Source organism: Streptomyces triculaminicus (assembly GCF_017349075.1).
Taxonomy (GTDB): domain Bacteria; phylum Actinomycetota; class Actinomycetes; order Streptomycetales; family Streptomycetaceae; genus Streptomyces; species Streptomyces triculaminicus.
This window is the reverse complement of sequence record NZ_JAFMOF010000001.1, coordinates 1089747-1147417: the sequence shown is the minus strand read 5'-3', so window position 1 is coordinate 1147417 and position 57671 is coordinate 1089747. Positions and strand designations below refer to the sequence as shown.

At 71.9% G+C, this 57671-nt stretch carries 48 protein-coding genes, 10 tRNA genes and 1 riboswitch (2 of these 59 cut by a window edge); of the genes, 32 read left to right on the top strand and 26 right to left on the bottom strand.

Going from position 1 to position 57671, the window contains the following annotated elements; translation table 11 throughout:
- On the top strand, positions 1-281 hold the 3' end of the coding sequence (locus tag J1792_RS05285) for a response regulator (RefSeq protein WP_278251596.1). The gene continues 385 nt to the left of window position 1, outside the view; the window shows 281 of its 666 coding nt (coding positions 386-666); the start codon falls outside the window, past its left edge; it ends in the stop codon at positions 279-281.
- Positions 282-289: 8 nt separating this feature from the next.
- Here the strand turns inward: J1792_RS05285 and J1792_RS05280 are convergent, their stop codons facing one another.
- Positions 290-1213: a diacylglycerol kinase gene (locus J1792_RS05280; protein WP_086566129.1), complete on the bottom strand. Its 924-nt coding sequence runs from the start codon at positions 1211-1213 to the stop codon at positions 290-292.
- Between the two features lie 176 nt (positions 1214-1389).
- Here J1792_RS05280 and J1792_RS05275 point away from each other — a divergent pair, with 176 nt between their 5' ends.
- Positions 1390-2676 carry an adenylosuccinate synthase gene (locus J1792_RS05275; protein ID WP_086566128.1) on the top strand — a complete coding sequence of 429 codons (1287 nt, stop codon included), beginning with the start codon at positions 1390-1392 and terminating at the stop codon, positions 2674-2676.
- Positions 2677-2786: 110 nt separating this feature from the next.
- Here the strand turns inward: J1792_RS05275 and J1792_RS05270 are convergent, their stop codons facing one another.
- Both J1792_RS05270 and J1792_RS05265 read right to left on the bottom strand, forming a co-directional pair.
- Positions 2787-4493 (bottom strand): serine/threonine-protein kinase, encoded by a 1707-nt coding sequence (locus tag J1792_RS05270; protein WP_086566127.1) that lies wholly within the window; start codon positions 4491-4493, stop codon positions 2787-2789.
- A gap of 136 nt (positions 4494-4629) precedes the next feature.
- Positions 4630-4833: a cold-shock protein gene (locus tag J1792_RS05265; protein WP_086566126.1), complete on the bottom strand. Its 204-nt coding sequence runs from the start codon at positions 4831-4833 to the stop codon at positions 4630-4632.
- A gap of 337 nt (positions 4834-5170) precedes the next feature.
- Here J1792_RS05265 and J1792_RS05260 point away from each other — a divergent pair, with 337 nt between their 5' ends.
- The 4 genes from J1792_RS05260 (at position 5171) to J1792_RS05245 (ending at position 10749) form a co-directional block, all read left to right on the top strand.
- Positions 5171-6526, top strand: a complete 1356-nt coding sequence (locus J1792_RS05260; RefSeq protein WP_086566125.1) for an aspartate aminotransferase family protein — start codon at positions 5171-5173, stop codon at positions 6524-6526.
- 207 nt (positions 6527-6733) lie between these two features.
- Entirely contained in the window at positions 6734-7429 is a 696-nt protein-coding gene (locus J1792_RS05255) for a GntR family transcriptional regulator (RefSeq protein WP_086566124.1), read from the top strand.
- A gap of 45 nt (positions 7430-7474) precedes the next feature.
- Positions 7475-9946, top strand: coding sequence for a dolichyl-phosphate beta-glucosyltransferase (locus tag J1792_RS05250; RefSeq protein ID WP_207246715.1), 2472 nt, complete (start codon positions 7475-7477; stop codon positions 9944-9946).
- A 152-nt stretch (positions 9947-10098) separates the two neighbouring features.
- Complete coding sequence (locus J1792_RS05245; protein WP_086566122.1) at positions 10099-10749, top strand: putative DNA-mimic protein; 651 nt, start codon at positions 10099-10101, stop codon at positions 10747-10749.
- Between the two features lie 81 nt (positions 10750-10830).
- Here the strand turns inward: J1792_RS05245 and J1792_RS05240 are convergent, their stop codons facing one another.
- The gene (locus tag J1792_RS05240) at positions 10831-11547 is read right to left on the bottom strand and encodes an SLATT domain-containing protein (protein WP_086566121.1); all 717 of its coding nucleotides are present in this window, start codon (positions 11545-11547) and stop codon (positions 10831-10833) included.
- Positions 11548-11869: 322 nt separating this feature from the next.
- Between J1792_RS05240 and purD the strand changes: the two genes are divergently transcribed.
- From purD to J1792_RS05210, 6 genes are all read left to right on the top strand, one after another.
- Positions 11870-13120 carry a phosphoribosylamine--glycine ligase gene (purD, locus tag J1792_RS05235; protein WP_086566120.1) on the top strand — a complete coding sequence of 417 codons (1251 nt, stop codon included), beginning with the start codon at positions 11870-11872 and terminating at the stop codon, positions 13118-13120.
- A 266-nt stretch (positions 13121-13386) separates the two neighbouring features.
- Positions 13387-15060, top strand: coding sequence for a hypothetical protein (locus J1792_RS05230; protein WP_245872091.1), 1674 nt, complete (start codon positions 13387-13389; stop codon positions 15058-15060).
- Between the two features lie 175 nt (positions 15061-15235).
- Positions 15236-16714 carry a N,N-dimethylformamidase beta subunit family domain-containing protein gene (locus J1792_RS05225; protein ID WP_086566118.1) on the top strand — a complete coding sequence of 493 codons (1479 nt, stop codon included), beginning with the start codon at positions 15236-15238 and terminating at the stop codon, positions 16712-16714.
- Positions 16715-16782: 68 nt separating this feature from the next.
- Positions 16783-17682 carry a phosphoribosylaminoimidazolesuccinocarboxamide synthase gene (locus J1792_RS05220; protein ID WP_086566117.1) on the top strand — a complete coding sequence of 300 codons (900 nt, stop codon included), beginning with the start codon at positions 16783-16785 and terminating at the stop codon, positions 17680-17682.
- Positions 17683-17805: 123 nt separating this feature from the next.
- Positions 17806-18504, top strand: a complete 699-nt coding sequence (locus tag J1792_RS05215) for a response regulator transcription factor (RefSeq protein WP_086566116.1) — start codon at positions 17806-17808, stop codon at positions 18502-18504.
- Positions 18501-19892, top strand: coding sequence for a sensor histidine kinase (locus tag J1792_RS05210; RefSeq protein WP_242705417.1), 1392 nt, complete (start codon positions 18501-18503; stop codon positions 19890-19892). Before J1792_RS05215 ends, J1792_RS05210 begins: the two co-directional genes overlap by 4 nt.
- A gap of 76 nt (positions 19893-19968) precedes the next feature.
- Here the strand turns inward: J1792_RS05210 and J1792_RS05205 are convergent.
- The 10 genes from J1792_RS05205 to J1792_RS05165 all read right to left on the bottom strand — a co-directional run bounded on the left by J1792_RS05205 (position 19969) and on the right by J1792_RS05165 (position 24964).
- Positions 19969-20041, bottom strand: a tRNA-Gly gene (locus tag J1792_RS05205).
- A gap of 34 nt (positions 20042-20075) precedes the next feature.
- On the bottom strand, positions 20076-20684 hold the full coding sequence (locus J1792_RS05200; protein WP_086566115.1) for a response regulator transcription factor: 609 nt from the start codon (positions 20682-20684) through the stop codon (positions 20076-20078).
- Positions 20681-22009 carry a sensor histidine kinase gene (locus J1792_RS35315; protein ID WP_207246714.1) on the bottom strand — a complete coding sequence of 443 codons (1329 nt, stop codon included), beginning with the start codon at positions 22007-22009 and terminating at the stop codon, positions 20681-20683. The genes J1792_RS05200 and J1792_RS35315 overlap by 4 nt, the downstream gene beginning before the upstream one ends.
- A gap of 40 nt (positions 22010-22049) precedes the next feature.
- Positions 22050-22871 carry an ABC transporter permease gene (locus J1792_RS05190; protein ID WP_242645443.1) on the bottom strand — a complete coding sequence of 274 codons (822 nt, stop codon included), beginning with the start codon at positions 22869-22871 and terminating at the stop codon, positions 22050-22052.
- Positions 22871-23818 carry an ABC transporter ATP-binding protein gene (locus J1792_RS33865; protein WP_242645442.1) on the bottom strand — a complete coding sequence of 316 codons (948 nt, stop codon included), beginning with the start codon at positions 23816-23818 and terminating at the stop codon, positions 22871-22873. Before J1792_RS33865 ends, J1792_RS05190 begins: the two co-directional genes overlap by 1 nt.
- Positions 23819-23970: 152 nt before the next feature.
- Positions 23971-24043, bottom strand: a tRNA-Gly gene (locus J1792_RS05185).
- Between the two features lie 93 nt (positions 24044-24136).
- A tRNA-Gly gene (locus tag J1792_RS05180) sits at positions 24137-24208 on the bottom strand.
- 46 nt (positions 24209-24254) lie between these two features.
- Positions 24255-24326 (bottom strand) — tRNA-Gly (locus J1792_RS05175).
- 44 nt (positions 24327-24370) lie between these two features.
- Positions 24371-24442: transfer RNA gene (locus J1792_RS05170), tRNA-Gly, on the bottom strand.
- 204 nt (positions 24443-24646) lie between these two features.
- A complete protein-coding gene (locus J1792_RS05165; protein WP_086566112.1) occupies positions 24647-24964 on the bottom strand; it encodes a histone-like nucleoid-structuring protein Lsr2 in 318 nt (105 codons plus the stop codon).
- A 316-nt stretch (positions 24965-25280) separates the two neighbouring features.
- On the opposite strand from J1792_RS05165, the gene purS reads away from it, so the two are divergent.
- The 6 genes from purS to purM all read left to right on the top strand — a co-directional run bounded on the left by purS (position 25281) and on the right by purM (position 32186).
- A complete protein-coding gene (gene purS, locus J1792_RS05160; protein WP_086566111.1) occupies positions 25281-25526 on the top strand; it encodes a phosphoribosylformylglycinamidine synthase subunit PurS in 246 nt (81 codons plus the stop codon).
- On the top strand, positions 25523-26203 hold the full coding sequence (gene purQ, locus J1792_RS05155) for a phosphoribosylformylglycinamidine synthase subunit PurQ (protein WP_086566110.1): 681 nt from the start codon (positions 25523-25525) through the stop codon (positions 26201-26203). Before purS ends, purQ begins: the two co-directional genes overlap by 4 nt.
- Entirely contained in the window at positions 26200-28449 is a 2250-nt protein-coding gene (purL, locus tag J1792_RS05150; protein ID WP_086566109.1) for a phosphoribosylformylglycinamidine synthase subunit PurL, read from the top strand. The genes purQ and purL overlap by 4 nt, the downstream gene beginning before the upstream one ends.
- 96 nt (positions 28450-28545) lie before the next feature.
- Positions 28546-29388 (top strand): sterol carrier family protein, encoded by an 843-nt coding sequence (locus J1792_RS05145; protein WP_086566108.1) that lies wholly within the window; start codon positions 28546-28548, stop codon positions 29386-29388.
- A gap of 147 nt (positions 29389-29535) precedes the next feature.
- The gene (purF, locus tag J1792_RS05140; RefSeq protein WP_086566107.1) at positions 29536-31053 is read left to right on the top strand and encodes an amidophosphoribosyltransferase; all 1518 of its coding nucleotides are present in this window, start codon (positions 29536-29538) and stop codon (positions 31051-31053) included.
- Positions 31054-31115: 62 nt separating this feature from the next.
- Complete coding sequence (purM, locus tag J1792_RS05135; RefSeq protein ID WP_086566106.1) at positions 31116-32186, top strand: phosphoribosylformylglycinamidine cyclo-ligase; 1071 nt, start codon at positions 31116-31118, stop codon at positions 32184-32186.
- A 146-nt stretch (positions 32187-32332) separates the two neighbouring features.
- On the opposite strand, the gene J1792_RS05130 is transcribed toward purM, so the two are convergent.
- Both J1792_RS05130 and J1792_RS05125 read right to left on the bottom strand, forming a co-directional pair.
- Positions 32333-32593, bottom strand: coding sequence for a DUF3073 domain-containing protein (locus J1792_RS05130; protein ID WP_086566105.1), 261 nt, complete (start codon positions 32591-32593; stop codon positions 32333-32335).
- Positions 32594-32954: 361 nt separating this feature from the next.
- A complete protein-coding gene (locus J1792_RS05125; protein ID WP_086566104.1) occupies positions 32955-34055 on the bottom strand; it encodes a Leu/Phe/Val dehydrogenase in 1101 nt (366 codons plus the stop codon).
- A gap of 206 nt (positions 34056-34261) precedes the next feature.
- Between J1792_RS05125 and J1792_RS05120 the strand changes: the two genes are divergently transcribed.
- Together J1792_RS05120 and bldC are read left to right on the top strand one after the other, a co-directional pair.
- Positions 34262-35107, top strand: a complete 846-nt coding sequence (locus J1792_RS05120) for a DUF8083 family protein (protein ID WP_086566103.1) — start codon at positions 34262-34264, stop codon at positions 35105-35107.
- 491 nt (positions 35108-35598) lie between these two features.
- Complete coding sequence (gene bldC / locus J1792_RS05115) at positions 35599-35805, top strand: developmental transcriptional regulator BldC (RefSeq protein WP_003949541.1); 207 nt, start codon at positions 35599-35601, stop codon at positions 35803-35805.
- Between the two features lie 391 nt (positions 35806-36196).
- Here bldC and J1792_RS05110 read toward each other — a convergent pair whose 3' ends face one another.
- The 6 genes from J1792_RS05110 to J1792_RS05085 all read right to left on the bottom strand — a co-directional run bounded on the left by J1792_RS05110 (position 36197) and on the right by J1792_RS05085 (position 41240).
- Complete coding sequence (locus J1792_RS05110; RefSeq protein ID WP_086566102.1) at positions 36197-36397, bottom strand: DUF6274 family protein; 201 nt, start codon at positions 36395-36397, stop codon at positions 36197-36199.
- A gap of 175 nt (positions 36398-36572) precedes the next feature.
- Positions 36573-36647: transfer RNA gene (locus J1792_RS05105), tRNA-Asp, on the bottom strand.
- Positions 36648-36783: 136 nt separating this feature from the next.
- Entirely contained in the window at positions 36784-40743 is a 3960-nt protein-coding gene (gene hrpA / locus J1792_RS05100; protein WP_207246713.1) for an ATP-dependent RNA helicase HrpA, read from the bottom strand.
- Positions 40744-40950: 207 nt separating this feature from the next.
- Positions 40951-41027: transfer RNA gene (locus J1792_RS05095), tRNA-Phe, on the bottom strand.
- A gap of 26 nt (positions 41028-41053) precedes the next feature.
- Positions 41054-41128: transfer RNA gene (locus J1792_RS05090), tRNA-Asp, on the bottom strand.
- A 39-nt stretch (positions 41129-41167) separates the two neighbouring features.
- A tRNA-Glu gene (locus tag J1792_RS05085) sits at positions 41168-41240 on the bottom strand.
- A 137-nt stretch (positions 41241-41377) separates the two neighbouring features.
- Here J1792_RS05085 and J1792_RS05080 point away from each other — a divergent pair.
- The 12 genes from J1792_RS05080 (at position 41378) to J1792_RS05025 (ending at position 55610) form a co-directional block, all read left to right on the top strand.
- Positions 41378-41728, top strand: coding sequence for a metallopeptidase family protein (locus tag J1792_RS05080; RefSeq protein ID WP_086566100.1), 351 nt, complete (start codon positions 41378-41380; stop codon positions 41726-41728).
- Positions 41729-41904: 176 nt separating this feature from the next.
- Complete coding sequence (locus J1792_RS05075; protein ID WP_207246712.1) at positions 41905-42330, top strand: hypothetical protein; 426 nt, start codon at positions 41905-41907, stop codon at positions 42328-42330.
- Between the two features lie 295 nt (positions 42331-42625).
- A complete protein-coding gene (locus J1792_RS05070) occupies positions 42626-44836 on the top strand; it encodes a DEAD/DEAH box helicase (RefSeq protein WP_086566098.1) in 2211 nt (736 codons plus the stop codon).
- A gap of 121 nt (positions 44837-44957) precedes the next feature.
- A tRNA-Lys gene (locus J1792_RS05065) sits at positions 44958-45030 on the top strand.
- Positions 45031-45302: 272 nt separating this feature from the next.
- A complete protein-coding gene (locus tag J1792_RS05060) occupies positions 45303-46619 on the top strand; it encodes an MFS transporter (protein WP_107430960.1) in 1317 nt (438 codons plus the stop codon).
- A 261-nt stretch (positions 46620-46880) separates the two neighbouring features.
- Positions 46881-47738: a DUF6227 family protein gene (locus tag J1792_RS05055; protein ID WP_242645440.1), complete on the top strand. Its 858-nt coding sequence runs from the start codon at positions 46881-46883 to the stop codon at positions 47736-47738.
- Positions 47739-47947: 209 nt separating this feature from the next.
- Entirely contained in the window at positions 47948-48151 is a 204-nt protein-coding gene (locus tag J1792_RS05050; protein ID WP_086571010.1) for a cold-shock protein, read from the top strand.
- Between the two features lie 135 nt (positions 48152-48286).
- Positions 48287-49921, top strand: coding sequence for a DEAD/DEAH box helicase (locus J1792_RS05045; protein ID WP_207246711.1), 1635 nt, complete (start codon positions 48287-48289; stop codon positions 49919-49921).
- A 279-nt stretch (positions 49922-50200) separates the two neighbouring features.
- Entirely contained in the window at positions 50201-51400 is a 1200-nt protein-coding gene (locus J1792_RS05040; RefSeq protein WP_086571006.1) for a PP2C family protein-serine/threonine phosphatase, read from the top strand.
- A gap of 138 nt (positions 51401-51538) precedes the next feature.
- A riboswitch (cyclic di-AMP (ydaO/yuaA leader) is annotated at positions 51539-51678 on the top strand.
- A gap of 10 nt (positions 51679-51688) precedes the next feature.
- Positions 51689-52999, top strand: a complete 1311-nt coding sequence (locus J1792_RS05035; RefSeq protein WP_307842903.1) for a peptidoglycan DD-metalloendopeptidase family protein — start codon at positions 51689-51691, stop codon at positions 52997-52999.
- A 137-nt stretch (positions 53000-53136) separates the two neighbouring features.
- Entirely contained in the window at positions 53137-54633 is a 1497-nt protein-coding gene (locus J1792_RS05030) for an MFS transporter (RefSeq protein ID WP_179198935.1), read from the top strand.
- 29 nt (positions 54634-54662) lie between these two features.
- Positions 54663-55610, top strand: a complete 948-nt coding sequence (locus J1792_RS05025) for an aldo/keto reductase (protein WP_086571004.1) — start codon at positions 54663-54665, stop codon at positions 55608-55610.
- Positions 55611-55628: 18 nt separating this feature from the next.
- On the opposite strand, the gene J1792_RS05020 is transcribed toward J1792_RS05025, so the two are convergent.
- The 4 genes from J1792_RS05020 to J1792_RS05005 form a co-directional block, all read right to left on the bottom strand.
- Positions 55629-55925: a hypothetical protein gene (locus J1792_RS05020; RefSeq protein ID WP_086571002.1), complete on the bottom strand. Its 297-nt coding sequence runs from the start codon at positions 55923-55925 to the stop codon at positions 55629-55631.
- A 51-nt stretch (positions 55926-55976) separates the two neighbouring features.
- A complete protein-coding gene (locus J1792_RS05015) occupies positions 55977-56873 on the bottom strand; it encodes a hypothetical protein (RefSeq protein ID WP_207246710.1) in 897 nt (298 codons plus the stop codon).
- Between the two features lie 324 nt (positions 56874-57197).
- Entirely contained in the window at positions 57198-57407 is a 210-nt protein-coding gene (locus J1792_RS05010) for a DUF397 domain-containing protein (protein WP_086571000.1), read from the bottom strand.
- Positions 57407-57671 carry the end of a helix-turn-helix domain-containing protein gene (locus J1792_RS05005; protein ID WP_086570998.1) on the bottom strand. 581 nt of this gene lie beyond the right edge of the window, so the window shows 265 of its 846 coding nt (coding positions 582-846); its start codon lies beyond the right edge, outside the window; its stop codon occupies positions 57407-57409. Before J1792_RS05005 ends, J1792_RS05010 begins: the two co-directional genes overlap by 1 nt.

Below are 57671 nucleotides of genomic sequence, written 5' to 3'. Positions count from 1 at the left end.
CGCCCACGGTCACCAAGCGCCTGATCCAGGAGTTCTCCCGGCTGGGAGCGCCCAGGGCGCCCACCCAGGAGCGCGTCGGCGACCTCACCGAGCGGGAGACCGAGGTGCTGGTGCTGGTCGCCCAGGGCCGCTCGAACTCCGAGATCGCCGAGGGGCTCGTGGTCGCCGAATCCACGGTCAAGACGCACGTCAGCCGCATCCTGGTGAAGCTGGGCCTGCGCGACCGCACCCAGGCCGCGGTCTTCGCCTACGAGGCCGGGCTGGTCACCCCGGGCGGCTAGGACACCCCCTAGGCGCGCGGCAGGGTCAGCCGCCAGGCCTCCGGGTGGGCGGTCCAGGTGCGGGTGCGCACCGGCCCGCGGATGCGGTTGTCCGCGCGGTAGCGGAAGTCCGGCCCCGAGACGGTGACCGCGCGGGCGCGGGCCCGTACCGGCTCGTCCCCCGAACGCTGCTGGACGACGACCTCGGCCAGCCCCTCCACCGCCGAGACCGCGACACGCCCGACGGGCCGGTCCAGGTCCGCCAGCAGCACCCCGTCCGCCTCGACCCGCAGCCGGGTGCAGGAGGGCAGCGGATGCCGCCCGCCGGGTCCGGAGAGCATGGTCAGGGCCGTACGGGCGGTGCGCGCGGCCGGCGACCACCACGACTGGTGGCCGGCGCCGCCCCCGCCATTCCCGCCGCTCCCCGCCGGCCCGGCCTCCGCGGCGGCGGGGGCCCGGCCGCGCCGCGCGCCGGCGGCGGGAGGGCCTGGCGTGTTCCGGTGGGTGGCCCCCGCGGGCACCCACAGGCCCCCCAGGACGACGCCGTCGCTGTCGTCGGCCAAGAGCCCCAGCCGCCGCTCCGCGCCGTCCAGAACGGCGCGTGCGGCCGCGACGGCGCTCAGCGGCACACCGAGCACCCGGGCCACCGACACCGCCGGGAGCGCGCCGACCGGCACCCAGGCCAGCGGTGCCACGGCCAGCTCCCGTCGCCGGTGCAGCAGGCCGACGACGCGCAGCAGGGCGCGGTCGTCCCCGATGACGACGGTCCGGCGGCGCCCGCGCCGGGCGACGGCGCGGGCGACCTCCTCCGGGCCGTTCGGGAGGCAGATTTTGGCCACCGCTCCCGCGCACAACACGTCCCGCGCGATCCGCGTGGACTCGCCGTCCACGCGCCGGGCGGCCGGGTCGATGACGACGAGCAGCTGCGCTCCTGTCGGGTCTGCAGCCGACACCTTCGTCCTTCCTCAGGTAATCTCTCGGTGCAAGAGCCCCTGTCGCTGTTGCGCCAGGGGCTTCGTCTATCCGGGGCACCGGTTCGACGGCTCTAGCAGTGGTGAACGCCCGATTCACGCGGGCTTCCGCCACCTGTGCACGTTGGACATGCCCCGCCCGGAAGGGGTGTACGCCTGTGCCCGCACTTGTGCTGCTCGGTGCTCAGTGGGGTGACGAAGGCAAGGGAAAGGCCACCGACCTGCTCGGTGGATCCGTCGACTACGTGGTGCGCTACCAAGGTGGCAACAACGCCGGCCACACGGTCGTCGTGGGTGACCAGAAATACGCGCTGCATCTCCTCCCTTCCGGAATCCTCTCGCCGGGGTGTACCCCGGTCATCGGCAACGGTGTCGTCGTCGACCCTGCGGTCCTGCTCTCCGAGCTGAGCGGGCTGAACGACCGCGGTGTCGACACGTCCAAGCTGCTGCTCAGCGGTAACGCTCACCTGATCACGCCGTACCACACCACGGTCGACAAGGTGACGGAACGCTTCCTCGGCAAGCGGAAGATCGGCACCACCGGCCGCGGCATCGGCCCGACCTACGCGGACAAGATCAACCGCGTGGGCATCCGGGTCCAGGACCTGTACGACGAGTCGATCCTGGAGCAGAAGGTCGAGGCCGCTCTCGACTTCAAGAACCAGATCCTGGCGAAGCTCTACAACCGCCGCGCCATCGAGTCGGGCAAGATCGTCGAGGAGCTGCTGGCGTACGCCGAGCAGATCAAGCCGTACGTCGCCGACACCACGCTGATCCTCAACAACGCCATCGACGAGGGCAAGGTCGTCCTCTTCGAGGGCGGCCAGGGCACGCTCCTGGACGTCGACCACGGCACGTACCCCTTCGTCACCTCCTCCAACCCGACCGCGGGCGGCGCCTGCACGGGTGCGGGCGTGGGCCCGACGAAGATCAACCGCGTGATCGGCATCCTCAAGGCGTACACCACCCGCGTCGGCGCCGGTCCGTTCCCGACCGAGCTGTTCGACAAGGACGGCGAGGCGCTGCGCACCATCGGCGGCGAGCGCGGTGTGACCACCGGCCGTGACCGCCGCTGCGGCTGGTTCGACGCGGTCATCGCCCGCTACGCCACCCGCGTCAACGGCCTGACGGACTTCTTCCTCACCAAGCTCGACGTCCTCACCGGCTGGGAGCAGATCCCGGTCTGCGTCGCGTACGAGATCGACGGCAAGCGCGTCGAGGAGCTGCCCTACAGCCAGAGCGACTTCCACCACGCGAAGCCGATCTACGAGATGCTGCCGGGCTGGTCCGAGGACATCACCAAGGCCAAGACCTTCTCCGACCTGCCGAAGAACGCGCAGGCGTACGTGAAGGCGCTGGAGGAGATGTCCGGCGCGCCGATCTCCGCGATCGGCGTCGGCCCGGGCCGCACCGAGACGATCGAGATCAACTCGTTCCTCTCGTAGGCGGTACCGCCGCGTGAGCGGTACGACGCGAGCGGCACGCACGCGTGCACGGCGCCCCGGTGGCTCAAGGCCACCGGGGCGCCGTCATGTCCGGGCGGTCCCGGCCGGGGTCAGGAGATCTTCCGGTAGACGAGTGAGGCGTCCTTGGTGCCGGAGTCGGTGAAGTCGCGTCGCATCCTGCCGTCCGGGAGCAGGACCAGGTCGGACGACGAGCCCGGCTGGCAGGCCGACGTGGGCATGGCCCGGCTGACGCTGGAGGGACCGACGTGCAGCGGCGCCCCACCGGTGCCGCCGCCGGTGGCGGTCGTGTGCCAGCCGCAGACGTACGAGGTGCCGTCGTCGAGGACGCCGCTGCCGTCGATGGTGACGTCGACGACCGAACCCCGCGTGATGGTGATGGTCCGGGTGTTGACGTGCGCGCCGCCGCCGAAGCTCGACTGCCAGGTGCCGATGAACGCGGCGGGTCCGGAGTCCGGCGTGGCGCTCGGCCCGGCGGACGGCGTCGTCGGCCCGGCCGTGGGCGGCTGCGGCGCGCCGGACGCCGAGCGGGCGGAGGGCGTCGGCGCGGGGTCCGGGGAGCGGGCGTCGTCCTGGGTGTGGCGGTTGAGCAGGAAGACCGTGCCGCCGCCCGCGAGCAGGCAGACGGCGACGACGGCGGCCAGCACGTAGGGCGCCTTCGAGCGGGGCGGCGGCGGTGCGGGAAGGCCGTAGGGCGAGGGGCCGTACGGGCCGGGGTAGCCGTAGCCGGCGGGCGCGGGCGGCGGCAGCGGCCCCGCGCCGGGCGCCGCGGTGACGGTCGGCGGCTCGGCGGGGCGCGCGTCGCGCGGTTCGGCCCGCGTCTCGATGCGGGTGGGCGCCTCGGAGGCGACCGGGGGTATCGGTTCGGCGGCCGGGCGGGCCGGGTTCTCGACGTCGAGCAGCTGGACGGCGTGCCGGCCGAGCTGGGCGACGAGCCCGCCGGGCAGCCAGGGTTCCGCGGTCCGCAGGTCGGGGAGCAGGTCCTCCACGCCGGTGCGCTCGAGGACCTCGTCCGGAGTGGGCCGTTGCGCGGGATCCTTGACCAGGAACGCGGAGATCAGCGGCCGCAGCGTGGCCGGAACGCCGGTGAGGTCCGGCTCCTCCTCGGCGATGCGGTACATGAGCGCGTGCACGCCGCTGTCCGCCGTGCCGAACGGCATCGTGCCGGTGGCCGCGTAGGCCAGCACCGAGCCGAGGCAGAAGACGTCGCTGGCCGGGGTGACCTGGGCGCCGCGCACCTGCTCGGGCGACATGAAGCCGGGCGAGCCGACGGCCGCCCCGGTGCGGGTCAGGCCGCCGTCGGTGACGGTCTCCAGGGCCCGGGCGATGCCGAAGTCGATGACGCGCGGGCCGTCGAGGGTGATCAGGACGTTGGAGGGCTTGAGGTCGCGGTGGACGATCCCGGCGGCGTGGATCGCCTGCAGGGCGCGCGCGAGCCCGGCGCCGAGGATGCGCACGGAACGCTCGGGCAGCGGGCCGTAGTCGGTGTCGACGACCTGGCGCAGCGAGGGGCCGGCGATGTAGCCGGTGGCGACCCAGGGGATCTCCGCCTCGGTGTCCGCGTCGAGCACGGGCGCGGTCCACTCGCCGCCGACCCGCCGGGCGGCCCGTACCTCCTGGCGGAAGCGTCGGCGGAACTCCTCCTGGCCCGCCAGTTCCGGCTGGACCAGCTTGACCGCGACCGTGCGTCCCCGGTCGGACCGGGCGAGGTAGACCCGGCCCATGCCTCCTGCTCCCAGCCTGCCCAGCAGGCGATAGGCGCCGAGTTCTCGCGGGTCTTCCGGCGACAGTTCTTCCATGCCGGTGCCCTCCTTCCCCCATGTTTCGTCGCGGGGAGAATAGCGGCACGGCAAAGGGCCGGGTATCCGCACCGGCGAAAGTGCGGTCCCGGCCCCCGGCTCCGGGGGGCCGCCGGGGCGGCCCCGGGCCCCGGCGTCAGGCCGGAAGGATGTTCTCCGCCTGGGGGCCTTTCTGGCCCTGGCTGATGTCGAACGTGACCTTCTGGCCCTGCTGGAGTTCCCGATAGCCCTGACTGACGATGTTGGAGTAGTGGGCGAAGACGTCGGCGCCGCCGCCGTCCTGCTGGATGAAGCCGAAGCCCTTTTCCGAGTTGAACCACTTCACGATGCCGGTAGCCAAGACGATCTCCTTATGAGGGGGCGTGCGGAGGAATTCCGCGCGCCCGGGGGTGAAAAACGCGAGTGCGCCCGAGGTCGCGGACCTCAGGCGCACAAGACAAATGGGTACCAAACTGCAACCGCAAAGGACCGTAGCAGGCGAATTGCCATCGAATTGGGATTTCTCGTACGGCGATTTGCGTGATCCCGTGCCCACCGTCCGCGCCCGGCATTGTGTCCGCGTGCGCGGCGAGCGGTGCGACACAGTGCCGGTACCGGCCCGGGCGGGGCTTTCGTAGGCTCGGGGCCGCACAGCCCACGCCTCTTTCCTCCCGCACTCCCGATCAGAGGTCACGCCCGTGAGCACGCAGCCCGATCCCGCCCGTGGCGCCGCCGTGAAGGCGGCCGACCGCGCGCACGTCTTCCACTCCTGGTCCGCCCAGGGGCTCATCGACCCGCTGGCCGTGGCCGGCGCCGAGGGCTCGTACTTCTGGGACTACGACGGCAACCGCTATCTCGACTTCTCCTCGCAGCTGGTCAACACCAACATCGGCCACCAGCACCCCAAGGTCGTCGCCGCGATCCAGGAGCAGGCCGCCCGGCTGTGCACCATCGCGCCCGGCTTCGCCGTCGATGTGCGGTCCGAGGCCGCGCGGCTGGTCGCCGAGCGGACGCCCGGCGACCTGGACAAGATCTTCTTCACCAACGGCGGCGCCGAGGCGGTGGAGAACGCCGTCCGGATGGCCCGGCTGCACACCGGCCGGCCCAAGGTGCTGAGCGCCTACCGCTCGTACCACGGAGCGACGGCCGCCGCGATCAACCTCACCGGGGATCCGCGCCGTTGGGCCTCCGACACCGGCTCGGCCGGCGTGATCCACTTCTGGGCGCCCTTCCTCTACCGCTCGCCCTTCCACGCGGAGAGCGAGGAGCAGGAGTGCGAGCGGGCCCTGCGGCACCTCGAGGACACCATCGCCTTCGAGGGCCCGGCGACGATCGCCGCGATCCTCCTGGAGACCGTGCCGGGAACCGCCGGGATCATGGTCCCGCCGCCCGGCTACCTCCCGGGCGTCCGCGCGCTCTGCGACCGGTACGGCATCGTCCTCGTCCTCGACGAGGTCATGGCCGGCTTCGGGCGTACGGGCCGGTGGTTCGCCGCCGACCACTTCGGCGTCACCCCCGACCTGCTGACCTTCGCCAAGGGGGTCAACTCCGGCTATGTGCCGCTCGGCGGCGTCGCCATCTCCGCCGAGATCGCCGCCACCTTCGAGACGCGGCCCTACCCGGGCGGGCTCACCTACTCCGGGCACCCGCTCGCCTGCGCCTCCGCCGTGGCGACGATCGACGCGATGGCCGAGGAGGGCATCGTGGAGAACGCCGCGCGCATCGGCGAGGACGTCCTCGGCCCCGGCCTGCGCGAACTGGCCGAGCGCCATCCCTCGGTGGGCGAGGTGCGCGGCCTCGGCGCGTTCTGGGCGGTGGAGCTCGTCCGCGACCGCGCCACCCGCGAGCCGCTGGTGCCGTACGCGGCGACGGGCGAGGCGAACGCCCCCATGGCCGCCTTCACCGCGGCGTGCAAGGCGGCCGGCCTGTGGCCGTTCGTGAACATGAACCGCACCCACGCCGTTCCGCCGTGCACCGTCACCGCGTCGGAGGCCAAGGAGGGCCTGGCGGCCCTGGACGAGGCGCTGACGGTGGCGGACCGGTACACGGTCTGACGGCCCCCGCCGCCCCGGCGGCACGGCCCGGGGGACCGAACCGCCCGTACCCACCCGTACCGCCCAGCCCGGCGATCCGGTAGCGTTCGCCCTTCCCGTGCTCACGGCCATATCGCCCGTGACGGCCCTCGCATATCGTGGCGGGGGCCGTTCGCATGTCAAGCGCGGCGGCCAGGGGACATCGGAAAAAAGCGGAGACGGAGACCCATGCCCGGCAGCGAGACTGTCAAGCGCACCACGCTGCGCTCACAGATCGCCGAGGCGTTGCGCGACGAGGTGATCGCCGGGCGGCTCCCGGCGGGCCGGCAGTTCACCGTCAAGGAGATCGCCGAGCAGTACGGCGTCTCGGCGACGCCCGTCCGCGAGGCGCTGCTCGACCTGTGCTCGCAGGGGCTGCTCGACGTGGAGCTGCACCGCGGTTACCGGGTGCGGGAGTTCTCCTACGCCGACTTCCGCGACATGATCGAGGCCCGCACGCTGATCGTCGAGGGCATGTTCCGCCGCTCCGCCGAGCGTGCGCTGCAGGCCGCGACGCCGCAGGCGCTGGCCTCCGTGCGGCGGCGCGCGGAGGAGGCCGGACGGGCCGCGCTGGCGGGCGACCTCGACATCCTCATCGGCTACGACCTGCGCTTCTGGCGTGAGATGGCCGGGCTGGTGGGTAACCCTTACATATCGGATTTCCTGGACCGGGTCCGGGTGCAGAGCTGGATCTTCACGGTGCCGCTGCTGCGGGGCCTGGGGGACCTGCGGGGTCGGCTGTGGCACGGCCACGCCGACCTGGTGGAGGCGGTGGCGTGCCAGGACGTGGTCCGCGCGCAGCGGATCGTCGTGGCGTACAACCACCACTCGCTGGCGTTGATCGACGGCTTGACCCCTCGACCCGATCGGAATCCGACCACATAAGGTCGATGTCGCTCGCCGTCGTCGACAAACGGAATGTGATTCGCCATGAAGCCGGCACCGGCCCAGCCGTCGGATCCCTCCGAAACGGCGGCTGAGGCAGCCGTCGATCTGACGGTGGTCATCCCCGCGTACAACGAGGAGAACCGGCTCGCCCCGACGCTCACCGCGGTGCGCGCCCACCTCGAGAGCCTCGAACCCCTGAGCTGGGAGCTGATCGTCGTCGACGACGGCTCGGCCGACGGCACGGCCGCCGTCGCCGAGGCCGCCGCCGCCGAGGAGCCCCGCGTCCGGCTGCTGCGCACCCCCGCCAACCGCGGCAAGGGGCACGCCGTACGCACCGGAGTGCTCGCCTCGCGCGGCCGCCGGGTCCTGGTCACCGACGCCGACCTGGCCACCCCCATCGAGGAACTGACCCCGCTCCAAAGACGGCTGGACGAGGGCGTGGCCGCCGCCGTCGGCTCCCGGGCGCTGCCGGAATCGCGGATCGCCGTACGCCAGAACCTCGTGCGGGAGGTCATGGGGCGGCTCGGCTCCGGGCTGATACGCGCGGCCGCCGTGCCGGGCATACGGGACACCCAGTGCGGCTTCAAGCTCTTCGACGGCGACAAGGTCCGCACGGCCTTCGAGGGCTCGCGGCTCGACGGCTGGAGCTACGACGTCGAAATCCTGCGCTTCTTCCACCAGATGGCCTGGGAGGTCGCCGAAGTGCCCGTCCGTTGGGCCCATCAGCCCGGTTCCAAGGTCCGTCCGTTCGCCTATCCCACCGTCCTGGCGGACCTCGTGCGGCTGCGCTGGCGCGCGGTGCGGCCGGAGCAGATAGCCATACCCGCGATCTTCCTGGTCCTCGCCTTCTTCCTCTACGGGGGCCTGTGGGGCGGCCTCGGCGGCGCCTATCTCGCCGACTCGGGCTCCGACCAGCAGCAGTGGGAATGGTTCTTCGCGGTCACCGCCGACAACGTCGCCCACCTGCGGAACCCGCTCTTCACCGACCTGCAGAACGCCCCGCTCGGGGTGAACCTCATGGCGAACACCGCCATGCTGGGCCTGTCCGTACCGCTGGCGCCCCTCACCCTCGCCCTCGGCGCCCACGTCACCTGGGCCGTCGTGCTCACCGGCGGGCTGACCGCGACCGCCTGCTCCTGGTACTGGCTCATCGCCCGGCGCTTCGTGCGCTCCCGCTGGGCGGCCGCGCTGGGCGGCGGGTTCTGCGCCTTCGCGCCGCCGATGATCTCCCACGGCACCGCGCACCCCAACTTCGCGGTGCTCTTCATGATGCCGCTGATCATCGACCGGGCGCTGCGGCTGTGCGAGGGCAGGCGGCCCACCCGGGACGCCGTCGTCCTCGGCCTCTTCCTCGCCTACCAGGTCTTCCTCGGTGAGGAGGCGCTGCTGCTGGCCGTCACGGGCATGCTCCTGTTCGCCTTCGGCTACGCGGTCGCCTCCCCGGACGTGGCCAAGGCCGTCGCCCCGCCCCTGCTGCGCGGCCTGGGCATCGCGGCTCTGGTGGCCGTGCCGCTGGTGATGGTGCCGCTGGCCTGGCAGTTCTTCGGCCCGCAGAGCTATCGCAGCGTGCTGCACGGGCAGGTCGGCAACCACCCCATGGCGCTGCTGGAGTTCGCCACCCGCTCGCTGGCCGGCGACGAGCACGTCGCGGCCTCGCTGTCGCTCAACCGGACCGAGGAGAACGCCTTCTTCGGCTGGCCGCTCGTCGTCCTCGCCGTCGCCCTCGTCGTCCACCTGCGCGACCAGCCGCGCGTGCGCGCCCTGGGGTTCACCGCGCTGGCCGCCGCCGTGCTCTCCCTGGGCCAGAACATCCCGCTGCCCGGCACCGGCAAGACCCTGCCGGGACCGTGGCGGGTGGTGGCGCCGCTGCCCGTCTTCGAGTCGGTCATCGAGTCCCGGATGGCCATGGTCTGCGTCCCGGCCCTCGGCATCCTGCTGGCCCTCGGCTGCGACCGGCTGGTCCAACGGCGCGTCCGCAGCGAGCGCGAGAGCTCCCGCCGGATCCTCGGCGCGGCCGCGCTCGTCGTGGCCGTGCTGCCGCTGTTCCCCACGCCGTACCGCACCGTCGAGCGCGCCCCCGTGCCCGCCTTCGTCTCCGACGGCACCTGGCGGGAGTACGTACGCCCCGGCCGCTCCCTGGTGCCCGTACCGGTCCCCTCCCCGGCCGACACCACCGCACTGGGCTGGCAGATCGACGCCGGCCTCGGCTTCCGCATCCCCGGCGGCTACTTCAACGGCCCCTGGGGCCCGGAGCGCATCGGCATCTACGGGCCGCAGCCGCGCCCCACGTCCGAGCTGCTGCGCAAGGTCCGCGAGACGGGCAGGGTGCCGGTGATCAGCCCCCAGCAGCGCCGCGAGTTCGGCTGGGACCTCGACTTCTGGCGCGCCGACGTGCTCGTCCTGGCCGGTCAGGACAACGACGAGGCGCTGCGCACGGCGGTCACCGCCCTCGCGGGCCGGCAGCCGAAGCGGGCGGCCGACGTGTGGGTGTGGGACGTGCGGGCGGGCCGCTGACGCGGGCGGTGGCGGGAGGCGTCCACGGCCGTGCGGAGTGCGCGATTCCATCTGCGTCGGCCCTGTGTGACAACCGGCTGAGCGGCACTACTCTGGCCCGACCATCGCATGCCCCGACCATCGCACGAACGCGAAAACGAGAGTGAGTTCACGTGGCCTGTGACCTCTGGCTAGTGCCCCTTGTCGACGTGCTGTGCCACAGCCCCGACAACCCCTTCGCCGAGGAGATCGCCGCGTACGACAAGGCCCTCGGCGAGGCCGGACTGCCTCCCGTGCCCGTCTTCGGCTACATGCCGGGCCTCTCCGGCGACGTGGCCCCGGTCGCGGGCTTCGACTACGACGCGCTGCACTTCCTGCGCCGCGCCCACCTGCTCAACCTGTGCGGCCTTGCCGTCACCCCCGTGGATGAACTCGGCGGGGACTACGAGCAGTTGCTGGAGATGTTCGAGAGCACCGCCCAGCAGTCGCACCTCGTGTGGCACTACGACCACGCCGGGGCGTACGTCCCCGTGGACTTCGCGCATCCGCTGTACAACGACGAACTCCTCGAGGGCGGCGGCCCCTTGGGCTCCAGCCACGGACTGCTGCGCGAACTCCTCGCCGTGGCGCCCGTCCTGGGCATCGACCCGGCCAACCCGCCCGCCGCGCCCGCCGCTCCGGACCACCCGACCACCCTCGAGGAGCGCGCGGCCCCCGGCCCGCACGACGACAGCCCCTTCGCCCGGGAACGCCATGTGTGGCTGGGCCTGCACGCGGCGGCGACGCGCAGCCTGGGCCAGGGATCGATGATCGTCTTCAGCTGACGGGCGCCTCCAGCCGACGGGCGCCCCCGGTGCCGGACGGCGGCCACGGCCGTACGGCACCGGGAGCGCCCGGGGCGTGTCCTAGCGCGGCGACTCCGGCGGCCGCTGCCGGGGCATGTTCGGCCGCGTGTGCGGCGGCATCGGGAACCGCCCCACGGGCCCGTTTCCCTCGCCCCGCGGGCCCCACGCCACGAGCGACTGCGTCAGCAGCGGCGCCGGGCCCGCCCGGAACTCCACCATCCAGTCCGCCGTCTCGGCCCGTACGAGCTCGGAGACGTCCTCCGAGAAGCGCCGCAGCACGGTCAGGCAGCGCTCGGCGGCCTCGCTGGCCGTGCCCTCGGTCGGGCCGAGCACCTCGCGCACGCACTCCGACGCCCAGTCGAACTGCAGCACCTCCAGCCGCCGCTGCACCGCCTGCGCCGTGGCCACCGCCCGCATCCAGCCGGACGTCAGGCCGAAGTAGCGGTCGCAGGCCACGCAGGCCACCGCGCCCAGCAGCGCCAGGAACGCCCAGGCCGAGCCCGTGCGCAGCACCTTCGTCAGCTCCAGCAGCGGCAGCGCGGCCCCCACCAGGGCGCAGGAGGCCGCCGCCAGGCGCAGCCCGCGCGCCCAGCGGCGCTTCCAGGCGCGGTCGGTCAGGTACCAGTCGGCGAGATTGAGGGCGCCGCCCTCGACCCATCTGTACAGCTCGTCCAGCCGCTCGGCGGGCTCTCCCCAGTCCCCGAGCGGGAAGGTCCGGCCGCGCAGGTCGCCCCGGTGCTTCCCGTCCTGCTCCCGCGGGAGCCCCTCGGGCTGCATCTCAGGCTGGCTCACGCCTGCACTCCCTCTCCGCCGTGTGCGCGTCCACGCACCTCAACCGTGCTGGCAGCCTCCTTCCTACCGCCGAACGGTTGGCGTTGGGCGCAAGATCCAGCCTTTTCCGTCCGTAAGTGCGGCGCAATCAGGTATAGGAGGTCCTCGGTCTCACTCGAAAGAGTTCGCCCCGGCCGGGGCGTGGACGCCCGCGGGCGCCCGGGAGACGCGCCACGAGGCCGGTCAAGAGCCGATCAAGAGGTTCCTACGAAGAGCGGGCGGCACCCGAGTCGTGGTGATCCACAAGGCAGGCAATAGGGTGGCCCCTGTGAAGGTCCTCGTCATCGGCGGCGGCGCCCGCGAACACGCCCTGTGCCGCTCTCTGTCCCTCGACCCCGACGTCACCGCGCTCCACTGCGCCCCCGGCAACGCCGGGATCGCCGAGGTGGCCGAGGTGCATCCCGTGGACGCGCTGGACGGCGCCGCCGTCGCGGAGCTGGCCGCGTCGCTGCGCGCGGACCTCGTGGTGGTCGGCCCGGAGGCGCCGCTGGTCGCCGGCGTCGCCGACGTCCTGCGCGAGCGCGGCGTCCCCGTCTTCGGGCCGTCGGCCGAGGCGGCCCTGCTGGAGGGCTCCAAGGCGTTCGCCAAGGACGTCATGGCCTCCGCGAACGTCCCCACCGCCCGCAGCTATGTGTGCACCACGGCCGAGGAGATCGACGCGGCCCTCGACGCGTTCGGCGCGCCGTACGTCGTCAAGGACGACGGCCTGGCCGCCGGCAAGGGCGTCGTCGTCACCTCGGACGTCGTGGCCGCCCGGGAGCACGCGCTGGCGTGCGAGCGTGTGGTGATCGAGGAGTTCCTGGACGGCCCCGAGGTCTCGCTCTTCGCGATCACCGACGGCGAAACGGTCCTTCCCCTGCAGCCCGCCCAGGACTTCAAGCGCGCCCTGGACGCCGACGAGGGCCCCAACACCGGCGGCATGGGCGCCTACTCCCCGCTGCCGTGGGCCGACCCCGAGCTGGTCGACGAGGTGCTCCGGACCGTGCTCCAGCCCACCGTCGACGAGCTGCGCCGGCGCGGCACGCCGTTCTCCGGGCTGCTCTACGCGGGCCTGGCGATCACCTCGCGCGGGATGCGGGTCATCGAGTTCAACGCCCGCTTCGGCGACCCGGAGACCCAGGTCGTGCTGGCCCGCCTGCGCACCCCGCTGGCGAGCGTCCTGTTCAACGCGGCCACGGGCAACCTCGCCGCCGAGCCGCCGCTGCGCTGGAGCGACGACGCGGCCGTGACGGTCGTCATCGCCTCGCACAACTACCCCGGCACCCCACGCACCGGTGACGTGATCGAGGGCCTGGAGCGCGCGGCCGAGGTGGAGCAGGCCTACGTCCTGCACGCCGGCACCGCGCACGACGCCGAGGGCCGCGTGGTCAGCGCGGGCGGCCGGGTGCTGTCCGTCACCGCGACCGGCGCCGGCCTGGAGCAGGCCCGCACGCGCGCGTACGAGGCCGTCTCCCGCGTCCGCCTGGACGGCTCGCACCACCGGACGGACATCGCGGCGAAGGCCGCCGCGTCCGCCTGAGCCCGCCGCGACCCGCCCCCCACCCGTTCGTCGAACGCCAGTGCTGGCGGAGCGGGTGGGGACGGTGTGCGCATGGGCCTTTGCCCAAAGCCATTCCATCGAGTGACCGATCCGCCAACCGGCTGACGGGTGCCCCGACCCCAACTAGGGTGCGGCGAAGGCCTGCTGCGCGTCCGGCAACTGGCCCACCGGCATTGCGATGTCAGAGGCCGGTGCCACAGTGGGGGTGGTAAGCACCCGGGCAGCACTACAGGCGACTGGGGGTGATCGGTCTCGTGGCAGGTCCCGAAGCAGGCGTGCTGACCGCACGCGCCCGTGCCCTCGCCGTGCTGCGGGTGCGCAGCACGGCGCTGGCGGTCGCCCTGCTGCCGGCGGCGGCCGCGGTCGTACTGGCGGCGGGCTCGGCCATGGGGCGTATTCCGGACGATTCCGTCTGGGACGTGGTCCGGCCCGTCGTGAGCGCCCTCGCGGTGCTGGCGCTGGTGCTGGCCGCCGGCGTGGCCGCCGTGGTCGCGCGGGCCCGGCCGGCCCTCAGCCCCACCGTCCCGATCCCCGAGTCGACGGCCCCCGACCTCTACCGCCTGGTCCGTGACCTCGCCGAGCGGCTGGACGTCCCCGCCCCCTCCGCGATAGCCCTCACCCCCGACTGCGACAGCTGGCTGGAGGACCGTACGCATCCCGCGCACGGCCCTTCGCGCGAGCGGCCGCCGGCGCGCCGCCGGGCCGGGGACGCGCCGGTGCTGGTGATCGGCTCGCCGTTCCTGTGGTGGATGCGCGTCGCCGAGCTGCGCGCCCTGCTCGCCCCCGTGGTGGCGGGCACGGGCCCGGCCGCCCACCCCGACATAGCGGCCGCCCGCCGCTTCGTCCGCGGCCTGGACGCCGCCGTGGCGGTGGCGGCCGGGCGGCCGCTGCTCGCGTTCGTGGGCTGGGCCGCCCGGCTGCTGCTGCGCTCCTGCCGCGACCACGCCGCCGAGATGGAGCGGGGGGTGGCGGCGGCCGCCTCCGAGCGCGCCCAGGCGGTCGACTACGGCCTGCGGATCGTCGCCCAGGAACAGGTCGGCCTCGCCTACGCCGGCTGGGACCGGCTGCTGAACCGCGTCGCGCTGCCCGCCTGGCGCATGGGCCGCTGGCCCTCGCGCCTCGACGCGGGCGTCGTCTCCGCGCTGACCGAGCTCTCCCGGCGCGACCGGCTGGCGGAGGGCTTCGCCTCCCGGCTGGGCGAGCGGCCCGCGTGCGACCTGCTCGAGGAGCCCGGCCTCATCGACGAGGCCGCGTCCCTGCTGGCCGCCCGCCTCTTCCACGGCGGCCCGCCCGAGCCCGGCCCCGACTGGTCGCCCGTCAGCTGGAGCCAGTACCCGGAGGAGGTCGTGGACCGCAAATGGCGGCTGGAGGCCGCCCGGCTGCACCGCGTCCTGGACGACATCGCGCCCCGCGCGCTGCCCGGCCTCCCGGACGCCGGGCGGACCCCCCTCGTGCCGGACCCCACGCCCGCGGCGCCCACGGTCGCCCGGGTCCTCGAGCGCCTCACCGGCCCGGCCGGCGGCGGGGTGGGCGAGGAGCTGGGGGTGCGGCTGAGCGCGGAGGTCGCCCGCGAGGCGGCCCGGGAGGAGCGGGTGGCCGAGCGGGGCGGGCTCGGCGCCTCGGCCGGCTCCTGGATCGACGGCCTGGCCCCCCTGTTCCCGCTGCAGCCGCCGCGCAGCGGCCGCGAGCTGCTCGCCGACCATGTGACGGCCATGGTGTGCTGCGCCGCCGTCGACACCGCCGGGGCCGTGCCCGGCCTGGACTGGCTGGACGGGCCCGCCCTGCTGATCGGCGGCGCCCGCCGCGCCGATCTGGCCCGTACGGTCCTGAGCCTGATCGAGGACGGCGACGGCGAGCCCCTGCGTGCCTGGCTGGGGGAGATCGGGGTGCGGCCGGAGAAGCCCGTCCGGCTGGGCTGAGGGCTCCGGCAGCGTCTCCGCCCCGCCGTCACGGACGGTGAAGCGGTGACGCTGCGTGGAGGCCGAGCCATCACTTCCGGGGAATTTGCCGACGAACAGTGACGAGCCGGGTGTGTCCTGTGATCTGCTGGGAAACCGAATAGGTATGCGGTGATCCAGGGGAGGGAGAGCGCACATGGGGACGGAGCAGGTCCGGCGCTGGGAATCCGGGGCACTCGCGCACGCCGTCTCCGATCCCTTCGGACAAGGGCCACTGCCCTGGCTGCGCGGTGGCGAGTACTACTTCGACGGCACCGGCCAGATCATCCCCTGGTACGTCGACCCCGTCGTCGCCCCGGCCGGCGCGCGCGTCCCGCCGCCGCGCAGGCCCGGGCCGCGCACCGCCGACGACGTCCACTGCCAGATCAAGGGCTTCGCCACCGACAGCGCGGTGGCCCCCGGAGAGGCCGTGGACTTCCGGATCACCGTGGATCCCCCGCAGCAGTTCTCCGTCGACATCTACCGCATCGGCCACTACGGGGGCGTCGGCGCCGCGAAGATCACGACGAGCCCCCGGCTGTCGGGCATCGTCCAGCCGCCGCCGCTCACCGCGGACCGCACGGTCTCCTGTCACCACTGGTGGCTGTCCTGGCGGCTGCAGATCCCCAGCTTCTGGAGCACCGGCGCCTATGTCGCCGTCCTCACCACCGCCGACGGCTACCGCAGCCACATCCCCTTCACCGTCCGCGACAGCACCCCCGCCGACCTGCTGCTCGTCCTGCCCGACATCACCTGGCAGGCCTACAACCTCTATCCCGAGGACGGCCGGACCGGCGCCAGCCTCTACCACGCCTGGGGCGAGGACGGCCGGCTGCTCGGCGAGGAGGGCGCGGCCACCACCGTCTCCTTCGACCGCCCCTACGCCGGCGCCGGGCTGCCGCTGCACGTGGGCCACGCCTACGACTTCATCCGCTGGGCCGAGCGCTACGGCTACGGCCTCGCCTACGCCGAGACCCGCGACCTGCACGCAGGGCGAATCGATCCGGCACGCTACCGGGGCCTCGTCTTCCCCGGCCACGACGAGTACTGGTCGCCCGCCATGCGCCACGCCGTCGAGAACGCCCGCGACTGCGGCACCTCGCTGGTCTTCCTCTCCTCCAACACCATGTACTGGCAGGTCGAGCTCGCCCCCTCGCCGGCCGGCACCGACCACCTGCTGACCTGCCGCAAGCGCCGGGGCCCCGGCCGCTCGGCGCTGTGGCGCGAGATGTCGCCCCCCGAGCAGCAGCTGCTCGGCATCCAGTACGCCGGCCGCGTCCCCGAACCCGCCCCGCTGGTCGTCCGCAACGCCGACCACTGGCTGTGGGAGGCCACGGGCGCCGGCGAGGGCGACGAGCTGTCCGGCCTCGTCGCGGGCGAGGCCGACCGCTATTTCCCCCGTACGGCCCTGCCCGAGCACACCCGTCGCATCCTGCTGGCCCACTCCCCGTACGAGGACGGCGAGGGCACCAGACGCCACCAGGAGACCTCCCTGTACCGCGCCCCCAGCGGGGCCCTGGTCTTCGCCTCCGGCACCTTCGCCTGGTCCCCGGCCCTGGACCGGCCCGGCCATGTGGACCCCCGGATCCAGCGGGCCACGGCCAATCTCCTGGACCGCATCTGCAAACGCGCCTGACCCCCGGCGGAGCCGCGCGCCGCCGTACGGCAGAATCGGGGTGTTTGGACAAACCACCAGGAGGACGCGTGTCCGGATTCGTCGAGAAGCCCAAGCCCGTCGAGGTCCCGGGCCTGACGCACCTGCACACCGGCAAGGTCCGCGACCTCTACCGCGACGAGGCCGGCCGGCTGGTGATGGTCGCCAGCGACCGCATGTCCGCCTACGACTGGGTGCTGCCCACGGAGATCCCCGACAAGGGGCGCGTCCTCACCCAGCTGTCCCTGTGGTGGTTCGACCGCCTGCGCGACCTCATCCCGCACCACGTGCTCTCCGACGAGCTGCCCGCCGGCGCCCCCGCCGACTGGGCCGGGCGCACCCTGGTCTGCCGCTCGCTGGAGATGATCCCGGTCGAGTGCGTCGCCCGCGGCTACCTCACCGGCTCCGGCCTCGTGGAGTACGAGCAGACCCGCACCGTCTGCGGGCTCGCCCTCCCCGAGGGCCTGGTCAACGGCTCCGAGCTGCCCCAGCCGATCTTCACCCCGGCGACCAAGGCCGAGGTCGGCGAGCACGACGAGAACGTCTCCTACGAGGAGACCGCCCGCCGCGTCGGCGCCGAGACCGCCGCCATGCTCCGCCAGACGACCCTGGCCGTCTACAGCCGCGCCCGCGACATCGCCCGCGACCGGGGCATCATCCTGGCCGACACCAAGTTCGAGTTCGGCTGGGCGGACGGCGACCTGGTCCTCGCGGACGAGGTGCTCACCCCCGACTCCTCCCGCTTCTGGCCCGCCGACTCCTGGGAGCCGGGCCGCGCCCAGCCCTCCTTCGACAAGCAGTTCGTCCGCGACTGGCTGTCCTCGCCGGCCTCGGGCTGGGACCGCAACGGCCAGCTCCCGCCGCCGGAGCTGCCGGCGGAGATCGTCGAGCGCACCCGCGCGAAGTACGTCGAGGCGTACGAGCGCCTGACCGGCTCGAAGTGGGCGTAGCGGCGCCGACCGGGCGGCTGTGAGGGCCCTCGTGGCGGTAAGGGCCCTCTCTAAGAGCTCTCTCAGACAGCGCATGCCATCGTGGGGGCACGCACAAGATCCCGTACCCCCGCCGGAGGCGCGATGGCCGAGACGCCGACGTCCGTACTGGTCGTGGACGACGACCCCGACGTACGGGCAGCCGTCGTCGACAGCCTGACCGTCGAGGGCTACGCCGTGCGCTCGGCCGCCGACGGGCTGGAGGCCCTCTCCGCCGTCGCGAGCGCACCGCCGGGAGCCATCGTGCTCGACCTCGCCATGCCCGTGCTCGACGGCCTCGCCGTCTGCCGGCGGCTGCGCGAGCTCGGCGACCGGACCCCGGTCCTCGTCCTGACCGCCCGCGACACCGTCTCCGACCGCGTCGCGGGCCTGGACGCCGGGGCCGACGACTATCTGGTCAAGCCCTTCGCGCTGGACGAGCTGCTCGCCCGCCTGCGGGCCCTGCTGCGCCGCGCGGCCCCCGCCGAACCGGTGGGGGAGGAGCGGGAGTTGGCCTTCGCGGACCTGCGCGTCGACCCCGTCACCCGGACCGGAGAGCGCGCCGGGCTCGCCCTGGAGTTCACCCGGACCGAGTTCGCGCTGCTGGAGGTGTTGCTGCGGCACCCGGGACAGGTGCTGCCGCGCGAGGTGATCCAGGAGCGCGTCTGGGGCGCGGACTTCGGCCCCGAGTCCAACTCCCTCGCCGTCTACGTCGGCTACCTCCGGCGCAAGCTCGAGGCGTCCGGCGCGCCCCGCCTCGTGCACACCGTCCACGGCGTCGGCTACCGGCTGGCCCAGCGGTGAGCCGCCGCACCGGCCCCCTCGGCCGCAGGCCGCTGCGCACCCGCCTGACGCTCGTCACCTCCGCCGCCGTGGCGCTCGTCGCCCTGGGCGTGCTGGCCGGCGCCTATGTGGTCATCCGCTACGAACTCGTGCGCCAGCTGGACCTCCAGCTCAAGCAGCAGGCCGGGCTCGTCGCCCAGCAGAGCCGCGGCGGCGCCGACCAGGGTGTGCTCTACGACCAGTGCGCCTGGCGGGCCGCCCCCGCCTGCGCCCAGATCGTCCGCGCCGACCCGGCGGCCCCCGGCCAGAACGGCCTGGTGCTGCCCGTCACCGGCGCGACCCGCCGGGTCGCGGCCGGCACCCTCGGCGCGTACTACAGCGACATCACCCACCACGGCCGTCCCATGAGGATGCTGACCACCCCGGTCCCCGGCCGGGACGGGCGCGCCCTGCAGGTGGCGGCCCGCTCCGACAGCGTCGACCAGAGCGTGGAACAGGCCGGGCTCTACCTCGGCGGGGTCGGCGCCGTCGGGGTCCTCCTCGCGGCGGCGCTGGGCCACCTCGCCGCGCGCACCTCGCTGCGGCCCGTCACCCGCCTGACCGCCACCGCCGAGCGCATCGCCGCCACCCGCGACCCCGCCCACCGCATCGAGCTGCCGCCCTATGAGGCACGCCGCCAGGACGAGATCACCCGCCTCGCCACCAGCTTCAACACCATGCTCGGCGAGCTGGAGGAGGCCGTCGCCGCCCAGCGCCGGCTCGTCGCCGACGCCTCCCACGAGCTGCGCACCCCGCTCACCGCGCTGCGCACCAACGCCGAGCTGCTCGCCCGCGCCGACCGGCTCTCCACCGCCCAGCGCGAGCGGGCCTCGGACGCCCTCGGCCGCCAGCTGCGCGAGGTGACGGGCATGGTCAACGACCTCATCGAGCTGGCCCGCGACGAGGAACCCCAGCAGCTGGTCGAACAGGTGCGGCTGGACCTGCTCGCCGAGCGCTGCGTGGCCGACGCCCGCGGCCACTGGCCGGCCACGCTCTTCACGGCCGACCTGGCCGGGGCCACCGTCCCCGGCGTGCCCGCCCGGCTCGCCCGGCTGCTGTCCAACCTGCTGGACAACGCGGCCAAGTTCAGCCCGGCCGGCGCCATGGTCGAGGTGCGCCTCGCCCGCACGGACGGCACCCTCGACCTCACCGTCCGCGACCACGGCCCCGGCATCTCGGACGAGGACCTGCCGCACGTCTTCGACCGCTTCTACCGCTCCCGCCAGGCCCGCGCCCTGCCGGGCTCCGGCCTGGGCCTGGCCATGGCACGCCAGATCGCCCGCGCCCACGGCGCCGAGCTCACGGCGGAACAGGCCGGCACGGGCGGCGCCCTCTTCCGCCTGAGCTTCCCTGCCTCCGAACCTCGCTGACACCGGGAACGACCGGGGAAAGACCCGGGGAACGCCGAAGGCCCCGGTCGTTCCCGACCGGGGCCTTCGTTCTCTGAGCGGACGACGAGACTCGAACTCGCGACATCCACCTTGGCAAGGTGGTGCTCTACCAACTGAGCTACGTCCGCATTCGCCCCGCGCTCTCGTGCGGTGCGGGTACCACTATAGCCAACCCTGAGCGCGTGCGATGCGCGCCGCCGCATGACGGTTCTCCGCGCCCAGCTTCGCGGCCGCCGAGGAGAGGTAATTGCGGACCGTCCCGGGTGTCAGCGAAGCCTTCCGCGCGATCTCCGCGATGGGCGCGCCGTCCTCGGCCAGCTCGAGCAGTTCCGCCTCGCGCGCGGACAGCGGGGAGTCCCCGGCGCTGATCGCGTCGGCCGCCAACTCCGGGTCCACGTAGCGGCTTCCGCCGTGCACGGTACGGATGATCTCGGCGAGCCGCTGGGCCGAGACGGTCTTGGGCACGAACCCCCGCACCCCCGCCTCCAGGGCCCGCTTCAGGTGCCCGGGGCGGCCGTGACCCGTCACGATCATGGCGCGGCAGGAGGGGAGTTCGGACCGCAGCGATGTGGCGACCGTCACACCGTCCGCCCCTGGCATCTGGAGATCCAGTACGGCTACGTCCGGCCGGTGGCACCGGGCCATCGCCAGCGCCTCCGGTCCGGACGCGGCCTCGGCCACCACCTGGAGATCGTCCTCGAGCCCGAGGAGGGCGGCCAGCGCCCCCCGGATCAGGTGCTCGTCGTCGGCGAGCATCACGCGGATCGTCATGCGCCCGTCCTGTCCACCGTGAGGCCGTCCGGCTCACGGGCGTCAGGGGGCGCGGCCCCCTGCGAGCGAGCAGGCACCTCCGACGTCTCCAGCGGTGCCGAACCGCGCTCCGCACCCGCCGCCGGCGAGGCGACCGGCACCTTCGCCGACAGCCGGAACGTCTCGTTCGAGCCGTACTCGTACGACACCGTCCCCCCGAGCGCCGTCAGGCGCTCCCGCAGACCGGCGAGGCCGGAGCCGGCACCGTCCGGAGCGGCCGGCCGCACGCCGTTGTTCTCCACCGTCAGCACGGCCAGCCCCTCCCTCTGGCGCAGCCGCACGGCGCAGCGCCCCGCGTCCGAGTGCCGCAGCACGTTCGTCGTGGCCTCGCGCACCACCCAGGCCAGCGCCGACTGGACCTGCCGCGGCAGCTCGTCGGCGGCGGTGTCGTCCATGCGGCACTCGATGCCGGCGGCGGCCAGGATGCCGCGGGCCCCGACCAGTTCCGTGTGCAGGTCGGCCTCGCGGTAGCCGCGGACGACCTCGCGCAGCTCGCGCTGGGAGTCCTGGGCGATCCGCTGCACCTCCGCCATCTGCGCCGAGGCCGTGTCCGAGCCCCGTCGCGAAAGCTGCTCGGCGAGTTCGCTCTTGAGCGCGATCGCGGCGAGGTTGCGGCCCAGGATGTCGTGCATGTCGCGGGAGAACCGCAGCCGCTCCTCCGCGACGGCGAGCCGCGACTGCACCGCGCGGGCCGCGTCGAGCTCCCAGATGATGGAGAGCATCCATCCCGAGACCCGCGCCATCAGCGCGACCCAGCCGCTGACGAAGAGCGCGCCGAAGGCCACCCCCGTCAGCGCCGGAGCGTCCGCTCCCATCACGCCGAACGGCACGGTCGCGACCAACGAACCGGCCGTGCACAGCCCGAAGTAGGTCCGCTTGCGCACCACCAGGCACAGAGCCCCCAGCGGCGCCACCGTCAGGCCCATGAACATCGTGGACCCGAGCTGACCGAGGTTCCCGTCGCTGACGGCCAGCAGTCGCGCGAAGAGGCACAGCGCCAGCACCAGCAGGACGAACGAGAAGACCAGCCGCCCCCACAGGGCGGTCGTCTCCTTGCGCAGGTAGCGGTCGAGGGCCCGCCGGATCAGACCGATGCCGAACGTGGCCTGCAGGGCACCCACGACGATCAGGGAGACGGCGAGCGCCCGAGGCAGGGGCCGGGGCCCCGCGAGACTCACCAGGCCCCCCGCCTCGAGCACCAGGAAGAACCACGGGACGACGTACAGCGCACTGCGCGTATAGAGATCGATCTGCTCGAGCCTGCTCCGGCTCCGAAAGATGCGCACCCGATGGATCATGCGCCGTCACCCCCGATGTTTCCCCAGCTCAGCGCCGTGGTTCCCAGCGGAACCACCGCCGTACAGCAAACACCCCGACGATCACCCAGACCAAGGCGGCCCCCAGCCGGCCCAGGATCTCGGCCGTGCTCGCCCCGCCCAGCCAGCCGGTGCGCATCAGCTCGACGACCGGTGTCATGGGCAGCACCTCGCAGAACCGCGCCAGGGCCTCGGGCATCGCCGCCAGCGGCCAGAACATCCCCGAGCCCAGCATCGAGACCATCGCCAGCGGCATCGCCGCGAGCTGCGCGCTCTCCGAGGTCCGGGCGAGGGCCGTGGACGCGGCGGCCAGCGCGGCGAGCAGGACGATGCCCAGCAGCACGCCCACGAGCAGCAGATCGGGGCGCGCGGGGGCGGGCATGTCCAGCCAGACCGAGCCCGCCACGACCAGCAGCACGCACTGCGCCAGGGCGATCGCCGCGGAGGGCAGCGCGGCGCCCGCGAGGATCTCCGCGTCGCCCGTCTCCCCGGTGCGCAGCCGCTTGAGCACCAGTTCCTCGCGGCGGGCGGTGTAGGCGCTCATGAGGTGGTAGTAGACGACGAAGAGCAGGACGTATCCGAAGGCGCCGGTCATGGTCACTTCCTTCACCGACAGTCCGGTGGCCTCCAGGTCCAGGTTCTTCGTGCCCGAGCGCATCGCGTAGACCATGAAGACGGGCATCAACAAGGTGATGTACAGCGCCGACTTGTTGCGGAGGAGGAGGGTCAGCTCGGCCCGCCCCAGCGCCAGTGCCCGTCCCGCGACCGTCGTCGAGCTCGTCGGGACCCCCGTACCCGTCGTGCCCGCCGGCCTCATGCCGTTGCCCGCCATCACTCGCCCCTCCCCGCCGTCGTGCCCGCTATCGCGAGGAACGCCTCTTCCAGCGAGGCGGTCCGCGCGTCGAGCCCGTCCAGCTCGATGTCCTTCTCCCGCGCCCAGACCAGCAGTCCGGTGAGGGTCCGCTGCAGCTCCTTCGTCTGCAGCTCGATCCGCCCGGCGCCCTCCTCGTGCCGCAGGACGCCCAGCGCGGCCAGCGGCGGCAGGTCCCCGACGAACCATCCGTCCGGCATCGCGAAGCGGATCCGCGCCGGATACCCGCCGATCACCTCCGCGGGCGTCCCGCCCGCCACGATCCGCCCCTCGCGCATGATCGCCAGCCGGTCGGCCAGCGCCTCGGCCTCTTCCAGGTAGTGGGTGGTCAGCAGCACCGTCGTGCCCTCGTCGCGGAGTGCGCGCACCAACTCCCACGTCATGTGCCGCGCCTCGGGGTCGAGGCCGGTCGTGGGCTCGTCGAGGAAGAGCACCTCGGGACGCCCGAGCAGGGCCAGCGCGAGGTCCAGCCGCCGCCGCTCGCCGCCCGAGAGCTGCTTGATACGGACGTCCCGGCGGTCCGTGAGCTGTACGAGGGCGAGCGCCTCGCCGACGGGCCGCGCACCCGTCGTGCACCCCGCCCACATCGTGACCGTCTCCGCGACGGTCAGCTCGGAGGGGAAGCCGCCCTCCTGGAGCATCACCCCGATCCGTGGGCGCACCGCGCGCCGTTCCTCGTACGGATCGTGGCCCAGCACCCGCACCCGGCCCTCCGTGGGCCGCGCGAGGCCCTCCAGAAGCTCGACCGTGGAGGTCTTCCCCGCGCCGTTCGTCCCCAGCAGGGCGAACAACTCGCCCCGCCGCACGGTGAAGGAGACGCCCCGCACCGCTTCGAAACCACCGTCCCCTGACTGCCCGTACCTACGCCGCAGCCCTGAGACCTCGATCACACTCGCGCCGAAGTCCATGCTTCAAGGCTCCCGGCCCGCGCGGCTCCGGATCAGTGCGGCCTGTCATGACTTCGGATGACGAATGTCATCGGGCCGGCCCGGCGGGTGTCCGCGGGTACCGGGAAACGCCGAAGGCCCCGGTCGTTCCCGACCGGGGCCTTCGTTCTCTGAGCGGACGACGAGACTCGAACTCGCGACATCCACCTTGGCAAGGTGGTGCTCTACCAACTGAGCTACGTCCGCATACTTCCGCTCGACAGCTTCTCGAAGAGAGGGCCGCCGTGCGGTGCGTGCACCACTGTACCTGATCCACCGGAGTGGTCGGTAAGCGATGAGAGCGGGTGACAGGAATCGCACACTGCGCCTCCCCCTTGGAAAGGGGGCGCTCTACTACTGAGCTACACCCGCATGACCATCCACCCGAGCCACGTACGTGACTTGGTCGGACGTTCAGAGCGGGTGACAGGAATCGCACACTGCGCCTCCCTCTTGGAAAGAGGGCGCTCTACTACTGAGCTACACCCGCGCGTCCATCCACCCGGCCACATACGTGGACGGTTGGACGGTCAGAGCGGGTGACAGGAATCGCACACTGCGCCTCCCCCTTGGAAAGGGGGCGCTCTACTACTGAGCTACACCCGCATGACCCCGAAGTTCCGGCTGGTTTCCCGGCCTTGCCCCTCGGCGTGATCCAGACTCTAGCTGATCATCCGGGGTGCTTGGCAAGTCGGACCGGAGGAAGCTGTTCCACCCGTTCGGCCGACAGGCCGCCCGGGCGGACCTCGACGTTCCGCCCGGCGGCCTCCCCGGCCTTCCGTAGGCCCTGCCGGGCCCGGGCGCCCGGCCTCAGGCCGCCTCGTTGAACGCCTCGTAGACCTTCTTGGGGATCCGGCCGCGGGGCGGGACCTCCATGCCGTGCGAGCGGGCCCAGGCCCGTACCGCGGCGGGGTCGGGCGCCACGGCCGTGCGGCGGTACGTCTTGCCCGAGCGGGAGTGCTTGCGGCCGGCCTCCACGTAAGGGGCGAGGACGGTTCGCAGTTTCTTCGCATTGGCAGTGTTCAGGTCGATCTCGTACGACTTGCCGTCGATCCCGAACATGACGGTCTCCGCGGCTTCCCCGCCGTCGATGTCGTCGGAGAGTGTGACCACTACGCGCTGCGCCACGGAAATGGGTCCTTTCGGCCGGTATCACCGCGTTGACCTGCGGTGACATGAGGGTTGCGGTTGTTCTCGGTCAATACGTATTCACTTGTACAACAAAAGGCAATGCGTGGTGAAGCCCAGTTAATTCCGTCCGCGTGCCCCATCGCAATCGCGACGGTGCGATCATCCCGTGTTTTTCCGGAATTTTTTCCGTGCGTTCCCGTGCGGCCCCGCGTAAACGCGAGGGATAAGCCAGACATATCTATGCGCGTAGATTTTTCGGGACTGTACTCTGACATCACCGCTTCAGCTCACGCACCACACACCGGGAGTGCCAGTGGCACGCGTCGTAGTCGACGTCATGCTCAAGCCGGAGATCCTCGACCCGCAGGGCCAGGCGGTGCAGCGCGCGCTGCCACGCCTGGGTTTCGAGGGGATCGCCGACGTCCGTCAGGGCAAGCGCTTTGAACTCGAGGTGGAGGGTCCGGTCGACGACGCCGCCCTCGCCCGAATCCACGAGATGGCGGAAACGTTTCTCGCCAACACCGTGATCGAGGACTTCACCGTGCGAGTCGAATCGTGACCGCACGCGTAGGAGTCGTCACGTTCCCCGGCACCCTGGACGACCGCGACACCCAGCGCGCCGTCCGGATCGCCGGCCTCGAGCCCGTGCCGCTCTGGCACCGCGACAAGGACCTCAAGCAGGTCGACGCCGTGGTCCTGCCCGGCGGTTTCTCCTACGGCGACTACCTGCGGGCGGGCGCCATCTCCCGCTTCTCGCCGGTCATGGAGACCGTCATCGAGCAGGCCAAGGGCGGCATGCCCGTCCTCGGCATCTGCAACGGCTTCCAGGTGCTCACCGAGACGCACCTCCTCCCCGGCGCGATGCTGCGCAACAACCACCTGCACTTCATCTGCCGCGACCAGAAGCTCCGCGTCGAGAACGCGGACACCGCCTGGACGGCCGACTACGAGGCGGGCCAGGAGATCTCCGTCCCGCTGAAGAACATCGACGGCCGCTACGTGGCCGACGAGCGCACCCTCGACGAGCTCGAGGCCGAGGGCCGCGTCGTCTTCCGGTACCTGGACGTCAACCCCAACGGTTCGCTCCGCGACATCGCCGGCATCACCAACGCCGCCGGCAACGTCGTCGGCCTGATGCCGCACCCCGAGCACGCCGTCGAGCCCCTCGTCGGCACCGGCCGCACGGATGGGCTCGGATTCTTCACCTCGATCCTGAAGAAGCTGGTCAACGCATGACTCTCGACACCGTCAAGCACGCCGACGAGACCCCCGACGTCGAGCAGCCCTGGGCCGAACTGGGCCTGAAGCAGGACGAGTACGAGCGCGTCCGTGCCATCCTCGGCCGCCGTCCCACCGGCGCCGAGCTGGCCATGTACTCGGTCATGTGGTCCGAGCACTGCTCGTACAAGTCCAGCAAGGTGCACCTGCGCCAGTTCGGCGAGAAGGCCCCCGAGAACGACGCCCTGCTCGTCGGCATCGGCGAGAACGCCGGCGTCGTCGACGTCGGCCAGGGCTACGCGGTCACCTTCAAGGTCGAGTCGCACAACCACCCGTCGTACATCGAGCCCTACCAGGGCGCGGCCACCGGCGTCGGCGGCATCGTCCGCGACATCCTCGCCATGGGCGCCCGTCCCGTCGCCGTCATGGACCCGCTGCGCTTCGGCGCCGCGGACCACCCCGACACCAAGCGCGTCCTGCCGGGCGTCGTCGCGGGCATCGGCGGCTACGGCAACTGCCTGGGCCTGCCCAACATCGGCGGCGAGGTCGTCTTCGACGCCTGCTACCAGGGCAACCCGCTGGTCAACGCCCTGTGCGTCGGCGTGATGAAGCACGAGGACATCCACCTCGCCAAGGCGTCCGGCGCCGGCAACAAGGTCATCCTCTACGGCGCCCGCACCGGCGGCGACGGCATCGGCGGCGTCTCGGTCCTCGCGTCCGAGACCTTCGACGACTCCAAGCCCACCAAGCGCCCCGCCGTCCAGGTCGGCGACCCCTTCCAGGAGAAGCTCCTCATCGAGTGCACCCTGGAGATCTTCCGCGAGGACCTCGTCGACGGCATCCAGGACCTCGGCGGCGCCGGCCTGTCCTGCGCCACCAGCGAGCTGGCCAGCGCCGGCTCCGGCGGCATGCGCGTCGAGCTGGACCGCGTACCGCTGCGCGACGCGACGCTCTCGCCCGAGGAGATCCTCATGAGCGAGTCGCAGGAGCGCATGTGCGCGATCGTCGAGCCGGGCAAGGTCGCCCGCTTCCTCGAGATCTGCGAGAAGTGGGACGTCATCGCCACCGTCATCGGTGAAGTCACCGACGGCGAGCGGCTGGAGATCTTCTGGCACGGCGAGCAGATCGTGGACGTCCCGCCGCGCACGGTCGCCCACGAGGGCCCGGTCTACGAGCGCCCGTACGCCCGTCCGGACTGGCAGGACGCCCTGCAGGCCGACGACGCGAACAAGCTCGCCCGCCCGGGGACCGCCGAGGAGCTGCGCGCGCAGGTCCTGAAGGTGATCTCCTCCCCGAACCAGGCGTCCAAGTCCTGGATCACCGACCAGTACGACCGGTTCGTGCAGGGCAACACCGTGCTCGCCCAGCCCGAGGACTCGGGCATGGTCCGCGTGGACGAGGACACCGACCTCGGCGTCGCGGTCTCCACGGACGGCAACGGCCGCTACGCCAAGCTCGACCCGTACGCGGGCGCGCAGCTCGCGCTCGCCGAGTCGTACCGCAACGTGGCCGCGACCGGCGCCCGGCCGCTGGCCATCTCCAACTGCCTGAACTTCGGTTCGCCCGAGGACCCGGCCGTCATGTGGCAGTTCGCCGAGGCCACCCGTGGCCTGGCGGACGGCTGCCTGGCGCTGGGCACCCCGGTGACCGGCGGCAACGTCTCGTTGTACAACCAGACCGGCGAGACGGCCATCCACCCGACCCCCGTGGTCGCGGTGCTGGGCGTCATCGACGACGTCAACCGCCGTACGCCGATGGCGTTCTCGGACGAGGGTCACCTGCTCTACCTCCTGGGTGACACCAAGGAGGAGCTGGGCGGTTCGGCCTGGTCGCAGGTGATCCACGACCACCTCGGCGGGCTGCCGCCGGCCGTGGACCTCGACCGGGAGAAGCTGCTCGGCGAGATCCTCATCTCGGCCTCCCGCGACGGCATGATCGACGCCGCGCACGATCTCTCCGACGGCGGTCTGATCCAGGCCCTGGCCGAGTCGTGCCTGCGCGGCGGCAAGGGCGCCCGGATCGTCGTTCCCGACGGCCTGGACCCGTTCGTCTTCCTGTTCTCGGAGTCCGCGGGCCGCGCGGTCGTCGCCGTGCCGCGCAGCGAGGAGCTGCGCTTCACCGACATGTGCGGCGCGCGGGGCCTGCCGGCGGCGCGGATCGGCGTCGTCGACGGCGAAACCATCGACGTCCAGGGCCAGTTCGAGCTTCCGCTGGCGGAGCTCCGGACGGCGCACGAGGCGACGATTCCGGCGCTGCTCGCCTAGCGGGGAGCGTCCCGGAGCCGACATGTCGGCGGCCGGGCCGGCGGGTTCGCCCGCCGGTCCTGGCCGATGTCACAGGGCCGTCCTAGGCTCGGCGTCATGTCTCCCGCTCCGCGCACGCCACGCCCTCGTCGTTACGACCCCGCCAAGGTGCGCGCTGCCCTGGACGGGCAGGTTCGGGTCGTATGCGAGGCGGTGGACGCGCTGTGCGCGGGTCCTGACGCCCGGGCGGTGCTCGACTCGCCCACGTGGCAAGGGGATCGGACGGTGCGCGACCTGGTCGTGCGTCTCGCCGGAGTGCTGGAATCACTGCCGCGCCGCCTCGCCGAGGCGACCGCGGCGGGCGCTTCCGCGCGCGCCGGGATCACCCTCATCGACTATGTGAGCGGCCCGAGTTCACGGGCCGGGGAGCTCGCGGCGGCGGCCCCGGCCGATGCCGCGGCGCTCGCCTCGGTGGAGCCGCCGGCACTCGCCGGCCGGCTGCGCGAGGCTGCCCGGAACCTGGCGGACGCCGCCGCCGGCACGGATCCGGCGACGGTCGTTCCGACGGTCGCCGGGGCCATGACGGTCGCCGATTTTCTGGTGACCCGACTGCTCGAGACGGTCGTCCTCGCCGACGACTTGGCGGACGCCACCGGTACGGCCCCGCGGCACGACCGGCAGGCCCTGGCGGCCGTCACGCGCCTGCTCGCGGACACCCTCGCGGCCAAGGCTCCGGGGGGCTCCGTGGAGGTCCGTATCCCGCCGTTCGCCGTGGTTCAGTGCGTGGCGGGCCCCCGGCATACCCGCGGCACCCCGCCGAACGTGGTCGAGACCGATCCATTGACGTGGATTCGCCTTGCCACGGGACGTTCGAGCTGGGCTGTCGCGCTCGACGACGCCGCCGTGAGCGCGAGCGGCGAGCGTGCCGACATTTCCGATCAACTACCGCTGCTCAGTTGAGCGAAGAGTGTTCGCAGCGCGTGCGAGTGATTTCTTTCGGCCACGAAAGGGTGATTCGCTGTGCCTGTCGAGTGGCTGTCCGTGGTGTGAGCCATAACCGGTGGTCCCCGGTTCGGATGAACCTCGTCCCTGCCATAGACTCAAGGTGTGCCTCGTGGTGACGGACGACTCAACCACGACCTGCTTCCGGGCGAAAAGGGCCCCCAGGACGCTTGCGGCGTCTTCGGTGTCTGGGCTCCGGGAGAAGAGGTCGCAAAACTCACCTATTTCGGGCTGTATGCGCTGCAGCACCGTGGACAGGAGTCCGCGGGCATCGCGGTGAGCAACGGCTCCCAGATCCTCGTTTTCAAGGACATGGGACTGGTTTCCCAGGTCTTCGACGAAACCTCTCTCGGCTCTCTTACGGGCCATATCGCGGTCGGTCACGCCCGCTACTCCACCACCGGAGCCTCGGTGTGGGAGAACGCTCAGCCGACGTTCAGGGCGACGGCCAACGGCTCGATCGCCCTGGGCCACAACGGCAACCTGGTCAACACCGCCGAGCTGGCGGAGATGGTCGCGGCGCTCCCCAAGGAGAACGGCCGTGCCACCCAGGTCGCGGCCACCAACGACACCGATCTGGTGACGGCCCTGCTGGCCGGCCAGACCGATGACGACGGCAAGCCGCTGACGATCGAGGAAGCGGCCACCAAGGTGCTGCCCGGCGTCAAGGGCGCGTTCTGTCTCGTCTTCATGGACGAGCACACGCTCTACGCCGCCCGTGACCCGCAGGGCATCCGCCCGCTGGTGCTCGGCCGCCTCGAGCGCGGCTGGGTGGTGGCCTCCGAAACGGCCGCCCTGGACATCTGTGGCGCCACCTTCGTGCGCGAGATCGAGCCCGGCGAGCTGATCGCCATCGACGAGAACGGCCTGCGGACCTCCCGGTTCGCCGAGACCAAGCCGCGCGGCTGCGTCTTCGAGTACGTGTACCTGGCCCGCCCGGACACCGAGATCGCCGGCCGCAACGTCTACCTCTCCCGTGTGGAGATGGGCCGCAGGCTCGCCGCCGAGGCCCCGGTCGACGCCGACCTGGTGATACCGACCCCGGAGTCCGGCACCCCCGCCGCCGTGGGTTACGCGGAGGCCAGCGGCATCCCGTACGGCACCGGCCTGGTCAAGAACTCCTACGTCGGCCGGACCTTCATCCAGCCGAGCCAGACCATCCGCCAGCTCGGCATCCGGCTCAAGCTCAATCCGCTCAAGGAAGTCATCAGGGGCAAGCGCCTGGTGGTCGTCGACGACTCCATCGTCCGCGGCAACACCCAGCGCGCCCTGGTGCGGATGCTCCGCGAGGCGGGGGCCGCCGAGGTCCACGTGCGGATCTCGTCGCCGCCGGTGAAGTGGCCGTGCTTCTTCGGCATCGACTTCGCCACCCGCGCCGAGCTGATCGCCAACGGCATGACGGTCGACGAGATCGGCAAGTCGCTGGGCGCGGACTCCCTCGCGTACATCTCCCTCGACGCCATGGTCGAGGCGACCACCATCGCCAAGCCGAACCTGTGCCGGGCCTGCTTCGACGGCGAGTACCCGATGGAGCTGCCCGACCCCGAGCTCCTGGGCAAGCAGCTCCTGGAGAGCGAGCTGGCCGGCGGCTCGGACGCGGCCGACGCGCTGCGCCGTCCGTAGCGCTCGCCCGCCCGTAGTGACGAACGACCGTACTTACGAACGACACGAAAGATCTCAAGACCATGTCTTCTGAGACCACCGGTGCCAGCTACGCAAGCGCGGGCGTCGACATCGAGGCGGGCGACCGCGCCGTCGAGCTGATGAAGGAGTGGGTGAAGAAGGCCACCCGTCCCGAGGCCGTCGGCGGCCTCGGCGGCTTCGCCGGCCTCTTCGACGCCAGCGCCCTCAAGCGCTACGAGCGCCCGCTGCTGGCGTCCGCCACGGACGGCGTCGGCACCAAGGTCGACATCGCCCGCCGCATGGGCGTCTACGACACCATCGGCCACGACCTCGTGGGCATGGTCGTGGACGACCTGGTCGTCTGCGGCGCCGAGCCGCTGTTCATGACCGACTACATCTGCGTCGGCAAGGTCTTCCCCGAGCGTGTCGCCGCGATCGTCAAGGGCATCGCCGAGGGCTGCGTCCTGGCCGGCTGCGCCCTGGTCGGCGGCGAGACCGCCGAGCACCCGGGCCTGCTGGGCGTGGACGAGTTCGACGTGGCCGGCGCCGGTACGGGCGTGGTCGAGGCGGACCGTCTGCTGGGTGCCGACCGTATCCGCGCGGGTGACGCCGTCATCGCGATGGCGTCCTCGGGACTTCACTCGAACGGGTACTCACTGGTCCGCCATGTGCTCTTCGACCGGGCCGGCTGGGAGCTGGACCGCGAGGTTCCGGAGTTCGGCCGCACCCTGGGCGAGGAGCTGCTGGAGCCCACGAAGATCTACTCGCTGGACTGCCTGGCCCTCACCCGTACGGCCGAGGTGCACGCCTTCTCGCACATCACCGGCGGCGGTCTGGCCAACAACCTGGCCCGGGTGATCCCGGACGGCCTGCACGCCACGGTGGACCGCTCCACCTGGGCGCCGGGCGCGGTGTTCGACCTGGTCGGCAAGCTGGGCGGGGTCGAGCGGCTCGAGCTGGAGAAGACCCTGAACATGGGCGTCGGCATGATCGCCGTCGTGCCGCAGGAGTCCGTGGACGTGGCGCTGGCGACCTTCGCCGACCGGGGCGTGGAGGCCTGGGTCGCGGGCGGGATCACCGAGCGCGGCGCTCACTCCGAAGCGGTGGCCCTCACCGGTGACTACTCCGCCTGATCAGCGGAACACGACCGCCCGGGGCCGAGGGTTCCGGGCGGGACGGTCATGGCCCGGGACGCCTGCGAGAAGCCGAGTCCGGCCGCGGGCAGCACAGAACCCGGTCCGGGGCGAGGCCCCGGACCGGGTTTGTGGAAGTCGTCGCGTCAAGCGCGGCGACGATAGACGGACGGGTCGGACGACTGCTCGTCCTCGTCCTCATCGTCGTTGTAACGCGCCGCGTACTGAGCGTACGGGTCGTCGTCCAGCTCGTCTTCCTCAAGCGGCTCGCTCTCCGGCGGCTGCTTGATCGACGGCTGCGTTGCGCCTAGCTCATTGGCCAGACGTGAGAGGTCGGTCCCGCCGCTGCTGTACTTCAGCTGGCGGGCGACCTTTGTCTGCTTGGCCTTGGCCCGGCCGCGCCCCATGGCTCGACCCCCTCATTGACGGGGCTCGACGGCCCCAGAGTCTTGACACGCGTTCACGTTCATGAGTCAGAGCGGACCCCTGTGAAAGGTGTCCGGCCTGTAGAGCTTCAACGGTACCTGCTTCCGCGGCCATACGGTACGTCGCCCGCATGACGTGCCACGCAGCAGAACCGGCGAGATGCTCCGTACTCGCTGGTCAGCTGCGATTTTAACGTGTCCTGGGCGCCGACCCGCCGAGGGGTGGTGAGAGATCTCTCCTTCACCCCCCTCGGCGGCGTGTTTCTGTCGGGACCGGTGTGCGGGTACCGATCACTCACTCGGACCGCAAGTTCACCCGGTCGAGTGATGGCGATGCGGAGTGTTACCGGGCCGCGCGGGCCTCCGCCATGCGCTGCTCGGCGAGCCGGTCGGCCGCGGCGGCCGGCGGGATGCCGTCCGACTTGGCCCGATCGAATATGGCCAACGTCGTGTCATAGATCTTGGTGGCCTTGGCCTTCGCCCGGTCGAAATCGAACCCGTGCAGCTCATCGGCGACCTGGATGACGCCACCCGCGTTCACCACGTAGTCGGGCGCGTACAGGATGCCGCGGTCGGCGAGGTTCTTCTCCACGCCGGGGTGGGCGAGCTGGTTGTTGGCCGCGCCGCAGACCACGGTCGCGGTGAGGGCGGCCACGGTCTCGTCGTTCAGCGCGCCGCCGAGGGCGCAGGGGGCGTAGACGTCGAGCGGGGTGCGGATGAGCACGTCGGCGTCCGTGACGGCCGTGACCTGCGGGTGCCGGGCGGTGATCCGCTCGACGGCCTCGGCCCGGACGTCCGTGATCACGACCTCCGCGCCGTCCTCGACCAGGTGCTCCACCAGGTGGTGGCCGACCTTTCCGACGCCCGCGACGCCGACCCGGCGGCCGCGCAGCGTCGGCTCGCCCCACTGGGTGCGCGCGGCGGCGCGCATGCCCTGGAAGACGCCGAAGGCGGTGAGCACGGAGGAGTCGCCGGCGCCGCCGTTCTCGGGGGAGCGGCCGGTGGTCCAGCGGTTCTCCCGGGCGACCACGTCCATGTCCCGCACGTACGTGCCGACGTCGCACGCGGTGACATAGCGGCCGCCGAGGGAGGCCACGAACCGTCCGTAGGCCAGCAGCAGTTCTTCGGTCTTGATCAGATCGGGGTCACCGATGATCACCGCCTTCCCGCCACCGTGATCGAGTCCCGCCAGGGCGTTCTTGTACGACATGCCGCGCGAGAGGTTGAGCGCGTCGCGCACGGCCTCCTCGTCGGAGGCGTAGGCGTGGAAGCGCGTGCCGCCCAGGGCGGGGCCCAGGGCGGTGGAGTGGAGGGCGATGACGGCCTTCAGGCCGCTCTCGCGGTCCTGGCACAGAACGACCTGCTCGTGGCCGCCCTGATCGGTCCGGAACAGGGTGTGCAGCACGCCGCTTTCGGCGCCGGCGGTGGGACGTACGTCAGTCACGGTGGTGACTCCATATGTCGCGGAGGTCGCCCTCCGAGGGGTGGTGGAGGGCCGGTTGCCCAAGAGGGTAAGACCTGCCGGCCCGCAGAGCCGGTCCCGTGCCGAGGATCACTCTCCCGTGCTCCGGCGCCATGGGACGATTTGGACAGTATGGGGAGGGGCGCCCGCAACTCCCTGGGGGTGTCCTACGGCTTGAGGGAGCGAGCGTGGGCCTGGCGTCGTCGGTGACCGTCCCGTACGCGGCATATCTGCGGGTCTACGAGCCCCTGGCCGCCTTCCCCGAGCCCGAACGGGCCCACTGGGCCCGCTACGCGCGCCGCGAGAGCTTCCCCGGCGTCCAGGACGAACTGCGCCGGTCGCTCGCCGACTTGCTGCCCACCCCGCCGGTGCCCGTTCCGGTGCACGAGAGCGGGGACGCGTTCGTCGCGGTCGTGGACGGCGTGGTGTGCGTCTGTCCCTGGCGGACCCGGCTGCGCGGCTGGCTGGCGCTGGAGGGGCTCGCCGAGCGGTTTCCGGCGCCCGTCCTGGACGCGGTGCTGCCGCCCGTCGTGCGCCGGCAGGCGGAGGCGGACTACGAGCGCTGGCTCGAGCGCAATCCCGACGCCCGCCCGTGGATCAGGACGGCCACCTGGCAGGTGCCGCTGCGCTGGTTCGTGCTCTTCTCGGACGAGGAGCGCGAGTACGGCAAGGGGGAGCCGGGCGGCGAGGGGCTGATGCTGCGCTACCGCACGCCCATGGTGCAGGCCCGGCGGCGGGTGGCCCGGGGGCTGCGGACGCTCCGGGACGCGATCGAGGAGGGGCCGCTGATCGACGGCCTCGTGGACGTGGGGCGGTGGCTGGAAGAGTTCCATCCGAGGTCCCTGGTGGAGCTGGACTACGGCGGACTTGTGCATATGGTTCCCGAGGCGCAACTGGAAGAGGACCATTCCGCTGCCGACACGGCGGAGGGTCTGGCCGCGCTGCGGGCGGGTGACGGAGCGCGGGCCGGTGCCGCGTACGAACGGCTGACGGAACGTTGGCGGGCCGTGCGCGACCGCCAGTTCGCGAACTGATCCGGGGCACGGCGGGACGGTCGGCGCTGGGGGCGGGACCTAGGTCCCGATCCGGGCCATTGCCACAACCGTGACCTATAGCACTTACTTCAGGTCTTGCGCCCATCGCCCATCCTCGTGGCAAAATAGGACAAGGAGTCCGGGAAGGGCTCCTTCCGCCCAAGTAAGGGCGGATAGATCGGTATTGCACTCCTTGGCGGGTCTGGTGACCCCTGATCTGATTGATCCCGCTGTGACTGATCGTCACGGTGGCGTGACTGTCCGCTATGGCATGGTCCATCGGCTTCCGTCGAGGTTGAACACCTGAGAGGGCAATTCCATCGGTTTGGCCGACGTGGCTGGACAGATGGTGTAGTTGTAGTGCCGAGGACAAGCCGTTCGTCCTATAACCGACTCGGCCCGCGTCCGCCATTTCGGGCAACGCGGGTCAAGGTGCAGAATTTAGAGGAAAGAACCGACGTGATGGTTCGGTTCTCCCGAGGAGGCCGCTCATGACCGCTCGCACCCCTGATGCCGAGCCGCTGCTGACCCCGGCTGAGGTTGCCACGATGTTCCGCGTGGACCCGAAGACGGTCACCCGCTGGGCCAAGGCTGGCAAGCTCACGTCCATCCGCACGCTCGGAGGACACCGGCGCTACCGCGAAGCGGAGGTCCGCGCCCTGCTGGCGGGCATCCCGCAGCAGCGCAGCGAGGCCTGAACAACTGAAGAACGGGTGATTTCCGGGGCCCCCAACCCGGCAGCCGCCCACTGAAGCTCCACCTGCGCAACAAGCGACCCGGTGCCTGCCCCAACAGGCATCGTGCCCACCGACTTGGGTGAGTCGTCGATCGCGCTGGACTCCGCCGGGTCCAGCGCGATCTTTTTTATGCCCTGACGCCGGCCGTCCGCCGCGTCGGGGGCCCGATCCGGAAGGACTGTCCGGACGGCCCCGGGGTAGGTGCAATTGCACATATTAAATTGACCGGGTGTAGGGAGGGGTTAAGCTCCCCCCCTTCCGTAACTCTTTCGGTGACTCCCGTCACAGTGCGGCATGCTTGTCGCCCACCACCCTTGTGGGGTAAAGGACTTGAGCGTCCGTGCCGCACGGGTCACCGGGCCTCGGCATCCGGGTCCCAGGGCTCCTGTGTCTCGCCCGCGGCCTCCTGGGCCAGCCGCAGCAGCCGGTGGCAGACCGGGCAGTGCCTCGTCAGGTGGCGGTAGCCGGCGGCGGCGGAGAGGTGGGCGCGCAGCAGCGCACGGGTCTCATGCCGGATGCTCTCCGTCCGCTTGTCGGGCCGGGTCGTCGTCATGGGGCGCAGCACCTCCCACTGACTGGGTACCCCTGGCACGTGTCCCAGTCAAGGTCGAACGCACGAAGCCCGGAACCAGGGGAGTGGATTCGGGCCTTCCGCCGACGCGCCCTCAAAGGGCTCCGAACAGCAGCAAGGCCCGCGCCAAGTCTATGGCGCGGGCCTTGCTCTGATGCGGTCCTGACGGGATTTGAACCCGCGGCCTCCACCTTGACAGGGTGGCGAGCACTCCAAACTGCTCCACAGGACCTTGCTTGCTTTCCCGGTTCCCCGGGGCTGCGAAACAAGACTCTACAGCAGGTCAGGGGGTGCGGTCGAACTCCCTCGGTGAGGCGTGGGGCACACGCCGCCGACGCCGCGCTCGGCGGCGCCGGCAGCCCGCGCGCTCAGGGCGCCAGCTGGTCGATCGCCTTGACGATCCGCTTGTCCGAGACGGGATGGGCGGTGCCGAGGGCGTGGGCGAAGTAGCTCACCCGCAGCTCCTCGATCATCCAGCGGATCTCGCGGGCCTCCTGGGGCACCGGCCGCCCCTTGGGGAACTGCTCCAGCAGCCACGCGTACTCGTCCCGCATCTCCGTCACCTTCGCCATCCGGACGCGGTCCCGCTCGGCGTTGGACGGCAGCTGCGTCAGCCGCCGGTCGGCGGCCACCAGATAGCGCAGCAGGTCCGGCAGCCGGCGGACGCCGTGGGCGGTCACGAAGCCGGGGCGGATCAGATCCGCCAGCTGCTCCCTGACGTCCGTGAGGGACGGCAGCAGCACCGGGCTGGCGGTGGCCTTCAGGCGGCGCTCACAGGCCTGCCAGGCGGCCAGCACCTCCTGGACCTTGCGGATCGTGTCCAGCGTCGCGTCCACGATGTCGGCGCGCACGGCGTCGAAGAGCTTGCGGAAGGACTCCTCGTCCCAAGCGGGGCCGCCGTGGGCCGCCATCAGCCGGTCGGCCGCGCCGGAGACGCAGTCGTCGAAGAGGGCCTGGATCGAGCCGTGCGGATTCCGCGACAGGGCGAGCTTCTGCTGGTTGCCGAGCTTGTCCTGGGCGAATTTCGCGGGGTTCGAGGGCAGGTTGAGCAGGATGAGACGGCGGGTGCCGCCCCACATGGCCTCGCGCTGCTCCGGCTCGGTGTCGAAGAGCCGTACGGCCACCGACGCGCCCTCGTCGACGAGCGCGGGGTACGCCTTGACCGGCTGGCCGGCGCGGCGGGTCTCGAAGGTGCGCGGCAGCGCGCCGATCGTCCACCGGGTCAGGCCCGAGCGCTGCTCGAGGCCGCCGCCGGAGGACTCCGCGGCCTTCTCGAAGGCCTTGGTGATCGCGGCCTGCGTCTTCGGCTTGAGTTTCAGCCGCAGCGCCTCCAGGTCCTTGTCCTCCGCGATCTTGCGCTTGCGCTCGTCGATCACCCGAAAAGTGATCTTCAGGTGGTCCGGGACCTTCGCGAGGTCGAAGTCCTCCGCCTCCATCCGCACGCCCGTCATCCGGTGCAGCCCGCGGGCCAGCGCCGTCGGCAGCGGCTCCTGCAGCGGAACGGTGCCGTCCAGGAACCGCTGGGCGAAGTTCGGCGCCGGGACGCAGTTGCGGCGGATCGGCTTGGGCAGCGAGCGGATCAGCTCCGTCACCAGGTCCTCGCGCAGCCCCGGGATCTGCCAGTCGAAGCCCTCGGCCGAGACCTGGTTGAGTACCTGCAGCGGGATGTGGACGGTCACGCCGTCCGCGTCCGCGCCCGGCTCGAACTGGTACGTCACCCTGAACTTCAGCCGGCCCTGGCGCCAGGAGTCCGGATAGTCGTCCTTGGTGACCGCCTCGGCGTTCTCGTTGATGAGCATCGAGTGCTCGAAATTGAGCAACTCGGGCTCGTCGCACCGCTTGTGCTTCCACCACGAGTCGAAATGCGCCCCGGACACGACATGTTCGGGCAGCCGCTGGTCGTAGAAGTCGAACAGCGTTTCGTCGTCCACCAGGATGTCGCGTCGGCGGGCACGGTGCTCCAGCTCCTCGACCTCGCCGAGGAGTTTGCGGTTGTCGTGGAAGAACTGATGATGCGTCCGCCAGTCGCCCTCGACCAGGGCGTTGCGGATGAACAGCTCCCGGCTGGTCTCCGGATCGATCCTGCCGTAGTTGACCTTCCGCTGCGCCACGATCGGCACGCCGTAGAGCGTCACCCGCTCGTACGCCATCACCGCGGCCTGCTTCTGCTCCCAGTGCGGCTCGCTGTACGTGCGCTTCACCAGGTGCTGGGCGAGCGGCTCGACCCACTCCGGCTCGATCTTCGCGTTCACCCGGGCCCAGAGCCGGGAGGTCTCCACCAGCTCCGCCGACATCACCCAGCGCGGCGGCTTCTTGAACAGCGCCGAACCGGGGAAGACCGCGAACTTCGCGCTGCGGGCACCGACGTACTCGTTGTTCTTCTCGGTGTCCTTCAGGCCGATGTGCGACAGCAGACCCGCCAGCAGCGACTGGTGCACGCGCTCCGGCGCCGCGTCCTCCTCGGCGAGGTGGATGTCCATCGTCCTGGCGACCGTACGCAGCTGGTAGTAGATGTCCTGCCACTCGCGTATGCGCAGGTAGTTCAGGTACTCCGACTTGCACATGCGGCGGAAGGCGGACGACGACAGCGTCTTCTGCTGCTCGCGCACATACCGCCAGAGGTTGAGGAAGGCGAGGAAGTCGCTCGTCTCGTCCTTGAACCGGGCGTGCTGCTGATCGGCCTGCGCCTGCTTCTCCGACGGCCGCTCGCGCGGGTCCTGGATGGACAGGGCGGCGGCGATGACCATGACCTCGCGGGCGCAGCCGTTGCGGTCGGCCTCCAGCACCATCCGGGCCAGCCGGGGGTCGACGGGCAGCTGGGAGAGCTTGCGGCCCAGCTGGGTGAGTCTCTTCTTCGGATCCTTCTGCTGCGGGTCGATCGCCCCGAGCTCCTGCAGCAGATCGACACCGTCCTTGATGTTGCGCCGGTCCGGCGGGTCGATGAAGGGGAACTTCTCGATGTCGCCGAGGCCGGCCGCGGTCATCTGCAGGATGACGGAGGCCAGGTTCGTCCGCAGGATCTCCGCGTCCGTGAACTCCGGACGGGAGAGGAAGTCGTCCTCGGAGTACAGCCGGATGCAGACGCCGTCGCTCGTCCGGCCGCAGCGGCCCTTGCGCTGGTTGGCGCTCGCCTGCGAGACCGGCTCGATCGGCAGCCGCTGCACCTTGGTGCGGTGGCTGTAGCGCGAGATACGGGCGAAGCCGGGGTCGATGACGTACTTGATGCCGGGGACCGTCAGCGACGTCTCGGCCACGTTGGTGGCGAGGACGACGCGGCGGCCGGTGTGCCGCTGGAACACGCGGTGCTGCTCGGCGTGCGACAGACGCGCGTAGAGCGGAAGGATCTCCGTGCTCTGTCCGATGGCGCCTCCGGCGCGGAGAAACTTCTTCTCGAGCGCGTCGGCCGTGTCGCGGATCTCCCGCTCGCCGGACAGGAAGACCAGGATGTCGCCCGGCCCCTCCTTCTGCAGCTCGTCGACGGCGTCGCAGATCGCGGTGATCTGGTCGCGGTCGGCGTCGCCGGAGTCCTCCTCCAGCAGCGGGCGGTAGCGGACCTCCACCGGATACGTACGGCCCGAGACCTCGACGATGGGAGCGTCGCCGAAGTGGCGGGAGAAGCGCTCGGGGTCGATGGTCGCCGAGGTGATGACGACCTTGAGGTCGGGCCGGCGGGGCAGCAGCTGGGCCAGGTAGCCGAGCAGGAAGTCGATGTTGAGGCTGCGCTCGTGCGCCTCGTCGATGATGATCGTGTCGTACTGGCGCAGCTCGCGGTCCGTCTGGATCTCCGCGAGCAGGATGCCGTCGGTCATCAGCTTGACCATGGTCTCGCCGCCGACCTGGTCGGTGAAACGGACCTTCCAGCCGACCGCCTCGCCCAGCGGCGTGCGCATCTCCTCGGCGACGCGCTCCGCGACCGTGCGGGCGGCGATCCGGCGGGGCTGGGTGTGGCCGATCAGGCCCTTGATGCCGCGGCCGAGCTCCAGACAGATCTTGGGGATCTGGGTGGTCTTTCCGGAGCCGGTCTCACCCGCGACGATCACGACCTGGTGGTCGCGTATCGCCTCGAGGATGACGTCCTTCTTCTGGCTGACCGGAAGCTGCTCGGGATAACTGATCTCGGGGACGGCGGCGCGGCGGCCCAGGACCCGCAGCTCGGCCGTGTCGGCCTCCGCCGCGATCTCGGCCAGGACGGCCGCACGGGCCTCGGGCTTACGGATACGGCGTGCCCCGTCCAGCCGCCGCCCCAGTCGCTGCGCGTCGCGCAGCATCAGCTCGGGGAGGCGGGCGGCGAGGCCGTCGAAGGTGGCGGGGGCAGGCTGCGTAGACATACGAACCCCAGGATCGCACCACGCGCCGCGAAGCGGCGAACGCATTTAGCGGGGGGAAAGCACGGAGACCCCCATCCGGCGGCGGAGCTCATCGGGGCGGGGCCGGGGTCGCGGGCGCGGCCTCCACCTTGCCGGGGTGGCGAGCGGTGATCGGGGCGTGTCGTGCCCGGAAAACACCGAGACCCCCATCCGGAGATGGGGGTCTCATGGTGGCTGGGGCCGGGGTCGAACCGGCGACCTTCCGCTTTTCAGGCGGACGCTCGTACCAACTGAGCTACCCAGCCACGTGACCGTCCGAAGACGATCACAGCGGTCCTGACGGGATTTGAACCCGCGGCCTCCACCTTGACAGGGTGGCGAGCACTCCAAACTGCTCCACAGGACCATGCTATGTGCGAGCACTAGTCTCGCACACGGTACAGCGTGCCCCCAACGGGATTCGAACCCGTGCTACCGCCTTGAAAGGGCGGCGTCCTGGGCCACTAGACGATGAGGGCTGATGGCCCACCTGGGCGCTTCGCAGCGCCTCGGGGACGTGAGAAGCATATGGGATGGGAGGACCGATCGCCAAAACGGTTTGCCGAGGCGCTCCGCCGGACCGTCCTGATGGGCGTTCGTGCCGGACAATGGCGGGGTGCTGGAGATGACGCGCGAGGAGTTCGAGGAACTGGTCGCCGAGGGCCTGGACCGGATCCCGCCGGAGCTGACACGGCTGATGGACAACGTCGCCGTGTTCGTCGAGGACGAGCCGCCGGCGGACGCGCCGGACCTGCTCGGGCTGTACGAGGGCACGCCGCTGACCGAGCGCGGCGAGTGGTACGCCGGAGTGCTGCCCGACCGGATCACGATCTACCGGGGGCCGACGCTGCGGATGTGCGAGAACCGCGACGAGGCGGTGGCCGAGGTGGAGGTGACGGTCGTTCACGAGGTCGCCCACCACTTCGGGATCGACGACGCGAGGCTGCACGCGCTGGGCTACGGATGATCGATGGCTGACGGCCGACCGCCCGGCGTGTCCTGGGCGGGGCGGGGCCAGTTGGGCAGGAAGTCTGTCCCCTGCACCCGAAGGCGGTCTCTTCCATGCGCGCATCGTCGGCGCCCGCGTCAGCGCTCACCCGTCTCGCGGCCGTGGCTGTGGCCACACTGGCCCTGGGTGGGTGCATGAGCGTGAGCGACCCCGGGCACCACGCGCCCGGCGGGACGGGCAAGCAGCGCGAGACCGGGGCGCAGCCGGACGGCGGGATCCAGCTCCCGGGCGGCCGGGCGGGCCGTGCGGACGCGAAGGCGGGCAGGAACGGGGCGAGCGGAAGCCCGGCGGCCAAGGGCGGGCGCTCGGGTTCCGCCTCGGCGGCGCCGTCGACCGCCCCGGGGTCGTCGCCGCCCGCCGAGCGGCCGGGCAAGCCGGGGCCGCAGAAGCCCCCGTCCGGCCCCGGTCAGGGCACCTCGCAGCCGCCGGGCAAGCCGTCGGCCCCGCCGCAGCCGCCCACGCAGCCCCCGAGCACCCAGGCGCCGCCCTCGCCGCCGTCCCAGCCGCCGTCGTCCTCCCCGCCGGCCCCGCAGCCGGGGCCGCAGGCCGGGCCGTCGTAGGGCGGGGCGTCACGGACAGCGGCGTCTCGGCGCGTACGGTCAGCGGCCTCGTACCCTGTCGGGCGGCCGCCGTCGGGGACGGTGTGGCGCAGGCCATCGGACGGCGGCTTGCGCAGCACGGCCTTGGGTGCGTATGGTGGTAGATCGTTTGATCCCATTTGCCCGGCGCCTCACAGAAGCGCGCCGTGTGGCGCGTTCCTTACCTTGCCGTGGCTGACCGCATCGAGGCGGTCATTTGTGAAGCCGACACGGAGCTTGGGCGCGTGCCGAAACTCCGGAAGGTTTCGCATTTCGCATGTCCATTTCCACTGACACCACCACCATGCCCGAGGCCGACGAGATGATCGTCGAGGCCGCCGCGGAGGTCGTCGAGGCCGCCGCCGAGGCCGCCGAGGCCGCCGAGCCGCAGATCACCTTCGGCGACCTGGGCCTGGACGACGCCATCGTCCGCAAGCTCGCCCAGAACGGCGTGACCACCCCCTTCCCGATCCAGGCCGCGACCATCCCGGACGCCCTGGCCGGCAAGGACATCCTCGGCCGTGGCCGCACCGGCTCCGGCAAGACGCTCTCCTTCGGTCTGCCGCTGCTGTCCACGCTGGCCGGCGGTCACACCGAGAAGAAGCGCCCCCGCGGCCTGATCCTCACCCCGACCCGCGAGCTGGCGATGCAGGTCGCCGACGCCCTTCAGCCGTACGGTGACGTGCTCGGCCTGAAGATGAAGGTCGTCTGCGGCGGTACGTCCATGGGCAACCAGATCTACGCCCTCGAGCGCGGCGTCGACATCCTCGTCGCCACCCCGGGCCGTCTGCGCGACATCCTCAACCGCGGTGCCGCCACCCTCGACAAGGTCCAGGTCACCGTCCTCGACGAGGCCGACCAGATGGCCGACATGGGCTTCCTGCCCGAGGTCACCGAGATCCTCGACCAGGTTCCGGCCGGCGGCCAGCGCCTGCTGTTCTCCGCGACGCTGGAGAACGAGATCGACACCCTCGTCAAGCGCTACCTGGTCAGCCCGGTCACGCACGAGGTCGACGCGGCGCAGGGTGCGGTCACGACCATGACCCACCACGTCCTCGTCGTGAAGCCGAAGGACAAGGCCCCGGTCACGGCCGCCATCGCCGCCCGCAAGGGCCGCACGATCATCTTCGTCCGCACCCAGATGGGCGCCGACCGCGTTGCCGAGCAGCTGCTCGACTCCGGTGTCCGCGCGGACGCGCTGCACGGCGGCATGACCCAGGGCGCCCGTACCCGCGTCCTTGAGGACTTCAAGGCCGGCTATGTGAACTGCCTGGTCGCCACCGACGTCGCCGCCCGCGGCATCCACGTCGACGGCATCGACCTGGTCCTCAACGTCGACCCCGCCGGCGACCACAAGGACTACCTGCACCGCTCCGGCCGTACGGCCCGCGCCGGCCAGTCCGGCACGGTCGTCTCCCTGGCCCTGCCGCACCAGCGCAAGCAGATCTTCCGTCTGATGGAGGACGCGGGCGTCGACGCCTCGCGCCACATCGTCGGCGGTGCCGGCGCCTTCGACGAGGACGTCGCCAAGATCACCGGCGCTCGCTCCCTCACCGAGGTCCAGGCCGACTCCGCGGCCAACGCCGCCAAGCAGGCCGAGCGCGAGCTCGCCGACCTCAACCGCCAGGTCGAGCGCGCCCAGCGCCGCGCGACCGAGCTCCGCGAGGAGGCCGACCGCCTGCTGGCGCGCGCCGCCCGCGAGCGCGGCGAGGACCCGGAGGCCGCGGTGGCCGCCGCCGCCGAGGAGGCCCAGGCCGAGGCCGCCGCGCAGGAGCAGGAGGCGGCTGTCGCCGCGTCCGTGCCGGCGCAGCAGGCCGCGCCCGCGTACGAGCGCCGCGACGAGCGGGGCAACTACGAGCGCCGTGGCAGCAGCGAGCGTGGCGGCTTCCGCCGCGACGACCGTCGTGACGACCGCCGCGATGACCGCGGTGGCGACCGTGGTGGCTTCCGCCGTGACGACCGTGGCGGCGACCGCGGTGGTTTCCGTCGTGACGACCGCCCGTCGGGTGGCTTCCGTCGTGACGACCGTGGCACCGACCGTCGTGACGACCGCGGTGGCGACCGTGGCGGCTTCCGTCGTGACGACCGCCCGTCCGGTGGTTTCCGCCGCGACGACCGCCCGTCGGGTGGCTTCCGTCGTGACGACCGTGGCACCGACCGCCGCGACGACCGTGGTGGCGACCGTGGCGGCTTCCGCCGCGACGACCGTCGTGACGACCGCCCGTCCGGTGGTTTCCGCCGCGACGACCGTCCCTCCGGTGGCTTCCGTCGTGACGACAACCGCCCGTCCGGCGGCTACCGCTCCGGTGGCGGCGACCGTCCGTTCAACCGCGACCGTCGTGACGACAACCGCCCCTCCGGTGGCTACCGCTCCGGTGGCGGCGACCGTCCCTCCGGTGACCGTCCCTCCGGCGGCTTCCGTCGCGACGACCGCCCGACCGGTGGTTTCCGCCGCGACGACAAGCCTCGCTGGAAGCGCAACGGCTGATCCGCACAGCTGAACTGAGGGCCCGTACGGCGCGTTCGTCGCCGTACGGGCCCTCGGCCGTTCAGGAACCCGCCATAAGGACTCGGGCTCCGGCGGTCGGCCGGGCTATGCTGCGGTGTGCGGGCCGTTAGCTCAATTGGCAGAGCAGTGGACTTTTAATCCATTGGTTGTGGGTTCGAGTCCCACACGGCCTACCGCGGAGGCCCAGGTCGGATCCATTCCGGCCTGGGCCTCTTTGGCGTTTCGGGCGGCGTTCGCGGGCCCGGGGGAGGGCCTGCGCCGGAACGGGCGGCGAACGTGGGGACAACGGCCGGGGGTGGGTGGCGGTCGTGCGCGGCCGCGCCACCCGCGCGGGTGGTCGCGGGGGGATTCCGGTCCGCTTTCGTGAGGGTTTGCCGGTGATGGGCCGGTGCGGGCCGCCCTAGGGTGACGGGCCCCGGACCGGAATTGCCGGAGGTAACACGCCATGAGGCATATGCAGCTGCTGCGCTCCAGGCCCGTTCGGGTGCTGTGGCTGTCGATGGCGTTGTCCGTCCTGGGCGACCGGCTCTACGGACTGGCCGCGATGTGGGTGGTCTACGAGTCGACCGGCTCGTCCTCGCTGATGGGGCTGGTGGGCGTCGTCGAGTCGCTGCCGTACATCGTGCTGGGCGCGGCGGGTTCACTGGTGGCGCGGTTCACCTGCTGGCACTCGCTGGCCAGGGTCGACGCCGGCCGCGCGCTGGTCGCAGTGGCGGTCCCGATGCTGTGGTCGCCGGACCTCCCCGGCTTCCTGGTCATGCTCGTCCTGGTGCTGCTGCTCGGCTCCCTCAGCGCCGTTTTCGAGCCGAATCTCGGCGCGTTGATTCCCCAGCTCGTGGATCCGGACCAGGTGGAGCAGGTGAGTTGCCTGTTCGACCTGACCTCGCGGGTCGCGGCGGTCGTCGGCCAGGGGAGCGTCGGGGCGCTGCTCGTGCTCGTACCCGAGATCCATCTCTTCGCCATCGACGGCTTCACCTTCGCCGTGTCGGCCGCCGCGCTCGGCTGGCTCGGCCGGCGCAGCGCGATGGCGTCGGCCGGCATGACGGCGATGCCCGTGCCGGAGGTGCCGGTGCCGGTGGTACCCGTGACGGAGGAGGGCGCGACGGGAGCGGGCGGGGCGGCCGGTGTCGGGCATGCGCCGGTCGTGCGCGCCTGGGGCCTGCTGCGTGCCCACCAGGGCGTGGGCGTGGCCATCGCCGTGCACGGCGTGGCCCTGTTCACCGCCGCCGTCTCCACCGTCGGCCTGCCCCCGCTGCTCGTCACCCGCTTCGGCCAGGGCGCCGCCGGCTACGGGCTCTCTCTCGCCGCCACGGCGGCCGGCGGCCTCGGCGGCAACCTGCTCACCGGGCACCTGCCGCCCCGCCGGCCCTGGCTGGCCACGTACTGCCTCGCCTGGACGGCGTCCGGGCTGGCCCTGGCCGGGCTGGGCGTCGCCGGCTCCATGACGACGGTGATCGCGCTCTGCGTGACCTCCGGGCTGCTCTTCCCCGTGACGGCCGTGACGTTGCGCGCCCGCCTCCTGGCCTTCGGCACGGCCGAGCGGCTGCGGCTGCTCACGGTCGATCAGACCGCGATCCGTACGGCCGGTACGGCCGGTCTCCTGCTGCTGCCGTTCGCCGTGGACGCGGCCCCGGCGACCGCCTTCGTCGGCGCGGGCCTGCTGCTGTCGGCGGCGGCCCTGCTGGGGTGGTGGCTCGGCGGGCGTACGGACGGGGGTACGGGGGCGGGTACGGACGGCCGGGGTGACCGGAGTCCGTGTTAGGCCACCCGGGCGGTGTTCGCCGGCACGATCTCGCGGACGCGGACGCTCTGCGGCCCCCGCTGCGCCGGGAGTTCGGGGACGCGCCTGCGAGTGGCGTCCGCGTGACGTCCGGGTGGCGTCAGAGGGCGGCCGGGGTGGTTCACCCCGCCGCCCAAGGCCTGCCGCCAGTTGGTGAAAACCCCGCCCCGGCGCCGTGTTCGCGCCGCTACGGTAAGTGCGCGGGGTGGGGTTCGGTGTGGCGAGGTCGGGAGGTCGGCAGGCATGACGCAGACGCGAGCGGGCGGGGGCGAGGGCGAGAGCAGGGGCGGCTGCGGTGAGCCGGGCGGCCCCGGACGCGGTCCGCGGGGCGGCGCGTCCGAGCCGACGCCCGCCGAGCAGGTCGAGGAGCTGCTGAAACGGGCCCAGAACGGCTTCGAGATCGCCGAGCGGGTGCTGGAGCGGCTGGGCACGGCGCTCATGCACCAGGCCGAGCTGCGCTCGTACCGCCAGCGCAACGACGAGAGCCGCCCGCTGCGGTGCAACACCTACCGGCACATCTTCCTGCTGGCGGACGGCAGCAGCCTGCTGCTGTACGAGCTGGAGCACGACACCGGGCCGCAGGAGTGCTTCCTGTACGAGCTGTACGCCGACGAGGACGCCCTCGACGCCGCCGAGCGCCGGGTGCACGACCGGATCGGCGGCGGGGGCATCGGGCCGGGCAGCGAGGCCGAGGAGCTGCCGGCCTGGCTGGCGGAGGAGCTGCTGCTGGCCATGGGGCCGACGCGGCCCCGGAGGGAGTACGTCTGCGAGGCCTCGCCCGACCACGCCCGCAGGCTGCTGCGGCGCGCGGAGAACACGGACGGCCCCGGTGAGGTGGTCCGCGACCTGCTGCGGGGGGCGCTCGGCCATCACATCGCGCTGATCACCAAGCCCAGGCGCCGGGGAGCCGGGCGGGACACCACCTGGTGCCGGTTCTACGAGCACGCGTTCCTGCTGGAGGGCGGCGGCGAGGTCAGCCTCTGGGAGCTGGAGCACAACATGACGACGGACGGCCGGCTCGTGTGTGAGGTGTATCTCGACGAGGCGGAGGCGGAGGTGGCGGCCGACCGGCATGCCCGGGCGCAGGGCGTCGAGTTATAGGGCCGGGCGGGGGTGGGGAGCGAGGGCTTGGGGTGGCGTGATAGTCATGTACGTGCCATCCCTGCGGTTTCCTCGTGCTACGATCGTTCGAGTTGCAGTTGTGGTACCCATGAACTCGTGTGCGCCTCGGCCATGTAGCCGAAGGCGCATTTTTGGTTTCGCCGGTCTATTTCCGGTTTGGGGCCCATCCCATCACTAAGGAGACAGACATGGCGACCGGCACCGTTAAGTGGTTCAACTCGGAAAAGGGCTTCGGCTTCATCGAGCAGGACGGCGGCGGCCCCGACGTCTTCGCCCACTACTCGAACATCGCCTCCAACGGCTTCCGTGAGCTGTTCGAGGGCCAGAAGGTGTCCTTCGACGTCACGCAGGGCCAGAAGGGCCTGCAGGCGGAGAACATCGTCAACATCTGACGATCACCCGCAGCGCCGTAGCGCGCCGCAGCGCGCCGACGCTTTTGATGGGGCCCGCACCACTGGGTGCGGGCCCCATCGTCGCGTCCGTCCGAACAGGGGGTTAGGCACCCCATTGAGGGAAGGTCCCCCCGAATGACTCGCTCCACCGCACGCCCCGCTCGTTCCGAGCGCCCCGACCGTTCCGAGCGCTCCCCGCGCACGTCCCGCCCCGCCCGCAGCCGCGGCGGCGACGGTGGCGGACGCCAGTCCTCCGGCCGCGGCCGGACCGTCGAGCCGCAGGGCGGCGAGTTCGAGACGCCGGTCAGCACGACCCCGGGCCTGCCGCCGGTCGACTCCTTCGCCGAGCTCGACATGCCCGCCGGCCTGCTCGCCACCCTGACCCGCGAAGGCGTCACCGAGCCCTTCCCGATCCAGGCCGCGACCCTGCCGAACTCGCTGGCCGGCCGGGACGTCCTCGGCCGCGGCCGCACCGGCTCCGGCAAGACCCTGGCCTTCGGCCTCGCGCTGCTCGCCCGTACCGCCGGACGACGTGCCGAGTCGGGCCGTCCGCTCGCGCTCGTCCTCGTCCCCACCCGCGAGCTGGCCCAGCAGGTCACCGACTCGCTCAGCCCGTACGCCACCGCCGTCAACCTCCGGATGGCCACCGTCGTCGGCGGCATGTCCATCGGCCGTCAGGCCCAGACGCTGGCCCGTGGCGCCGAGGTGCTGGTCGCGACGCCCGGACGCCTCGCGGACCTCATCCAGCGCGGTGACTGCAAGCTCGGCGACGTGGCGATCACGGTCCTCGACGAGGCCGACCAGATGGCCGACATGGGCTTCCTGCCGCAGGTCACCCGGCTGCTCGACCAGGTCGCCCCGCAGGGACAGCGGATGCTGTTCAGCGCGACGCTGGACCGCAACGTCGACCGGCTCGTGCGCCGCTTCCTCTCCGACCCGGTCACGCACTCCGTCGACGCCTCCGTCGGCGCGGTCGTCACGATGGACCACCACCTGTTCCACGTCACGGACCAGGACAAGAAGGACTCCGTCACCCGCGTCGCCGCCCGCGCCGGCCGCGTGATCATGTTCGTGGACACCAAGCGCGGCGCCGACCGCCTGGTGAAGAAGCTGCTGTCCGAGGGCGTACGCGCCGCCGCGCTGCACGGCGGCAAGAGCCAGCCGCAGCGCAACCGCGTGCTCGACCAGTTCCGCACCGAGCAGGTCACGGCCCTGATCGCGACGAACGTCGCCGCGCGCGGCATCCACATCGACGGTCTCGACCTCGTCGTGAACATCGACCCGCCGACCGACCACAAGGACTACCTGCACCGAGGCGGCCGCACCGCCCGCGCGGGCGAGTCCGGCACGGTCGTCACCTTCGTCCTGCCCGAGCAGCGGCGCGAGATGAGCCGCATGATGGTCACGGCGAAGATCACCCCGAACGTCATCAAGACCTACCCCTCCGACCCGGAGCTCGCCCGCATCACCGGCGCCCGTGAGCCCAGCGGCGTCGCGGTGGTCATCGCGCCGCCGGTCGCCGCCCAGCCGCAGGCCTCCTCCAAGCCGTCCCGCTCGCGCGGCAGCCGTGGCGGCCGTGGCCGTACGCGCACGGAGGGCGGCGGCTCCGGCACCTCCTCCGCCACCTCCTCCGGCGGCGGCTTCCGCGGCTTCGGCGGCGGCAACTCCGAGGGCGGCTCCCGGCGCTCCGGCACCCGCCCCGGCAACGCGGTCGGCGGCCGTTCGCGCCGCAGCGGCGGCGGTGCCGGCGGCGGTCGCGCCTCCCGCTGAAACCGGCAGTGCTTGAAACCCGGCACCCGGCCTGAAGCCGGCCGGACCTGAGCCGACGAGGGCGCGGCGCTGTCACGGCGCCGCGCCCTCGTCGGCTTCACTGCGTCGCACCCTCGTTCGGCGCACCCCGCTCGCAGGAGCGCCCGACACCCGCGAGGGTGGACCGGAACGCATGAATCGCTCGGTACGCGCGCGTGCTGCGCGACGTACTGCGCGACATGCCGCGCGTACGGCGTGTCGGTGAGCGGCGAGTCGGTGAGTCGGGCAGGAGAGCGCACGGTGCGAAAGCGGTGGCGGCGGGAAGGCACCGAAGCGGACCGGCCCTCCGCGCGGGAGCACCAGGCCTCCCGGGCGCGCCGGCTGCCGCTCGTGGTCATCGCCGCCGGCATCCTCTTCGACGTTCTCACGCCCCCCAAGTACTCCTCGGCCCCCTTCTTCGCGTCGGCCCCGCTCATCGCGGCATCCCTGCTGTCCCCGCGCGGCACCCTTCTCGTCGGGCTCACGGCCCTGGCCGCGATGGTGGGGCTCAGCATCGGCCATCAGGCGCCCGAGACCGGCGAATCCGTGACCGAGGTGGTCACCGTGCTGACCGTCGGCGCCCTCGCCCTCGGCATCAACCGCATCGTCCACAGCGGCGACCGGAAGCTGGCCTCCGTACGCGGCATCGCGGAGGCCGCGCAGCGTGCCGTGCTCCCCGCGCCCCCGGCCCGGATCGCCGGCCTGCGCGTCGCCGCCCGCTATGTGGCGGCCCAGGCCGACGCCCGCATCGGGGGCGATCTGTACGCCGTGCAGGACACGCCGCACGGCGTACGCGTCATCGTCGGGGACGTACGGGGCAAGGGGCTCGGCGCGGTGGAGGCGGTCGCGGTGGTGATCGGCGCGTTCCGCGAGGCGGCGGAGCAGGAGCGCACGCTGGAGGGGCTCGCAGCGCGACTGGAGCGCGCTTTGCAGAGAGAAGGCGCGCGCCGGGCAAACATCGATCGGACGGAGGGTTTCACCACCGCCGTGCTCGCCGAGGTCCCGCACGGCGGCGGCGCGCTGCGCCTGGTCAACCGCGGCCATCCGCCGCCGCTCCTCGTCTACCCCGACGGCATGATCGGCGAGGCCCGCCCCGCCGTGCCCGCGCTGCCGCTCGGCATGGGGGAGCTGGGCGAGTGGCCGGACCGGGTGGAGGAGTGGGAGTTCCCCGTGGGCGCGACCCTGCTGCTGTTCACCGACGGGGTGAGCGAGGCGCGGGACGCGAGCGGCACCTTCTACGACCCGCGGGGACGCCTGACCGGCAGGCAGTTCAAGAACCCCGACTCGCTCCTGGACACCCTCGTCGCGGACGTCGCCCGGCACGTCGGCGGCCGGACCGACGACGACATGGCCCTGCTCGCCATCCGGCGCGGCGACGGCCGTCACCGCCCCGCCACGGTCACCCACGCGATCGGCCCGGGCACGGCGCGTACGATCCGCGTCCAGCCGGATAACGGCTGACGAACGGTCACGTCCGACGTATCCCGAACTCACCCCAAGAGGCGGGCGGATTCACGCTTTCGGCTTGGTTTCCGGCCGCCATGTCTATTAACGTTCGATAACGCAGCGCGGACGTTGCAACCGCCGCAAGAGGCGGCACCGCGCCCTTCGCCGAATCCCGTGGATGGAACCGGGGAACCATCAACCTTTGGGGTGAATCGGGCCGTCGAACCGGCCCGTAGGAGACCTTCCTGCTCCGAACCCGTCAGCTAACCCGGTAGGCGAGTCGGAAGGAAAGGAGTGCGCCTCGTGGCGTCCAACAGGCCTGATCCGGACGGAACTTCGCACGACGGGTACGGCACGTACGACACGTACGACACGCCAGGTACGTACGGCACGACCGGCGGCGCGTCCGCCGCCTATGAGACGTACGACGGCCATGACGGATACGGCGGCTACGACGCCGGTCCGCAGTCCTACGCCGACGCCGACGCCGGCGAGCCGGCGAGCGAGTGGAACCCCTCCGAGGACTCGCTGGTGCCCCCGGCCCGCGGCAGACACCGGGTCGTCAAGCAGCGCGGCGGCACGATGGCCCGCAGTGGTGCGGTGCTGGGCGTGGGCATGATCGCGGCGGTGGGGGCGGGCGGCATGGCGAGCGCCCAGGACCGGCCGGCGGCACCGATATCCGTGCCGGAGCTGGCCCAGAAGATCCCGGGCGTCGGCACGCTGATGACCGATGGCGAGAAGGCCGAGGGCGGTCAGGCCCGGCACGTGACGCCGGCCGCGGTGGCTTCGACGGTCTCGACGGCCTCGACGTCCGGGGAGTCCGCCGAGGCCGCGCCGGAGCCCGCGCACAGCGCCGCCGACGCGGGTGAGGTGCTGCGGGCCCGCATCCTCCAGCAGGCCGAGCGCCAGCAGGGCCTCGCGGACGACGCGGCGCGCGAGAGCGAGGAGCGGGCGGCGGCCGAGTCGACGCGCAAGGTGGCCGCGAAGAAGGCGGAGGCCCACGAGGCGAACAAGGCGCAGGAGACACACGAGGCGCAGGAGGCGGAGCAGGCCGGGAAGGCCGAGAAGGCGGCGCAGGCCGCTCAGGCGGTGCAGACCGGGACGCCGAAGGCCGGTTCGGGGCACGCCGAGGCGGGCCAGGAGGCCGTCGGCGCGGCGGCCGGGGGCCAGGAGAGCGCCCGGCGGGCCGCCCGGGGCACCACCCGCACGACGCCCGTCCGCTCGTACGTCCTCCCCTTGGGCTCGTACACCCTCACCGCCGGCTTCGGCCAGGCCGGCGACATGTGGTCCGCCAACCACACCGGCGAGGACTTCGCCGCTCCGACCGGTACGCCGGTGAAGGCGGTCGGCGGCGGCAGGGTCACCCAGGCCGGCTGGGCGGGGCCGTACGGCTACCGGATCGTGCTGACCCTCGATGACGGCACCCAGATCTGGTACTGCCACCTGTCGTCGATGGTCGTGACGTCGGGCAAGGTCGGCGCCGGCACGGTCATCGGGCGGGTGGGGGCGACCGGCAATGTGACCGGTGCGCATCTGCATCTCGAGGTGCGGCCGGGCGGCGGTTCGCCCATCGACCCGCTGTCGTGGCTGCGGGGCAGGGGCCTGCAGCCGTAGGGGGACGCGGTCATGGGAAGCCGGGGGACGCTCCGTAGGCGGCCGTGCGGACCGCCGCGATCGCGGCGGTCCGCAACCGTAGCGGGGCACCTGGGTTACAGCCGTCGAATATCCCATTTGGTGGGAATGTTCTGCTGCTGATCGGGAAATCAGAGCATGTGACGACGACCGCGACAACGATCACCACGTCGGTGCCTGGGCGCCTGGACCGCCTTCCCTGGTCCCGGTGGCACTGGACTGTGGTGATCGGTCTCGGCACGGTATGGATCCTGGACGGCCTGGAGGTGACGGTCGTCGGGAACATCGCCGGCCGGCTCTCCGAGCAGGGCAGCGGCCTGCCGATCACCTCGGGCGGGGTGACCGGTCTGGCCGCGGCCCTCTATGTGGCGGGAGCGTGTTCCGGCGCGCTCTTCTTCGGCCGGCTGACGGACCTCTTCGGCCGCAAGAGGCTCTTCATGGTCACGCTCGCCGTCTATCTGGGCGCGACGGCGATGACCGCGCTCTCGTACTCGTCCTGGTGGTTCTTCGCGTTCCGCTTCATGACGGGCTTCGGCATCGGCGGCGAGTACGCGGCCATCAACTCCGCCATCGACGAACTGATCCCCGCCGTCTACCGGGGCCGGGTCGACCTGATCATCAACGGCAGCTTCTGGCTCGGCGCCATCGCGGGCTCGCTGCTGTCGATCCTCATGCTCGACACGAGCATCTTCCCCAAGGGCCTGGGCTGGCGGCTGACCTTCGGGCTGGGCGTCATCCTGGGGCTGGTGATCCTGCTCGTACGGCGCCATGTGCCGGAAAGTCCGCGCTGGCTGTTCATCCACGGCCGCGCCGACGAAGCCGAAAAGCTGGTGACGGCGATCGAGAAGCGCGTCACCAAGGAGAAGGGCACCGAGCTGCCACCCCCCAAGGGCAGCATCACCATCGGTCAGCGCGAGAGCTTCGGCTTCCGGGACATCGCGCTCACGGTCTTCTCCGACTACCGGCGCCGGGCCGCCCTGGGACTCGCCCTCTTCATCGGGCAGGCGTTCCTCTACAACGCCATCACCTTCGGTTTCGGCGCCATCCTCACCCGCTTCTTCGGCGTCTCGACCTCCCGCACCGGCTATTACTTCGCCGTCATAGCGGTGGGCAACTTCCTCGGCCCGCTCCTCCTCGGCAAGCTGTTCGACACCGTCGGCCGGCGCATCATGATCTCCTCGACCTATCTGCTGGCCGGGGTCCTGCTCTTCGGCACGGCCTGGCTCTTCGGCGCCGGCCTGCTGAACGCCGTCACCCTCACCGCCTGCTGGGCCGTCGTCCTCTTCTTCGCCTCGGCGGGCGCGAGCAGCGCGTACCTGACGGTCTCCGAGATCTTTCCGATGGAGACCCGGGCCATGGCCATCGCCTTCTTCTACGCGGTGGGCACGGCGGCGGGCGGCATCAGCGGCCCCCTGCTCTTCTCCGCCCTGACCCAGAACGGAGTCGTCGGCGACACGGTCCTGGCCTTCTCGATCGGCGCGGCGCTGATGTGCGTGGGCGGAGTGGTGGCCGCCTTCCTGGCCGTACGCGCCGAGGGCCGCTCCCTCGAGGACATCGCGGCACCCCTTTCCGTCCACCCTCCGGAGCCCCTGCCGGCGCCCGCACCCGCGGAATAACTACCTGCGCAGGGGAGTTGACACTTCGCATGGCTGACAACACTCCTCGTAAGATCGGCAGTCTTTCCGTCCACCCCCTGGCCCTCGGCGGCAACGTCTTCGGCTGGACCGCCGACGAGAAGCAGTCCTTCGCCGTCCTCGACGCGTACGCGGAAGCGGGTGGCGATTTCATCGACACGGCCGACGTGTATTCGGCCTGGGTGCCCGGAAACCAGGGCGGTGAATCCGAGACCGTCATCGGCGACTGGATCGCCGCCCGCCGCAACCGCGACGCCGTCGTCGTGGCCACCAAGGTCGGCCACGGCGTCCCGGCACACCGCGGCCTGAAGCCGGCCGTGATCAGGGCGGACGTCGAGGCCTCCCTGCGCCGCCTGCGCACGGACTACATCGACCTCTACTACACCCACGTCGACGACACCTCGGTGCCGGTCGAGGACATCATCACCACGCTGGACGGCCTGGTGAAGGAGGGCAAGGTCCGCGAGATCGGCGCCTCCAACATCACGGCCGAGCGCCTGCGGGCCTCCCTCGACTTCTCGGCCGCCTCCGGCCTGGCGAAGTACGTCGCGATCCAGCCCCACTACAACCTGGTCTCCCGCGACACCTACGAGGGCGACCTGGCCGCCGTCGCCGCCGAGCACGGCCTGGCCGCCGTCCCGTACTTCGCCCTGGCCTCGGGCTTCCTCACCGGCAAGTACCGCCCCGGAGCCACGGTCGACAGCGCCCGCGCGGGCGGCGCCCAGAAGTACCTCGAGTCGGAGCGGGGCCCCCGCGTCCTCGCCGCCCTGGACGAGGTCGCGGCGGCCCACGGCGCCGAGCCCGCCACGGTCGCCCTGGCCTGGCTCGCCGCCCAGCCGACGGTCTCCACCCCCCTGGCCAGCGCCCGCACGGTGGACCAGCTCCCGCCCTTGCTGGCGGTCGCGGACCTGAAGCTGACGGGGGCCGACCTGACGAGGCTGACGCAGGCGTCGGCGTAGGCCCGGGAGCGGCGCTGCTCAGGCGCGCCGCTCCACGGCCCACGAGGCAAGCGCGACGGCCCCGGCCACCCCGAACACGGACGGCCAGGCTCCCACCTTCTTCGCCAGCGGGTGCGACCCGGCGAAGGCGGCGACGTACGCCCCGGTCAACGCGGCGGCGGCACCCTTCCCGGCCGAGTCCTTCCACTGCCTGGCAGCCACAGCCCCGGCAGCAGCCAGCACCACCCCACCGAGCGGCCGCTTCTTGGTCCACCGCGCCACGCCGTACCCACCGACGAGCCCGGCGGCGGCGATCACGGACGTAGGAACCTTCATCGCTGCTGCCACTGCTGCAACCTCCCCGTAGAGACCTGATCCTTCCCGAGGCTAACGCGCCCCTTCCCGCTGCCGCGTTCGGGCCAGAAGGCGCAGCCGGGAGACCAGGACATGAACGTCCTCGCCGACCGGGACGGCCGCCCGATCCACCTCCGGCGGCTCGCCGTGACAAGCACGACAGAGGCCCCCGGAAAGCGCCTCGGGCCGCCCGGGGACGCCACAGCCGGTGCATTCCATGACGCGGCGGGACGGTGGTGTGGTCGCGTGCGCGTCGGGGAGCGGCTCGGGCGGCACCTTGTCGACGAGCCTCTTACGGGTGAAGGCGCCCGGACTGTGGATGACCTTGGGCAGCCCCGTCGTAAGGATCCGCACGAAGTCCGTCGGCGCCACGCCGCGCTCGAGCCACTGGGCGGCGAGATCCTCGAGGTCGGCGCATTCGGCGGCGGAGAGCGAGAGCTGGGGGCAGGCCTGGCCGAGGGCGACCAGCGCGGAGTAGGCGGGGGAGTGGAGGGGACGCGGGGAAGCCGGCAGGGCGACGGGCGCGGGCACGGGCGCAGGTACGGGCGCGGCATCCGTAGCCGTGTCGCCGCTGAGAAACCGCTCCCACCAGGCGTCATCGCGCGGGGTCCGGGAGAAGTACGTCCGCGACACCCACTGCGTACGCCCCTCGCCGAGAGTCTCCCGGAACCGCCGCAGATGACCGACGACGGAGAGCTTGTTGAGGGCGGTCGCCACGGCCTGCTGCCCGTAGGCGGGGATCTGCTTGGCGAGCGTCTTGATGTCGACGGCGGCCCCGTCGGGAAGCCGGTCGACGTAGGCGGCGATGTACGCCTCGCGGACGGGCAGATGCGCGAAGTCGTTCTGGCTCCGCGGGGCTTGGCAGGGCGCGGATTGCTTGCCGTATCCGGGCGCGGCCATGGGGACGGCGGTAAGGTTGGCGTCAGCCACGAGATCGTCCGTTCGATCTAGGTGGTCAGACCCCCGCGCGGTGCTGCTAACACCGTTGCGGGGGTTGTTTGTTGCGCCGCACGCTACACGCCGACAGCGCACCGTGGCGACTCGGTTGCGAAAAGTCATCCCGGTGTGCTGGCAGGCGAGTTGGGCGAGGGGAGGGCGGGTGGTGGGAGTGGGTTCCACCCACCCCTTCCTTGGTAGAGCGCTCGAATCCCGCCCCCCGAGTCTCAGGTCCCGGACGACCAGGCAGTCCAGGGTGGCCGCCGGCTTCACCCACGGCGCCGCCCACCCGAACCCCGAGCTTCGGGCCGGCGAACGTCAGGCGAGAGCCCCGTCCCGCAGGCCCGCGACAAACCCCGCCCATGCCGAGCACGAGAACGCAAGGACGGCGCCGCCCACAGCCTTGGAGTCTCGTACGACGGCACAGCCCGCCGCGAACGCGGTCTCGACGCACTCGGTGGCACCGGCACCACTGTGTGAGGACTTGAACCACGCTTCCCTCGGTATCGCTGAGGGCACTTCTTGCATCACATCTCCCTGAGCACGCGTTCGATAAGGGCGGAGGTGGCCGCCATGTCCAACGCTTGTGCGCGCAGGTAGTCGAACGCAAGTCTGTACCGCTCCAACTCCTCGTCCTTTTCCATGAAGAGCGAGCCGACGTGGATGTCCACGTAGACCACGTCGAGCGAAGGCTCCACCCCTCCGAGGATCACGAAGCTGCCCATGGCGGCCGAGTGAGCGCCCTTGGTGAAGGGCAGAACCTGCAAGGTGATGTTGGGGGACTCGTTCGCC

Bases quoted from the DNA above. Each gene is read 5' to 3' on its own strand.
- J1792_RS05270 (WP_086566127.1), bottom strand. From the start codon at position 4,493: ATGGAAGAACTGTCGCCGGAAGACCCGCGAGAACTCGGCGCCTATCGC.
- J1792_RS05255 (WP_086566124.1), top strand. From the start codon at position 6,734: ATGCCCGGCAGCGAGACTGTCAAGCGCACCACGCTGCGCTCACAGATC.
- J1792_RS05250 (WP_207246715.1), top strand. From the start codon at position 7,475: ATGAAGCCGGCACCGGCCCAGCCGTCGGATCCCTCCGAAACGGCGGCT.
- J1792_RS05240 (WP_086566121.1), bottom strand. From the start codon at position 11,547: ATGCAGCCCGAGGGGCTCCCGCGGGAGCAGGACGGGAAGCACCGGGGC.
- J1792_RS05225 (WP_086566118.1), top strand. From the start codon at position 15,236: ATGGGGACGGAGCAGGTCCGGCGCTGGGAATCCGGGGCACTCGCGCAC.
- J1792_RS05215 (WP_086566116.1), top strand. From the start codon at position 17,806: ATGGCCGAGACGCCGACGTCCGTACTGGTCGTGGACGACGACCCCGAC.
- J1792_RS05200 (WP_086566115.1), bottom strand. From the start codon at position 20,684: ATGACGATCCGCGTGATGCTCGCCGACGACGAGCACCTGATCCGGGGG.
- J1792_RS05190 (WP_242645443.1), bottom strand. From the start codon at position 22,871: ATGGCGGGCAACGGCATGAGGCCGGCGGGCACGACGGGTACGGGGGTC.
- J1792_RS33865 (WP_242645442.1), bottom strand. From the start codon at position 23,818: ATGGACTTCGGCGCGAGTGTGATCGAGGTCTCAGGGCTGCGGCGTAGG.
- purL (WP_086566109.1), top strand. From the start codon at position 26,200: ATGACTCTCGACACCGTCAAGCACGCCGACGAGACCCCCGACGTCGAG.
- J1792_RS05145 (WP_086566108.1), top strand. From the start codon at position 28,546: ATGTCTCCCGCTCCGCGCACGCCACGCCCTCGTCGTTACGACCCCGCC.
- purM (WP_086566106.1), top strand. From the start codon at position 31,116: ATGTCTTCTGAGACCACCGGTGCCAGCTACGCAAGCGCGGGCGTCGAC.
- J1792_RS05130 (WP_086566105.1), bottom strand. From the start codon at position 32,593: ATGGGGCGCGGCCGGGCCAAGGCCAAGCAGACAAAGGTCGCCCGCCAG.
- bldC (WP_003949541.1), top strand. From the start codon at position 35,599: ATGACCGCTCGCACCCCTGATGCCGAGCCGCTGCTGACCCCGGCTGAG.
- J1792_RS05110 (WP_086566102.1), bottom strand. From the start codon at position 36,397: ATGACGACGACCCGGCCCGACAAGCGGACGGAGAGCATCCGGCATGAG.
- hrpA (WP_207246713.1), bottom strand. From the start codon at position 40,743: ATGTCTACGCAGCCTGCCCCCGCCACCTTCGACGGCCTCGCCGCCCGC.
- J1792_RS05075 (WP_207246712.1), top strand. From the start codon at position 41,905: ATGAGCGTGAGCGACCCCGGGCACCACGCGCCCGGCGGGACGGGCAAG.
- J1792_RS05070 (WP_086566098.1), top strand. From the start codon at position 42,626: ATGTCCATTTCCACTGACACCACCACCATGCCCGAGGCCGACGAGATG.
- J1792_RS05060 (WP_107430960.1), top strand. From the start codon at position 45,303: ATGAGGCATATGCAGCTGCTGCGCTCCAGGCCCGTTCGGGTGCTGTGG.
- J1792_RS05055 (WP_242645440.1), top strand. From the start codon at position 46,881: ATGACGCAGACGCGAGCGGGCGGGGGCGAGGGCGAGAGCAGGGGCGGC.
- J1792_RS05050 (WP_086571010.1), top strand. From the start codon at position 47,948: ATGGCGACCGGCACCGTTAAGTGGTTCAACTCGGAAAAGGGCTTCGGC.
- J1792_RS05045 (WP_207246711.1), top strand. From the start codon at position 48,287: ATGACTCGCTCCACCGCACGCCCCGCTCGTTCCGAGCGCCCCGACCGT.
- J1792_RS05025 (WP_086571004.1), top strand. From the start codon at position 54,663: ATGGCTGACAACACTCCTCGTAAGATCGGCAGTCTTTCCGTCCACCCC.
- J1792_RS05020 (WP_086571002.1), bottom strand. From the start codon at position 55,925: ATGAAGGTTCCTACGTCCGTGATCGCCGCCGCCGGGCTCGTCGGTGGG.
- J1792_RS05010 (WP_086571000.1), bottom strand. From the start codon at position 57,407: ATGCAAGAAGTGCCCTCAGCGATACCGAGGGAAGCGTGGTTCAAGTCC.